General features: G+C 70.8%; 52 protein-coding genes, 2 rRNA genes and 1 riboswitch (1 of these 55 running past the window's edge). Of the genes, 22 read left to right on the top strand and 32 right to left on the bottom strand.

Annotation, left to right across the window (positions count from 1 at the left end):
* Both CP984_RS35895 and CP984_RS35890 read right to left on the bottom strand, forming a co-directional pair.
* Positions 1 to 139: the 5' end (the start) of an amidase gene (locus CP984_RS35895; protein WP_003985146.1), read on the bottom strand. Its footprint begins 1238 nt before the window's first position; only the first 139 of its 1377 coding nucleotides appear in the window; its start codon is at positions 137 to 139; the stop codon falls past the left edge of the window.
* Between the two features lie 235 nt (positions 140 to 374).
* Positions 375 to 1259, bottom strand: a complete 885-nt coding sequence (locus tag CP984_RS35890) for a helix-turn-helix transcriptional regulator (RefSeq protein ID WP_003985145.1) — start codon at positions 1257 to 1259, stop codon at positions 375 to 377.
* Between the two features lie 338 nt (positions 1260 to 1597).
* Between CP984_RS35890 and CP984_RS35885 the strand changes: the two genes are divergently transcribed.
* A complete protein-coding gene (locus CP984_RS35885) occupies positions 1598 to 2296 on the top strand; it encodes a type 1 glutamine amidotransferase domain-containing protein (RefSeq protein WP_003985144.1) in 699 nt (232 codons plus the stop codon).
* A gap of 348 nt (positions 2297 to 2644) precedes the next feature.
* Here CP984_RS35885 and CP984_RS35880 read toward each other — a convergent pair whose 3' ends face one another.
* Positions 2645 to 3505, bottom strand: coding sequence for a helix-turn-helix transcriptional regulator (locus tag CP984_RS35880; protein WP_086026273.1), 861 nt, complete (start codon positions 3503 to 3505; stop codon positions 2645 to 2647).
* Between the two features lie 87 nt (positions 3506 to 3592).
* On the opposite strand from CP984_RS35880, the gene CP984_RS35875 reads away from it, so the two are divergent.
* From CP984_RS35875 to CP984_RS35860, 4 genes are all read left to right on the top strand, one after another.
* Entirely contained in the window at positions 3593 to 4366 is a 774-nt protein-coding gene (locus CP984_RS35875) for an SDR family oxidoreductase (RefSeq protein ID WP_003985142.1), read from the top strand.
* On the top strand, positions 4363 to 5268 hold the full coding sequence (locus CP984_RS35870; protein ID WP_003985136.1) for an SDR family NAD(P)-dependent oxidoreductase: 906 nt from the start codon (positions 4363 to 4365) through the stop codon (positions 5266 to 5268). The genes CP984_RS35875 and CP984_RS35870 overlap by 4 nt, the downstream gene beginning before the upstream one ends.
* A gap of 119 nt (positions 5269 to 5387) precedes the next feature.
* Positions 5388 to 5597: a 4-oxalocrotonate tautomerase family protein gene (locus CP984_RS35865; RefSeq protein ID WP_003985135.1), complete on the top strand. Its 210-nt coding sequence runs from the start codon at positions 5388 to 5390 to the stop codon at positions 5595 to 5597.
* 180 nt (positions 5598 to 5777) lie between these two features.
* Positions 5778 to 6368 carry a TetR/AcrR family transcriptional regulator gene (locus tag CP984_RS35860; RefSeq protein ID WP_030177881.1) on the top strand — a complete coding sequence of 197 codons (591 nt, stop codon included), beginning with the start codon at positions 5778 to 5780 and terminating at the stop codon, positions 6366 to 6368.
* A gap of 54 nt (positions 6369 to 6422) precedes the next feature.
* Here CP984_RS35860 and CP984_RS35855 read toward each other — a convergent pair whose 3' ends face one another.
* The 3 genes from CP984_RS35855 to CP984_RS35845 all read right to left on the bottom strand — a co-directional run bounded on the left by CP984_RS35855 (position 6423) and on the right by CP984_RS35845 (position 9213).
* A complete protein-coding gene (locus tag CP984_RS35855) occupies positions 6423 to 7028 on the bottom strand; it encodes a hypothetical protein (RefSeq protein ID WP_030177883.1) in 606 nt (201 codons plus the stop codon).
* A 370-nt stretch (positions 7029 to 7398) separates the two neighbouring features.
* The gene (locus tag CP984_RS35850; protein WP_030177884.1) at positions 7399 to 8445 is read right to left on the bottom strand and encodes a D-alanine--D-alanine ligase family protein; all 1047 of its coding nucleotides are present in this window, start codon (positions 8443 to 8445) and stop codon (positions 7399 to 7401) included.
* A 129-nt stretch (positions 8446 to 8574) separates the two neighbouring features.
* Positions 8575 to 9213, bottom strand: coding sequence for a winged helix-turn-helix transcriptional regulator (locus CP984_RS35845; RefSeq protein WP_003985130.1), 639 nt, complete (start codon positions 9211 to 9213; stop codon positions 8575 to 8577).
* An 85-nt stretch (positions 9214 to 9298) separates the two neighbouring features.
* On the opposite strand from CP984_RS35845, the gene CP984_RS35840 reads away from it, so the two are divergent.
* Positions 9299 to 10513, top strand: coding sequence for a pyridoxal phosphate-dependent aminotransferase (locus CP984_RS35840; RefSeq protein WP_003985129.1), 1215 nt, complete (start codon positions 9299 to 9301; stop codon positions 10511 to 10513).
* A 136-nt stretch (positions 10514 to 10649) separates the two neighbouring features.
* Positions 10650 to 11282: a LysE family translocator gene (locus tag CP984_RS35835; RefSeq protein WP_003985127.1), complete on the top strand. Its 633-nt coding sequence runs from the start codon at positions 10650 to 10652 to the stop codon at positions 11280 to 11282.
* Between the two features lie 225 nt (positions 11283 to 11507).
* Here CP984_RS35835 and CP984_RS35830 read toward each other — a convergent pair whose 3' ends face one another.
* On the bottom strand, positions 11508 to 12590 hold the full coding sequence (locus CP984_RS35830) for a hypothetical protein (RefSeq protein WP_003985124.1): 1083 nt from the start codon (positions 12588 to 12590) through the stop codon (positions 11508 to 11510).
* Between the two features lie 188 nt (positions 12591 to 12778).
* Between CP984_RS35830 and CP984_RS35825 the strand changes: the two genes are divergently transcribed.
* From CP984_RS35825 to CP984_RS35815, 3 genes are all read left to right on the top strand, one after another.
* On the top strand, positions 12779 to 13213 hold the full coding sequence (locus CP984_RS35825) for a hypothetical protein (RefSeq protein WP_003985123.1): 435 nt from the start codon (positions 12779 to 12781) through the stop codon (positions 13211 to 13213).
* A 466-nt stretch (positions 13214 to 13679) separates the two neighbouring features.
* Positions 13680 to 15683: a S9 family peptidase gene (locus CP984_RS35820; RefSeq protein ID WP_003985122.1), complete on the top strand. Its 2004-nt coding sequence runs from the start codon at positions 13680 to 13682 to the stop codon at positions 15681 to 15683.
* A gap of 225 nt (positions 15684 to 15908) precedes the next feature.
* Positions 15909 to 16424, top strand: a complete 516-nt coding sequence (locus CP984_RS35815) for a Rieske (2Fe-2S) protein (protein ID WP_030177887.1) — start codon at positions 15909 to 15911, stop codon at positions 16422 to 16424.
* A 31-nt stretch (positions 16425 to 16455) separates the two neighbouring features.
* On the opposite strand, the gene CP984_RS35810 is transcribed toward CP984_RS35815, so the two are convergent.
* Entirely contained in the window at positions 16456 to 17112 is a 657-nt protein-coding gene (locus CP984_RS35810) for a cysteine hydrolase family protein (protein WP_003986717.1), read from the bottom strand.
* 156 nt (positions 17113 to 17268) lie between these two features.
* Here CP984_RS35810 and CP984_RS35805 point away from each other — a divergent pair, with 156 nt between their 5' ends.
* From CP984_RS35805 to CP984_RS35795, 3 genes are all read left to right on the top strand, one after another.
* Complete coding sequence (locus CP984_RS35805; RefSeq protein WP_003986716.1) at positions 17269 to 17742, top strand: pyridoxamine 5'-phosphate oxidase family protein; 474 nt, start codon at positions 17269 to 17271, stop codon at positions 17740 to 17742.
* 318 nt (positions 17743 to 18060) lie between these two features.
* Positions 18061 to 19515, top strand: coding sequence for an acyl-CoA synthetase (locus CP984_RS35800; protein ID WP_003986715.1), 1455 nt, complete (start codon positions 18061 to 18063; stop codon positions 19513 to 19515).
* A gap of 88 nt (positions 19516 to 19603) precedes the next feature.
* Entirely contained in the window at positions 19604 to 21031 is a 1428-nt protein-coding gene (locus CP984_RS35795) for a carboxyl transferase domain-containing protein (protein WP_003986714.1), read from the top strand.
* A gap of 316 nt (positions 21032 to 21347) precedes the next feature.
* Here the strand turns inward: CP984_RS35795 and CP984_RS35785 are convergent, their stop codons facing one another.
* Both CP984_RS35785 and CP984_RS35780 read right to left on the bottom strand, forming a co-directional pair.
* A complete protein-coding gene (locus CP984_RS35785; RefSeq protein WP_003986713.1) occupies positions 21348 to 21884 on the bottom strand; it encodes a GrpB family protein in 537 nt (178 codons plus the stop codon).
* A gap of 43 nt (positions 21885 to 21927) precedes the next feature.
* Positions 21928 to 22836, bottom strand: a complete 909-nt coding sequence (locus tag CP984_RS35780) for a LysR family transcriptional regulator (protein ID WP_003986712.1) — start codon at positions 22834 to 22836, stop codon at positions 21928 to 21930.
* Between the two features lie 74 nt (positions 22837 to 22910).
* On the opposite strand from CP984_RS35780, the gene CP984_RS35775 reads away from it, so the two are divergent.
* Positions 22911 to 23909: a DMT family transporter gene (locus CP984_RS35775; protein ID WP_226048737.1), complete on the top strand. Its 999-nt coding sequence runs from the start codon at positions 22911 to 22913 to the stop codon at positions 23907 to 23909.
* On the opposite strand, the gene CP984_RS35770 is transcribed toward CP984_RS35775, so the two are convergent.
* Both CP984_RS35770 and CP984_RS35765 read right to left on the bottom strand, forming a co-directional pair.
* The gene (locus tag CP984_RS35770) at positions 23863 to 24390 is read right to left on the bottom strand and encodes a GNAT family N-acetyltransferase (protein WP_003986708.1); all 528 of its coding nucleotides are present in this window, start codon (positions 24388 to 24390) and stop codon (positions 23863 to 23865) included. The genes CP984_RS35775 and CP984_RS35770 overlap by 47 nt on opposite strands.
* Before the next feature lie 99 nt (positions 24391 to 24489).
* Positions 24490 to 25821 (bottom strand): aminotransferase class I/II-fold pyridoxal phosphate-dependent enzyme, encoded by a 1332-nt coding sequence (locus CP984_RS35765; RefSeq protein ID WP_078575167.1) that lies wholly within the window; start codon positions 25819 to 25821, stop codon positions 24490 to 24492.
* 35 nt (positions 25822 to 25856) lie between these two features.
* Here CP984_RS35765 and CP984_RS35760 point away from each other — a divergent pair, with 35 nt between their 5' ends.
* Together CP984_RS35760 and CP984_RS35755 are read left to right on the top strand one after the other, a co-directional pair.
* On the top strand, positions 25857 to 26528 hold the full coding sequence (locus CP984_RS35760) for a pyridoxamine 5'-phosphate oxidase family protein (RefSeq protein WP_003987380.1): 672 nt from the start codon (positions 25857 to 25859) through the stop codon (positions 26526 to 26528).
* Between the two features lie 11 nt (positions 26529 to 26539).
* Complete coding sequence (locus CP984_RS35755) at positions 26540 to 27181, top strand: FMN-binding negative transcriptional regulator (protein ID WP_003987379.1); 642 nt, start codon at positions 26540 to 26542, stop codon at positions 27179 to 27181.
* A 50-nt stretch (positions 27182 to 27231) separates the two neighbouring features.
* Here the strand turns inward: CP984_RS35755 and CP984_RS35750 are convergent, their stop codons facing one another.
* From CP984_RS35750 to CP984_RS35735, 4 genes are all read right to left on the bottom strand, one after another.
* On the bottom strand, positions 27232 to 28236 hold the full coding sequence (locus CP984_RS35750; RefSeq protein ID WP_030177893.1) for a DMT family transporter: 1005 nt from the start codon (positions 28234 to 28236) through the stop codon (positions 27232 to 27234).
* A 239-nt stretch (positions 28237 to 28475) separates the two neighbouring features.
* Positions 28476 to 29567 (bottom strand): EamA family transporter, encoded by a 1092-nt coding sequence (locus CP984_RS35745; protein ID WP_078575165.1) that lies wholly within the window; start codon positions 29565 to 29567, stop codon positions 28476 to 28478.
* Positions 29568 to 29658: 91 nt separating this feature from the next.
* Positions 29659 to 30189, bottom strand: coding sequence for a Clp protease N-terminal domain-containing protein (locus CP984_RS35740; RefSeq protein WP_003987445.1), 531 nt, complete (start codon positions 30187 to 30189; stop codon positions 29659 to 29661).
* 215 nt (positions 30190 to 30404) lie between these two features.
* Positions 30405 to 31007, bottom strand: coding sequence for a PadR family transcriptional regulator (locus CP984_RS35735; RefSeq protein WP_030177897.1), 603 nt, complete (start codon positions 31005 to 31007; stop codon positions 30405 to 30407).
* Positions 31008 to 31353: 346 nt separating this feature from the next.
* Here CP984_RS35735 and CP984_RS35730 point away from each other — a divergent pair, with 346 nt between their 5' ends.
* Positions 31354 to 32616, top strand: coding sequence for an MFS transporter (locus tag CP984_RS35730; protein ID WP_003984953.1), 1263 nt, complete (start codon positions 31354 to 31356; stop codon positions 32614 to 32616).
* Between the two features lie 18 nt (positions 32617 to 32634).
* Here the strand turns inward: CP984_RS35730 and CP984_RS35725 are convergent, their stop codons facing one another.
* Positions 32635 to 32979: a MerR family transcriptional regulator gene (locus CP984_RS35725; protein ID WP_003984954.1), complete on the bottom strand. Its 345-nt coding sequence runs from the start codon at positions 32977 to 32979 to the stop codon at positions 32635 to 32637.
* 134 nt (positions 32980 to 33113) lie between these two features.
* On the opposite strand from CP984_RS35725, the gene CP984_RS35720 reads away from it, so the two are divergent.
* Both CP984_RS35720 and CP984_RS35715 read left to right on the top strand, forming a co-directional pair.
* Positions 33114 to 33917, top strand: a complete 804-nt coding sequence (locus CP984_RS35720; protein WP_003984955.1) for an aminotransferase class IV family protein — start codon at positions 33114 to 33116, stop codon at positions 33915 to 33917.
* 129 nt (positions 33918 to 34046) lie between these two features.
* Positions 34047 to 34871, top strand: a complete 825-nt coding sequence (locus CP984_RS35715; RefSeq protein WP_003984956.1) for a PhzF family phenazine biosynthesis protein — start codon at positions 34047 to 34049, stop codon at positions 34869 to 34871.
* 98 nt (positions 34872 to 34969) lie between these two features.
* Here CP984_RS35715 and CP984_RS35710 read toward each other — a convergent pair whose 3' ends face one another.
* Together CP984_RS35710 and CP984_RS35705 are read right to left on the bottom strand one after the other, a co-directional pair.
* A complete protein-coding gene (locus CP984_RS35710) occupies positions 34970 to 35725 on the bottom strand; it encodes a CPBP family intramembrane glutamic endopeptidase (RefSeq protein WP_050509581.1) in 756 nt (251 codons plus the stop codon).
* A 342-nt stretch (positions 35726 to 36067) separates the two neighbouring features.
* Complete coding sequence (locus CP984_RS35705; RefSeq protein ID WP_003984958.1) at positions 36068 to 37591, bottom strand: glutamate-cysteine ligase family protein; 1524 nt, start codon at positions 37589 to 37591, stop codon at positions 36068 to 36070.
* A gap of 619 nt (positions 37592 to 38210) precedes the next feature.
* On the opposite strand from CP984_RS35705, the gene CP984_RS35700 reads away from it, so the two are divergent.
* Together CP984_RS35700 and CP984_RS35695 are read left to right on the top strand one after the other, a co-directional pair.
* Entirely contained in the window at positions 38211 to 38798 is a 588-nt protein-coding gene (locus CP984_RS35700) for a hypothetical protein (protein ID WP_003984959.1), read from the top strand.
* A gap of 364 nt (positions 38799 to 39162) precedes the next feature.
* On the top strand, positions 39163 to 39369 hold the full coding sequence (locus CP984_RS35695) for a DUF5999 family protein (protein WP_030019934.1): 207 nt from the start codon (positions 39163 to 39165) through the stop codon (positions 39367 to 39369).
* Between the two features lie 144 nt (positions 39370 to 39513).
* On the opposite strand, the gene gcvP is transcribed toward CP984_RS35695, so the two are convergent.
* Positions 39514 to 42399, bottom strand: a complete 2886-nt coding sequence (gene gcvP, locus CP984_RS35690; protein WP_003984961.1) for an aminomethyl-transferring glycine dehydrogenase — start codon at positions 42397 to 42399, stop codon at positions 39514 to 39516.
* A gap of 188 nt (positions 42400 to 42587) precedes the next feature.
* Positions 42588 to 42685: riboswitch (glycine riboswitch) on the bottom strand.
* A gap of 114 nt (positions 42686 to 42799) precedes the next feature.
* Here gcvP and CP984_RS35685 point away from each other — a divergent pair.
* On the top strand, positions 42800 to 43201 hold the full coding sequence (locus tag CP984_RS35685) for a PRC-barrel domain-containing protein (RefSeq protein WP_003984962.1): 402 nt from the start codon (positions 42800 to 42802) through the stop codon (positions 43199 to 43201).
* Here the strand turns inward: CP984_RS35685 and CP984_RS35680 are convergent.
* From CP984_RS35680 to CP984_RS35625, 12 genes are all read right to left on the bottom strand, one after another.
* The gene (locus CP984_RS35680) at positions 43093 to 44637 is read right to left on the bottom strand and encodes a DNA polymerase IV (RefSeq protein WP_003984963.1); all 1545 of its coding nucleotides are present in this window, start codon (positions 44635 to 44637) and stop codon (positions 43093 to 43095) included. The two genes, CP984_RS35685 and CP984_RS35680, sit on opposite strands and share 109 nt — an antisense overlap.
* A 290-nt stretch (positions 44638 to 44927) precedes the next feature.
* Positions 44928 to 45530, bottom strand: a complete 603-nt coding sequence (locus CP984_RS35675; protein WP_003984964.1) for a MerR family transcriptional regulator — start codon at positions 45528 to 45530, stop codon at positions 44928 to 44930.
* A gap of 186 nt (positions 45531 to 45716) precedes the next feature.
* Positions 45717 to 46190, bottom strand: coding sequence for a bifunctional nuclease family protein (locus tag CP984_RS35670; RefSeq protein WP_003984965.1), 474 nt, complete (start codon positions 46188 to 46190; stop codon positions 45717 to 45719).
* Positions 46191 to 46243: 53 nt separating this feature from the next.
* Entirely contained in the window at positions 46244 to 46990 is a 747-nt protein-coding gene (gene ftsR, locus CP984_RS35665) for a transcriptional regulator FtsR (protein WP_003984966.1), read from the bottom strand.
* Between the two features lie 17 nt (positions 46991 to 47007).
* Positions 47008 to 47844 carry an FHA domain-containing protein gene (locus CP984_RS35660; protein WP_226048853.1) on the bottom strand — a complete coding sequence of 279 codons (837 nt, stop codon included), beginning with the start codon at positions 47842 to 47844 and terminating at the stop codon, positions 47008 to 47010.
* A gap of 118 nt (positions 47845 to 47962) precedes the next feature.
* Entirely contained in the window at positions 47963 to 48910 is a 948-nt protein-coding gene (locus CP984_RS35655; protein ID WP_226048736.1) for a DUF881 domain-containing protein, read from the bottom strand.
* Positions 48911 to 48915: 5 nt separating this feature from the next.
* Positions 48916 to 49248 carry a small basic family protein gene (locus CP984_RS35650; RefSeq protein ID WP_003984969.1) on the bottom strand — a complete coding sequence of 111 codons (333 nt, stop codon included), beginning with the start codon at positions 49246 to 49248 and terminating at the stop codon, positions 48916 to 48918.
* The gene (locus CP984_RS35645) at positions 49245 to 50159 is read right to left on the bottom strand and encodes a DUF881 domain-containing protein (protein WP_032916425.1); all 915 of its coding nucleotides are present in this window, start codon (positions 50157 to 50159) and stop codon (positions 49245 to 49247) included. Before CP984_RS35645 ends, CP984_RS35650 begins: the two co-directional genes overlap by 4 nt.
* A gap of 119 nt (positions 50160 to 50278) precedes the next feature.
* Positions 50279 to 52774 carry a mannose-1-phosphate guanyltransferase gene (locus tag CP984_RS35640; RefSeq protein ID WP_003984971.1) on the bottom strand — a complete coding sequence of 832 codons (2496 nt, stop codon included), beginning with the start codon at positions 52772 to 52774 and terminating at the stop codon, positions 50279 to 50281.
* 114 nt (positions 52775 to 52888) lie between these two features.
* Positions 52889 to 53497 (bottom strand): CDP-alcohol phosphatidyltransferase family protein, encoded by a 609-nt coding sequence (locus tag CP984_RS35635; RefSeq protein WP_003984972.1) that lies wholly within the window; start codon positions 53495 to 53497, stop codon positions 52889 to 52891.
* A 205-nt stretch (positions 53498 to 53702) separates the two neighbouring features.
* Positions 53703 to 53819, bottom strand: a 5S ribosomal RNA gene (rrf, locus tag CP984_RS35630).
* A gap of 74 nt (positions 53820 to 53893) precedes the next feature.
* Positions 53894 to 57017, bottom strand: a 23S ribosomal RNA gene (locus CP984_RS35625).
* Positions 57018 to 57132: the final 115 nt, after the last annotated feature.

The raw sequence follows: 57132 nt of genomic DNA, 5'->3' as shown, positions 1-57132 counted from the left end.
CGAAGGCGTTCACCCGGTCTGCGACCGCCTCGATCCGGTCGAGATGGGCGGCCACCACCTCGACGGCGCTCACCGTGCCCGCTGAGATCAGACTCGCGAGGCCGACCGCGTCATGCCATACGAGATCGCTCGGCTCCATCGGCTTCAGGGCCCCTTCTTTCGCAACGAACTGACCGAGATTGTTTGTTCAACTCACCCTAGGTGAGGCGTACTCACGCCTTTTCAGGCCACGTGGGCGGGAGGGCCCCGGCGGGTCAGGGCGGATTGGGAAGCACCTGTCCAGTGATCGGTCTGCGACCTCGTCACCCGTGTGTCCGGTGCAGCGGAAGTGATGAACAGGAGGCTTCCACGCAGGCACAGGACGAACACCCGTGTCAGTCGTGCTCTTGGGTCGTGCCGGTCCGGGGTGTCCCGGTGCCGGGGAGGGTCCACATGGCCAGGAGGTCGAGTGCTTGTCTGGACGCCGATCCGGGTTCCGCGGTGTAGACGAAGAGGGTTGTGTCGGGGTCTCCTGGCAGCGTCAGTGTCTCGTACTCCACTGTCAGTTCACCGACGAGCGCGTGGTGGAGGCGTTTGGAACCGTGGGTGCGCTGGTGGACCCGATGCTTTTCCCACCAGTGGTCGAATTCCGTGCTCTTTTCCCGCAGTTCCGCGATGAGATCGTTCGTGGCCCGGTCATCCGCGTCCCGTCCCGCTTCCAGACGCAGACTTTCCACGGCGGCCCGTGCCTGGTCCTCCCAGTCGACGAACAAGGACCGGGATTCCTCGCTGAGGAACATCCAGCGTGCGTAGTTTCGGTGTCGGACGGGCATCTGGTCGAAGTCGGTGAACAGTGCCTTGGCCATCCGGTTGGCCGCCAGGACGTCGCTGCGGCGGTCGAGAACCAGGACCGGTTCGCCGTCGAGTGCGTCGATGAGTTGGTGAAGGCCGGGGCGGAGTCTTCGGGCACTTCGGCCGGGACGCCGTGACGGCGCGGCCGTCACTCCGACGAGGTCGTGAAGGTAAGTGCGTCCCGCCTCGTCGAGGCCCAGGGCGCGGCAGAGTGCGGCTACGACACCGGGCGACGGGGCGATCGGGCGTCCTTGTTCGAGCCGGGCGTAGTAGTCGGTCGACACACCGGCCAGGCGGGCGACCTCTTCACGGCGCAGGCCCGGAACACGCCGCGTGCGGCTGTCCGGCGGCAGACCGGCCTGCTCGGGATCCACTTGGCTGCGCGCTTTCCGCAGAAAGTTTCCCAGCTCACGGTTGTTGTTGGCCATGCCACGCAGTATCTCGGGTGTGGGTGTTTTCCGCGTGGGTCTGTGAGTCCTAGTCTGCCGGGTCCGCGGTCGCGCAGGGCCTGCTATGGGGGTCTGTGGGGGCTGGTGGCAGGCCATGCTGGATGTACGTCCTCCAGGCGAGTGGCAGAGGACGCATCGCGGCATGCGTACGGCGCAAAAGGCAAGTCAAGGCGTTGCTCGGGCGGGCAGCCGATGAGCGGACCTGCGGTCGGCGCTCTTTCGCTCCCTGACGCCATTGCGTCATGCCCGGCCACTGATTCTCCCGGAGCAAGTTGCCGCCCGCTCCGGATATCTCTTCACGGAAAAGGAATTCATTCATGAGCAAGGGCAAGGTTCTCATCGTCATGTCGGCCGCCAGTGTCTGGGAACGCACCGACGGATCGAAGTACCCGACGGGTTACTGGGCGGAGGAGCTGGCTGCTCCGCACGAGAAGTTCGTCGAGGCCGGTTACACGGTCGACTTCGCTTCTCCGGGTGGGGTGCTGCAGCCGCTGGACGAGCACAGCGCCGACCCGGCGGTCGCCGGGCAGGAGTGCGGCCGCCACGTGGCACACGCCCGCAAGGCGCTGGAGGAGTTCGGCTCGCTGCTGAAGCTCGACGAGGTCGGCATCGACGACTACGTCGCGGTGGTGCTGCCCGGCGGCCACGGCCCGGTCGTCGACCTCTTCCAGGACGCCGACCTGCGCCGTCTGCTGGCCAAGGCGGACAAGGAAGGAAAACTCATCGGTGCGGTCTGCCACGGTCCGGCCGCGCTGCTGAGCGCCAAGGACGAGGACGGTAACTGGCTTTTTGCCGGTCGCAGGATGACGGCGTTCACCGATGAGGAGGAGCGGCTGTTCGGCACCGCCGAGGGGGCGCCGTGGCTGCTTGCTTCCCGTCTGCGGGAACTGGGAGCGGACCACGTAGAAGGGGCGGCTTACCAGCAGCACAACGTCATCGACGGCAACCTCTTCACCGGCCAGAACCCTGCCTCCAGCACCAGGCTGGCCGAGGACATGATCACCGCGCTGCGCTGACACACCACCCGGCGCACGAAGGTCGTGCCCTTCGTCCGTACGAAAGGCCCCCTTCGTGCGCCACCGGTCAACCAGCCATACGGCACACCCCGAAGGAGCTGCGCATCGCCGGCCGGTGGCGGACCGCGACCGCAGACGCCACGTTCGCGGTGTACGCCCCGGCCACGGGCCGGACGCTGTGCGAGGTGGCCGACGGACCGGCCGCCCTCGACGCCGCACACACGGTCCAGGCCGACTGGGCGGCGGTTCCTCCCTGCCGCCGGGCCAAGCAGGATGATCCATCCGGCGAGGACGGCCCGGCCACCACAGGCGCGCTTCTGTCCATGCCGCGCCATAGCAGGAAGGCAATCAGCGTATCGGGCCGGTGATTTCTTGTGTCCCGAGGACGGCGAGCAGGTCCAGGAGTTCGGCGCTTTCGGTGCCGATGGCGGGGGTGAACCAGAGCAGCCGCTGCCGGCCGTCCTCGCTGAACAGGTTGAGGCAGTTGACCTCGATCAGGCCGAGCGTCGGGTGGTTGAGGCGTTTACGGTCGTCGCGCCGGAATGCCACGTCGTGGTCGGCCCACAGGGTGGCGAATTCCTGGGAGGCGCCGAGCAGCGTGCCGATCATCGAGCGGGCTTCGGCGTCCTTGGCGTCGCGTCGGGCGGCGGCCGCCCGTAGGTCGGCGACGAAGGCCCGGGACTGGGCCGCGTGGTCGGCCTCGGGGTACAGCTGCCGGGCGTCGGGGTCGGTGAACCAGCGGTGGATGAAGCTGGCCCGGGCGCCGCTGAAGCCGGAGTGGTCCCCGAGCAGCGCCACCGCGAGCGGGTTCTGTACGAGGGTGACGTGCAGGTCGGTGATCACCTGGGCCGGGGTCGAGGTCAGGCGGGTGAGCAGGTCGGACATGCCGGGGTGGACGTGCGAGGCGGGTCCGCCGGGCGCGGGCACCGGGCGGTCGGCCAGGTGGTAGAAGTAGTCGCGCTCGTCGGCGGTCAGGCGCAGGGCCCGCGCCAGCGCGGCGATCATCTGCTCGGAGGGCTGGGATCCTGCGCCGCGTTCGAGTTCGTTGTAGTAGTCCACCGATGCGCCGGCGAGCTGCGCGACCTCGTCGCGGCGCAGCCCGGGCACCCGGCGGCGAGGCCCGTGTGGAAGGCCCACGTCGGCCGGACGGATGCGGGCGCGCCGCGAGCGGAGGAACGCCCCCAGTTCGGTGTATCTAGCGGAACCCATGCCCGCCATTCTGCGTCCCGGCGGGCCACCGACCCAGGGGATGGCATCCCCTGGTTCCGCCGGCCGGTGCCACGCATCGTGGAGGACATGACTACGAACCACCCCACTCCCCCTCCCGTTCCTCCTCCGGCGGCCGGGCGGGTTGCCGTCGTCACCGGCGGATCACGCGGTATCGGCCGGGCGGTCTCCCTCAAGCTGGCCCGGGACGGCCTGGCCGTCGTGGTCAACTACGCCCGCGACGCGGCTGCCGCCGAGGAGACGGTGACGGCGATCACCGCCGTTGGCGGACGGGCGATCCACGTGCGGGCGGACGTGGCGGACGAGCGCGCGGTCGCCGCCCTGTTCGACCGCGCGGAGCGGGAGTTCGGCGGCGTGGACGCCGTGGTGAACTGCGCCGGCCGACTCGCGCTGTCCCCGATCGCCGACCTCGACCTGGCCGTGCTCGACGCCGTGCACCGCACCAACGTCCGTGGCGCCTTCGTCGTCGCTCAGCAGGCCGCCCGGCGGCTGCGCGCGGGCGGCACGTTCGTGGGGTTCTCGACCTCCGTGGTGGGCACCCGGTTCCCTGCTTACGGCGCGTACGCGGCGAGCAAGGCGGCCGTCGAGTCACTCACGTCGATCCTCGCCCGCGAGCTGCGCGGGCGGGACATCACCGTCAACAGCGTCTCCCCCGGCCCCACCGCCACGGATCTGTTCCTCGAAGGCAAGACACCCGAACAGATCGATCAGCTCGCCAAGGCCCCGCCCCTGGAACGGCTGGGCACCCCGGAAGACATCGCCCAGGTGGTCGCCTTCCTCACCGGCCCGGCCGGGCGCTGGGTGAACGGCCAGGTGGTGCGGGCCAACGGCGGCCTGGTGTGAGGGCGCAGCCGAACGTCGTGGTGGTCACCGGCGCCTCCAGCGGCTTCGGGAACCTCACCGCACGGGCCCTGGCCGAGGCCGGACACATCGTGTACGCGGGAATGCGCGCCACCGCGGACCGCAATGCGCCCGCTGTCGCCGCGCTCGCCCAGTTCGAGCAGGACCGCGGCGTGCGGGTGGCCGCTGTGGAGATGGACGTCCAGGAACAGGGGTCGGTCGACACCGCCATCGACCGCGTACTGACGGAGCAGGGGCGGATCGACGTGGTGGTGCACAACGCCGGCCACATGGTCCTCGGACCGGCCGAGGCATTCACCGTCGCTCAGCTCACCGAGGTCTATGACGTCAACGTGCTGTCCACGCAGCGGGTGAACCATGCCGTGCTGCCGGTCATGCGTGACCAGCGGCGGGGCCTGCTCGTGTGGGTCGGCTCCTCCTCGACCCGCGGCGGGCACCCGCCCTTCCTGGGGCCCTATTTCGCCGCCAAGGCCGCGATGGACGCTCTCGCCGAGAGCTACGCCGCCGAGCTGATCAAGTTCGGGATCGAGACCACCCTCGTCGTCCCCGGCGCCTATCCGAGCGGCACCAACCACTTCGCCCACGCCGGCGCGCCCGCCGACACCCAGCGGGCCGCGGAGTACGACGCGCTCTACGGCCGGCTCAGGGACACCATGGCCAACGGCCTGAGCCGGATCTTCCCGCCTGGGCACGATGCCGCGGAGGTGGCCGACGCTATCGTCCGGATCGTCGGCCTGCCGCACGGCGAACGCCCGTTCCGCACCCACGTCGACCCCAGCCGCGATGGCAGCGAGGTGGTGTCGGTCGTCTACGACCGCATCCGCGCGGAGTTCTTCCACCGCATCGGCATCGACGAACTGCTGTCTCCGCACGCCGGCCTCTGACCATCCCGCCACCAGCCGTGGAACAACCCCACGGCCACCCGTTCCAGCCCCCTTCCCGGACACGCATGTCCGCACCACCTCCCAGACCACAGAAAAAACCCACGCAAGGAGAAACACCCATGCCTTTCGCCCACTTCAAGGTCCCCGCCGGCACCGTCACCGCCGAGGACAAGAAAAAGATCGTCGAGCGCACCACCGACCTGTACGCGGAGATCTACGGCGAACGGGCCCGCCCCACCACCGTCGTACTCGTCGACGAGGTCGCCGACGGCGGCTGGGGCGTCGCCGGCAACGTCCTGACCGCCGCCATGCTCAACGGCGACGCCTGACCTCCGCCCTCCGTGTGGGGCCCGGCGCCCTGACGCCGGGCCCCACACGGCCACACCCGGACCAGTCCCCGCACCCGTGGCCCCTGCCCCTCCCGCACCGTCGGGCCAAGTCCCCCACCAGATGGATCGCCACCCCGGGGCACATTGACGTACCTTCAGTACGTGAGGAACGGGGAGAGGATGACTCAGGGAATTCGGGCCCAGCAGCGGGAGCAGACCCGGCAGGCTCTGGTGCGGGAGGGCCGGCGGCTGTTCTCCGCGCTGGGGTACGGGAGTGTGGGGCTGTCGGAGATCGTCCGGGCGGCGGGGGTCACCAAGGGCGCGCTGTACCACCAGTTCTCCGGCAAGGCCGACTTGTTCCGGGCCGTGCTGGAGCAGGTGCAGCAGGAGGTGGCCGAGCGGATCGCCGAGACGGCGGATGTCCGGGAGGACCCCTGGGACCAGCTCGTCTCCGGGTGCCGGGCGTTCCTCACCGTCTCCACCGATCCCGCGATCCAGCGCATCATGCTCGTCGACGGGCCCGCCGTCCTCGGCTGGAGCGAGTGGCGGGCCATGAACGAGACGACCTCGGGGCGGCACTTGGCGCAGGTCCTCGGGGACCTGATCGCCGAGGGGCGGATCGCCGCTCAGCCGGTCGAGCCGCTGACCCATCTGCTGTCGGGCGCGATGAACGAGGCGGCGCTGTGGCTGGCCGCGTCGGCGGGCCCCGGCGATCTGGACGCCACGCAGGCGGCACTGGTGGCGATGCTGGAGGCCCTGCGCGTCAGGTGACATCGACGGGCGCCCCGGGTGCGGGGCGCCCGCTTCCGTACGGGCGGTGAGCCCTCAGCCCGCGCGGCGGGCGACGGCGGCGCGGTGGGCGCAGGCGTAGCACCCGCCCTGCCCGCGGCGGATGTTGTTGAGGGTGGGGGCGCCGATGTGGCCGCACGTCGTGCAGCGGCACATCCACCGGTCGCGGACCCGGCCGGGGAACGGCTCCAGCGGTTCCATGCCGATCGCGCGCATCTCCGCCTCGGCGGTCCGCTGGTCCACCGGCGCCCGTCCCGCACACGCACGGCAGCCGCCCTTGCCGGCGCGGATGCCGAACAGCCGAGGATGGACGGTACGGCCGCAGACCACATGGCGGCAGGGCCACCGGGCCCTGGCGCCCGGGTACGGCTCCAGCGGCTCGAAGCCCGCGGCGCGCATGTCCGCCTCGGCCCGGGCCTGCCCGGCGGCCCGTCGGCGCTCCCCCGCGGCGATGCGTCCGCAGTACCGGCATCCGGCGCTCGCGCCGACGCGCACCGAGGTGAAGGTGGGCGCGACCAGATGCGCGTTCTTCGTGCAGCGGCTGCTCCAGGCCACGTTGGCCCCGGGATACGGTTCCAGTGGTTCGAGACCCGCGGCGCGCATAACCGCGACCGCCGTCTCGGGATCGACTCTTGCGGGCACGACCGCCCTCCCCCCTTGGCCGCCGGCCCTCCGCGAGCGCCGGCCGGCAGGTCATCTCAGTGCGACGACGTGGATGAGCACACCACTCGGGTCCGTGACGAACAGGTCATCCCCCACCAGACTTCCGGTGCCGCCCCGACACCTCCCCGACGCCGGTCCCCCACACGCGGCTATGCGCTCCAACTCACCCTTCCCGCCCTCCACTTCGAGGGTGAGGCGGGCCGTACGCAGCGGCCGTCGCCAGGGCCCCGGGAGAGCGGGGTGGGTGTCGTCCAGGAGGCCCTGTCCGCCCGTATCGCCGCCGCACCCCCGTGGGCGGCGGCGACCCATGTCCGGCCGGTGCACAACCGGCCCGGCGCCCCCGCGACCCCTACGAACGCACCGCCAGATCCACAATGCGCTGCACCAACTCCGGGTAGTCCCAACCGGCCCGGGCCGCCGCCTTCGGGAGCAGGCTCGTCGCTGTCAAACCCGGGAGCGCGTTCACTTCGAGGCACATCGGGGTGCCGGCTGCGTCGTTGCGGAAGTCGGCGCGTGAGTATGTGTCGTCGCCGAATCCCAGGGCCCGGTGAGCGCGTACGGCCAGGTGCTGGAGCCTGGAGGTGAAGTCGGCCGGGATCTGTGCCGGGCACACTTCGTTGACCGCTTCGGGCTGGTACTTGGCCGTGTAGTCGAAGACCGGTGTCGTCAGCTCGATCTCGATGACGGGGAGCGCCTGGCCGCCGACCACGCCGACGGTGAACTCCCGGCCCGGAAGGAACGGTTCCACCAGCAGTTCGGTACCGCCTGCGCGCACCTCGGCCGCGACCTGATCCAGTTGCGACAGCGAGTCCACCCGGTGGACCGACACGCTCGAACCGTCCGCGACCGGCTTGGCGACCACCGGACCGGCCTCGACCAGCCGCCGTACGTCCTGCGGTACCGCCTCCCCGCTCGCCCCAGGCCGCCACAGCACCCGATCTACCACCGGTACACCGGCCGCGCCCAGCACGGCCTGCGCCCTCCCCTTGTGCCAGGCCGCCGCGCACACCGCGCTGCCCGCGCCCGTGAACCGTACGCCGGCCATCTCCAGCAGCGCCTGCACGTGCCCGTCCTCGCCCCAGCCGCCGTGCAGCGCCAGGAACACCAACTCCGCGTCGCGCAGCAGGTCCAGGACCGGGCCGCCGGTCAGGGCGGCGTGCATGCGCTCCCGCAGTCGCTGTTGGTCCGACAGGGACGGCGGTTCCTTGCCGACCGCCACCGCGTCGACCGCGTCACCGGGACGCAGCGGCCCGGCCAGCACCGGCTCCGCGGCGGCCGGGTCGATCAGCACCACCTCGTGTCTCCGTTCCAGCAGGGCGCGGGCCACCGACCGTCCCGAGGCAAGGGAGACATCTCGTTCCGTGCTCTCTCCACCGCTCAAAATCACGATTCGCATGCCGGGATTCTGGCGTATGGGAGAGATTTGTGCACGTATGTCTTGGCGGTACGGCAGGGGGCATCGCGGTGCGGCAGGGGCCAGCGCCGCGCGACAAGGGCATCGCTGTACGGGGAGGGCGGGCCATCATCACTGTGCTGCACGCAGCCGCTCCGCCAACTCGCCTTCCCCTTCCACCTCGATCCGGCCGGATCTCAGCCCTTCCCCGAAGGTGAGCCGTCCGCCGACAAGGGCTTCACAAGCGTCGGACCGCAACGTGACCCGCGCATCGGCCTTCTCCGCCGCGCCGTCGCCGTACAGCGGAAAGCCGCCACCCGTACGCAGGTGGAAGGTTCCCGAGTCGAGCACCACGTCGACCACGCCCGCGAGGCCGCCCGCCGCTTCGGTGAGCAGCCGGAGGAGTGGGAGGGCGTGCCAGTGGGCGCGTACGGCGTCGGTGGGGCGGCGGTCCGGCAGGTCCGGTGCGCCCCATTCCGCGAGTGCGGCCAGGACGGGCTGCAACTGCCGGCCCCGTGGTGTGAGTTCGTACACGTAGGAGGCGGCGGGCGGGGGGAGGCGGTGGCGGGCGGCCAGTTCCTCGCGCTCCATGTCCTTCAGGCGGGAGGCCAGGACATCGGTGCTGATGCCGGGCAGGTCGGCGTGGAGGTCGGTGTAGCGGCGGGGGCCTGCGAGGAGTTCCCGGACGATCAGCAGGGTCCACCGGTCGCCGACGGCGTCCAGGGCACGGGCGGCGGCGCAGTAGTGGTCATAGCTTCGGCGGCGAGGCATGGCAGCAGTCTAGAGAAGACATTGGACTTGCCAAGCTCCTACTTGGTAAAACCAAGTACGCAACGAAGCCCTGGGAGGCCACCGCATGGAATTCCGGCAGTCGAGCAAGCTGAGCGAGGTCTGTTACGAGATCCGCGGACCGGTGATCGAGCACGCCAACGCTCTGGAGGAGGCGGGGCACAGCGTGCTGCGCCTGAACACGGGCAACCCCGCCCTGTTCGGGTTCGAGGCGCCGGAGGAGATCGTCCAGGACATGATCCGGATGCTGCCGCAGGCCCACGGGTACACCGACTCGCGCGGCATCCTCTCCGCGCGGCGCGCGGTCGCCCAGCGCTGCCAGGCGCAGGGCCTACCCGAGGTCGGGGTCGATGACGTCTTCCTGGGCAACGGCGTGTCCGAGCTGGTCAGCATGGCCGTGCAGGCGCTGCTGGAGGACGGTGACGAGGTCCTCGTACCCGCGCCGGACTTCCCGCTGTGGACGGCGGTGACCACGCTCGCCGGCGGGCGCGCCGTGCACTACCTGTGCGACGAGTCCGCCGACTGGTACCCGGACCTCGACGACCTGGCCTCGAAGATCACGGACCGCACCAAGGCCCTTGTGATCATCAATCCCAACAACCCGACGGGCGCGGTGTACCCGCGCGAGATCCTCGACGGGATGCTCGACCTCGCCCGCCGGAACCAGCTGATGGTCTTCGCCGACGAGATCTACGACCAGATCGTCTACGACGACGCCGAGCACCTCCCCGCGGCATCCCTGGCCCCGGACCTGGTCGTGCTGACCTTCGGCGGCCTGTCCAAGACATACCGGGTGGCGGGGTTCCGCTCGGGCTGGCTCGTGGTCACCGGCCCGCGGCAGCACGCGCGGAACTACCTGGAGGGGCTGACCATGCTGGCCTCCATGCGCCTGTGCCCCAACGCGCCCGCGCAGTACGCCATTCAGGCCGCGCTCGGCAGCCCGAACTCCATCCGCGAGCTGACCGCCCCCGGCGGCAGGCTGTACGAGCAGCGCGACCGGGCCTGGCAGAAGCTGAACGAGATCCCGGGCGTGTCGTGCGTCAAACCGAAGGGGGCACTGTACGCGTTCCCGCGCATCGACCCCGCCGTACACAAGATCCACGACGACGAGCGGTTCGTCCTGGACCTGCTGCTGCGCGAAAAGATCCAGGTCGTCCAGGGCACCGGCTTCAACTGGCCGTCCCCTGACCACTTCCGCATCCTCACCCTCCCGCACGCCGATGAACTGGAATCGGCGATCGGTAGGATCGGGCGGTTTCTGACGGGGTATCGGCAGGGTTGAGGGGGGGAGGTTTCTTTGAGGTCCGGGCGGCAATGGTCGGCTGGTCCAGGAGACGTCATCGCAGCTGTCGGAACGTTGAATCGGCGGGCCGGGAGAAGCCGAATGCGGAAGCCACGCCCTCGATAGGCTCGATGGTGTGCAGTGGCATCAGGTACTCGGCTTCGTGGCCACGGTCATCCCCCTCACACTGATTCCCGGCACCAGCCTCACCCTGGTCACGCAGCAGGTGATCGCCGGGTCGCGGGCGGACGGTGCGCTCGTCACGCTCGGCCCGGCGGGTGGGTTCCTGGTGCACGCGGCATGTGCCGCGGTCGGGTTGTCAGCACTGGTGATGTCGTCGGCACAGGCGTTGACGGTGGTGAAACTCCTGGGCGGCGGCTATCTCGTCTGGCTGGGCGTGACCATGTGGCGTGCGGCGGGCCGAGAGGCCGAAACCGGGATACGGCGGCGGACGCGGTGGTGTTTGCCGTGGGCCCGGCTCGGGGGTTTCGCGCAGGGTTTGTGGTCGAACGTTCTCAATCCGAAGGCCGCGTCGGTGTATCTCACCCTGGTACCGCAATTCCTCACGCCCGGCCGCCCGATCGCACCGCAGGTCGCGGCCCTTGCCCTCGCGCATATCGCCGTCGTACTCGTGTGGCTGCTGTTCTGGACGACCGTGGTGGCGGCCGCGCGTACGGCGATCGACACGCCCCGGTTCCGACGTCGGATGAGTCGTCTGGCGGGAGCTGTGCTCGTCGCATGGGGGGTTCGGACGGCGGCGGTGGGGTAAGCCGGGGCGTCGTCCGCTATTCCGTGGCCGGCGCTACGGGAGCGTGCGCTCCGTATGAGAACCCCGCGGCAGCGAGGATCGAGAGCGGCAGCGGTGTGCAAGCGAGCCCGTACGCCGAAGCCTGCCCCTGGCGCTTCGGGTGGCCCCTGTCCCCGGTGCAAGCGCGGAATTCCGGGGATTTCAGGGGCCACAGCTCACGGAGAAGCCGCACAGCGGCCCACGGCGTCAGCGGCAGCGCCACACCGTCGGCTGGTTGTGGCCGTTCCCGCCGTCGGGGCGGCTCCAGCCGGCGAGTGCGCCGTCGTCCGCCGAGGCACTCAGCCCGAGGGCGCCCGGCAGGGTGGCGGTACGGCGATCGAGCTGCCATACGGCGTCGCCGCCACCGCCAGTGGTCCAGCCGACGGACTGGCCGGAGCTGTTCACGGAGTTGACGCTCGCGCTGTGCTCGGGGCGCAGCGGGGTGCCGTCGCGGTCCCACAGGACGCCCTGGCCGTCCGCGTCCGACGAGGGCTGGGTCACGCCCGCCACCCGGCCGTTGGAGATGCCGTTGCCGTGCACCACCGCCGTACCGGAAGGCAGGCTCAGCTTGCGCGCGCCGCCCTCGCGCCACAGGTAGAGGGCCGCGGGATCGAACGCGTCGGTCCTGGTCTTCATGTGTTCCACCAGTACGGTGCCGTCCTGGTCGATGCCGGTCGCCTTGGTCTGGCCGGTGCCCGGCAGGCCGCCCGACAGCTTGACGACGGTTCCGGGCGCGTTCGCGGGCCACAGCACCGCGGTGTGCACGTAGTAGCTGTCGATGCCCTGCCGGGCGAGCACGGCGACGTGGCCGACGATGTCGCCGACGTCGTTGATCCCGGTCGCCCAGGACGCCGTGGTGCCCGCCGGCTCGGGCAGCCTCTCCAGTTTGCCGTCGCGGGTGCGGAAGGCATGCCGCTCCGAGTCCTCGGCGTTCACGTCGCCCACCACGGTGCCGTCGCGGTTGACGCCCGTCACCGTCGGCTGGGCCAGGCCCTTCGGGCGGGCGAATTCGGTGGCCTGGCCGCCCTCCCAGCGCAGCACCTCGCGGGTGGTGGTGCCCCACGAATAGGTGATGGCGCCCGTACCGGCGTATCCGCCCTGGCTGTCGGCGGCGGTGATCTGCCCGCCTCCGGTGTAGCGCGCGGGCACCGTGAGCAGTTCGGGGCTCCAGGAGCACGCCGCCACCGTCGTCGACCGGGCCGCCGGGGCGGCGTGGGCCATGGGCGACAGCAGTGCGGCGGACATCGCCACCGTCAGGGCCGCCGTGACCGCTACGCGTCTGGATCGCATACGAGCATCTCCTTGGCTGGTGAGCATGCGCTGCAGCTGGTGAGCACTGCGCTGCGCCTCAGCCTGGCAACGGGCGCTTACGTCGCGATGACGGCGCAGTGACCGTACGAGCGGCCATGGGCGGGGGCCGTGCCGCGGTTTCCCGCCCTGGCGCACCGTCGGTCCGGCGGGCCTGAGAGAGTGGCCCCATGCTGCTCGACCCGGAGAAGACCCTGTTCATACGGGGTGCCACTCCCGTACTCCTGTTGTCCGAAGCTCCCGTGCACGACGCCCTGCCGGTCCTGACCGCGCCCGACGGAGCGGTGCCCCGGTGCGACGGCTGGAGCATCCTCCCCAAACTCACCCTGTGCGTCGTGGACGGGCCCGGTGAGGCCGGGATCATGATTCCCGCCTTCGTCGCGCCGGTGATCGACGGAGACGGCGGGAGCGGAGGCGGTGACGGCGCGGCCGGTGGGACCGGCGGGACAGACGGGCCCGGTGAGATGGCCGCCTGGTGCACCGACGTCGAAGCGGCCGGTGGCGCGGTGGTCCTGTCCCTCGACGCCCTTCCCGAGGTACTCGACTGGCCTCACCTGCTGGGCTCGGGCACCGCGCGCGGAGGGTTCCTGCCGGGTCTGTTCTGACCCGCTCCGGCTTTGACCCGCTCCGACTCTGCCCCGCTGCGGCTCTGGTCGCTCCGGCATGCCGCAAGCCCCCGGAAGAGGACCCATCGTGCCCGATAGGGCGTAACACCTGAATACATGTACACTTGTCCTACGAAGCCCCGCGGTTCCCCCGTCCGCGGGGCTTCGTCGTGCCGTACGGCCTGCGCATGCCGCGGCCGGCCCACGGTTTCCGCCGCCGGCGGCCGGGCGGCGAAAGCGGTGGAAGCCGGGACGGGCGGAATGAAAGAGTCCCGTCATGACGGCTGTTGATGACTCTTCCGGATTGTCCAGAACCGCTTCCGCTTCTTCCGAGGCCACTTCAGACCATTCCGCATCTGCCCAAGCCGCTTCAGAAACCTCCGCGTTTCCCCGCCAGTTCGCGCTGACCCAGCGCTTCTCCCTCGGGGTGCCGCGCCGGTTCGGCGTCTCTCCGGACGGGCGCCGGGTGCTGTTCACCCGTACCGGCGGCGGCAGCGATCCCGTGAGCCGGTTGTGGCTGTACGAGGACGGGGCGGAGCGGGTGATCGTCGACCCGGCGTCGCTGGGAGGGGAGCCGGATTCCGAGGGCCGGCTGCCCGAGGCGGAGCGGGCCCGCCGGGAGCGGGCGCGTGAGCATGCCACCGGCGTGGTGGCGTACGCGACCGACGCGGCGGCGCGTGTGGTGGCCTTCGCGCTGTCCGGCGCGCTGTGGGCGGTCCGTACGGACGGGGGCGCCCCCTTCCCCGTACCGGCCGCCGGACCCGCCGTCGATCCCCGGCCCTCTCCGGACGGGCGGTACGTCGCGTACGTGACCGGGGGCGCGCTGCACATCGTCGGCCTGGAGGACGGGAAGGACCGGCAACTGGCCGCCCCGGAAGGCCCGGACGTCGCGTACGGACTGCCCGAGTACGTCGCGAGCGAGTCGATGGGCCGTACGCGCGGCTACTGGTGGGCGCCCGACAGCCGCCGCATCCTGGTGGCCAGGGTCGACACCTCCCATGTGGCGCGGCGCTACATCAGCGACCCGGCGCACCCGGAGCAGGCGCCGCGCGCCGTTCCGTACCCCTCGGCGGGGACGGCCAACGCGGACGTGTCGCTCCACATCGTGCCGGTGGACGGCTCCGAGGCGCCGCGTGTCGAGGTGGGCGGGGACCGGGACGCATACGAGTACCTGGTCAGTGCGGCCTGGGACGGGCACGGGCCGCTCGTCGGCGTACAGAGCCGGGACCAGCGCACGCTGCGCACACTGGCGGTCGACGAGGCCACCGGCGCGACCGAGGTCCTGCACGAGCGCACCGACGCCGCCTGGGTCGAGATCGTGCCCGGGACTCCGGCCCGTACGGCTTCGGGAGCGCTGGTCCTGCCCGAGGACACAGCCGGGACGCGGCACCTGAGGGTGGGCGGCAGTACCGTCACGCCGCCCGGACTACAGGTGCGCGAGGTCGTCGCCGTGGTGGGCGAGGAAGTGTGGTTCACCGCCAGTGAGGAGCCGACGACGACCCACGTGTGGCGGTGGGGGCCGGAGGACGGCCTGCGCAGGCTGAGCGGGCAGCCGGGGGTGTTCACGGCCGTGGTCGGGGGCGGCACGGTGGTGTTGACCGGGCTCACACCGGACGGGCCGGTGACCGACGTTCACAAGCGCGGGCAGGACGCCCGCTCCGGAAGCATCGCCTCGCTCGGCGAAGATCCGGTCGTCACTCCACGTCCGGTACACCTCGTCCTCGGGGAGAGGGAGTTGCGCGGCGCGCTGTACCTGCCGTCCTGGTACGACCGCGACGCGGGCGGCAAGCTGCCCGTACTGCTCTGCCCGTACGGAGGGCCGAGCATCCAGGTCGCCATACAGGCGCGCGAGTGGTTCGTCTGTGTGGCGCAGTGGTTCGCCGAGGAAGGCTTCGCCGTACTGCTCGCGGACGGGCGCGGCACCCCGGGCCGGGGGCCCGCCTGGGAGAAGACCGTCCATGGCGACCAGCTCACGCCCGTACTGGAGGACCAGGTCGACGCGCTGCACGCGGCCGCCGCGCGCTTCCCGTGCCTGGACCTGACGCGGGTGGCGATCCGCGGCTGGTCGTTCGGCGGCTTCCTGTCCGCCGCCGCGGTCCTGCACCGCCCCGACGTCTTCCACGCGGCGGTCGCCGGCGCCGCGCCCACGGACCAGCGGCTGTACGACACCCACTGGAAGGAGCGTTACCTCGGCCATCCCCAGGAGGCACCGGACCACTACACGCGCTCCTCCCTGGTGGGTTCGGGCCACCTGCTGCGCCGTCCGCTGCTCCTCGTCCAAGGGCTGTCGGACGACAACGTGGCACCCGCGCACACCCTGCGCTTCTCCGCGGAACTGCTGGCCGCCGGCAAGCGGCACAGCGTGCTGCCGCTGCCGGGGGCCGGCCACTCGGTGGGCGACCCGGCGGTCCGCGAGAACCTGCTCCGCTTCGAACGCGACTTCCTGCTGGAGGCGCTGGGCAAGGTGTGATCTGCTGCGCGACGTGCCGGGCGGGGTTTTATCCGCTGCGTGGCGCGCTAAGCGGGGATTGGTCTTCTGCCCGGCGCGCGGCGGGAACTGAACGGCCGTGGCTCCGTATCCGTATGGAACTTCCACAACGCCCATGGGACGCACGGACCACGTGGCGCGCACCGCTCACGGGACGGACGCGGCGCCCACGGGCCTGGAACAGGCACCGAGAGCCGGAGGCACATCATGACCCAGCAGGCAGCGTCAGCGCGGACGGGCGCGGGAACAGGACGCCGTACGGTCGTCGCGGCGGCCGGCGCGGCGGGGCTGGCCGCCGCGCTCGCGGCGTGCGGGAACGGCTCGGAAGGGTACGGCGACAGCGCGTCGTCCGCACCGTCCGGGCCGTCGTCGTCGGCGGCGGCCGGGGGTGACGGGGCCGGGGACAGCGGCGCGTCGAAGGGCGGCGGCGCGGCCGGGGATGCGCTGGCGAAGACCGCGGACATCCCCGAGGGCGGCGGCAAGGTCTTCAAGGACCGCAAGGTCGTGGTGACGCAGCCCGCCGCGGGCGAGTTCAAGGCGTTCTCGGCGGTGTGCCGGCATCAGGGGTGCCTGGTGAACGAGGTGGCGGGCGGCACGATCAACTGCCCGTGCCACGGCAGCAAGTACGCCATCGACGACGGCAGCGTCCGCCATGGTCCCGCCACGCAGGGGCTGCCCGCGGCCAAGGTGAGCGTGGAGGGTGGAGCGATCAAGCTGGGCTGACGGGGCCGCCCGTCGGCGGCGGCCGGGCGGTTCACCCGGCGGCGGGCCGGGTCCGGCGCGGGCGCTTCCAGCAGGTGAGCAGCTCTTCGGTGGTCGTCACCGTGGCGACGAGCGCGAGGGTGTGCCGGACCATCGCCGCGGTGTAGTCGGCCGGTACGCCGGCGATGGCGTCGGCGGGCACCACCGCCGTATAGCCGAGGTTGACCGCGTCGAAGACGGCGTTGGGGACCGCCACGTTCGCCGACACCCCGACGATCACGAGCGTCCGGCAGCCGAGGTTGCGCAGCAGCGGGTCCACGCCCGTACCGGCGATCGGTGACAGGCCGTGCAGCCTGCGGACGATCAGGTCGTCCTCGGAGACGGGCACCGGGTCGGCGATCCGTACCGCGGTCGTACCGGCGAGCTGCTGTACGGGCAGGCGCTCGGCGGCGGCGAACAGGCGCGCGTTGCGGTTGGCGCCCCGGCCGTCGGGGCGGCGCTCGGCGACGGCGTGCAGGACCTGCACGCCCGCGTCGTGCGCGGCGGCGGCCAGCCGGGCCACCCGGCCCAGGGCACCCGACGTGCGGGCCGCGTCGGCGAGTTCCGGCAGCGCGCTGTCCGGTCCGACGACCCCGCGCTGGCACTCGACCGTGAGCAGCGCCGTCGTCGCCGGATCGGTCAGCTCGAAGAGGCGCGCGCCTGATGGCATCGGATCGGCCCTCCTGGTGAGTGGTCGTACGCCCGTGGGCCGCGCGAGCGTAGCCGCCATTGCGTCCGTAAGGAAGACACCCCAGCATGCTTCCCGACACGCGGACAGGCCGGTGCGGGCCGCGCCCGGCCGCCGCACAGCGGAGGTGGTCGACGGATGACCGGCACACAGCGGCGCGGACGCCGCGTCATGATGACGCCGCGGGAACTGGACGCCTTCCTGGCGGAGCAGCGCACCTGCCGGGTGGCCACGGTGAGCGAGGACGGTACGCCGCACATCGGCCCCCTGTGGTTCGTCTGGGACGGCACGGCGCTCTGGCTGTACTCGGTCACCCGGAGCAAGCGGTGGGCGCAGCTGCGCAAGGACCCCCGGATCGCGGTGGCCGTCGACGACGGGCACGACTACGGGGAGCTGCGCGGGGCGGAGCTGCGCGGCCGCGCGGAGATCGTCGGCGAGGTGCCGCGGACGGGCGGCGCCTGCCCGGAACTGGGCAAGCCGGAACGATTGTTCGCCATGAAGTACTTCGGGCTGGAAGAAATGCCGCACGACGGCCGGCACGCGTGGCTGCGGCTGGTTCCGGATGCGGTGGTGTCCTGGGACTTCCGCAAGATGGGGGGTTTCGCTGGGTGAGCGGGTGACCGGGTGAGCCGGGCGGTCCGGTGCGGGGGGGGCGGCGGTGCGGCGGGTGGCGCGGTGGGCGGTGCGGCGGGTGGCGCGGTGACCGGGTGTTCCCAGGGCTGTTTCCGAGCCCGGCTTCAAGGACGGTTCCGAGGACGTTTCGAGGCCGGGCCCGGTGCCGCGTCCGGGCGGCGCGGCTCCGGTGTGCTTCCTCGCGGTGCCGTGTGATCGCGTTGTCGGTGGTCTCTGCCAAAGTGGTGGGGTCGGCCCGTTTCCGGCAGGTCCGGGCGGGCAGCACCGACGTGGGACGACGAGGACGAGGGAGACCTGGTGAACGTGCTCTTTCCGGCGCTGAGCGATGCGTCGCCACAGCCCGCACTGCGCTTCGGCGAGCGTGCGCTCAGCTACCGCCAACTGGCCGCGGTGGCGGGCCGGCTCGCCGACCGCCTGGGCGACGCGCCCCGAGTGGCCGTCTGGGCCACCCCCACGCTGGAGACCGCCGTCGCCGTGGTGGGCGCGTTGCTCGCCGGGGTGCCTGCCGTGCCCGTCAACCCGAAGATCGGCGAGAGCGAGCTGGCGCACATCGTCTCGGACAGCGGCCCCTCGCTCGTACTGTCCGAGCCGGACGCCGATCTGCCCGGCGCGCTGGCCGCGCTCCCCCGCCTCGACGTGGACCTGTCCGGCGCCGACGAGGAGGTGCCGCCCCTGCCGTACGAGCCGGACACCGAGTCCCCCGCCCTGATCGTCTACACGTCCGGCACGACCGGCCCGCCCAAGGGCGTCGTCATCCCCCGCCGGGCCGTCGCGCACACCCTCGACGCGCTGGCGGAAGCCTGGCAGTGGACCGCTGACGACGTACTCGTGCACGGACTGCCGCTGTTCCATGTGCACGGCCTGGTGCTGGGCGTCCTCGGGCCGCTGCGGCGCGGCGGCAGCGTGCACCACCTTGGGCGGTTCAGCACCGAGGGCGTCGCCCGGGAGCTGGCCGCGGACGGCACGATGCTGTTCGGCGTACCGACGATGTACCACCGCCTGGCCGTCGAGGCCGGGGAGAACGAGGCGCTGGCCAAGGCCCTGGGCGGGGCCCGGCTGCTGGTGTCCGGCTCGGCGGCGCTGCCGCGCAGCGACCACGACCGGCTCGCCGCGGCCGCCGGCTGCCGCGTCATCGAGCGGTACGGCATGACCGAGACCCTGATGAACACGAGCGTACGGGCCGACGGCGAGCCCGCGCCCGGCAGCGTCGGCGTGCCGCTGCCGGGGGTGTACGTCCGGCTCGTCGACGAATCCGGCCAAGCCGTCGAGGACAGCGACGGCGAGACGGTGGGCGAGATCCAGGTCCGCGGCCCGAACCTCTTCGTCGAGTACCTCAACCGCCCGGACGCCACCACGGCGGCCTTCGACGGCGGCTGGTTCCGTACGGGTGACATGGCGACCCGCGACGCGGCCGGCAACTACCGCATCGTGGGCCGCAAGGCCACCGACCTGATCAAGAGCGGCGGGTACAAGATCGGCGCGGGCGAGATCGAGAACGCGCTGCTGGAGCACCCGGGCGTGAGCGAGGCCGCGGTGACCGGCGAGCCGGACGAGGACCTGGGTGAGCGGATCGTCGCCTGGATCGTGCCGGCGCCCGCGCCCGACGGCGCCCCCGTCCCGACCGCGGCCGAACTGTCCGACCACGTGGCCCGGCAGCTCGCCCCGCACAAGCGCCCGCGCGTCGTGCACTTCCTGGAGGCCCTGCCGCGCAACGACATGGGCAAGATCCTGAAGCGGGACCTCCGTGCGTAGGGACTCGCCGCCGGACGGGCCGGACGGATCAGGCGGCGCCTCGGGCGGCTCGGGTGGGCCGTCGCCGCGCTGGTCCGCGCGCGAGGCGGTGGCCGTGGTGACGGAGGACTTCACCGAGTTCCCGGCGCCGGAGGCCGAGGACGCCGCGCCGCCCACCAGCGCGCCAGAAGCCGATGACGGGCCGCTCGGCTGGGACGGGTACGGCGCCGCGCGGCAGCGGGCCCGGGAGCGCACCGGCGAACGCGAGTCCGTGATCAGCGGCACCGCCCGGATCGACGGCGTGCCGACCGTGCTGATCTCCTTCGAGTTCGGATTCCTCGGCGGCTCCCTCGGGGAGCGCACCGGCGACCGGCTGGTGGCCGCCTACACCCGCGCCCGTGAGCTGCGCCTGCCGGTCGTGTCGCTGATCGCCACGGGCGGCAGCCGCATGCAGGAAGGCATGCGGGCGCTCACCCAACTCCAGCGCGTGGCCGCCCAGTCCGCGCTGACCCGCGCCGCGGGTCTGGCGCAGATCGCCGTGGTCCGCGACCCGACGACCGGCGGCGGCTGGGCGACGCTCGGCGCAGGCGCCGATGTCGTCCTCGCCCTGCCCGGCGCGCAGATCGGCTTCGCCGGCTCACGGGTACGCCCGGCGGACGCCGACCCGTACGCGTACAGCGCCGAAGGCCAGCTGGCGGCAGGCCAGATCGACGCCATCGTCCCGCCGGACCGCTTGCGCACGACGCTCGGGCGGTGGTTGGGGCTGCTGGGGGTTGGGGGTGGGGCGGTCGGGCCCGGAGCAGTTGGGCCTGGGGCGGTTGGACGGCCTGCGGTTCCTGGACCTGCGGCTTCCGGACCTGCCGGAGTCGCGCCGCCCCCTCCTCTACCCCTGCACGCCCTCGGCTCCTCCGACCTTCCGGCTTCCGGCTGGGCGGCGGTGTGTGCGGCCCGCGACGAGCGGCGACCGCGCGCCGCGGCGTATCTGGACGCGTACTTCGACTGGCGGGAGGAGATCAGCGGTGATCGCTGCGGCGGCACCGACACGGGCATACGCTGCGGATTCGGCCGGCGCGACGGGCGCACGACCGCGTTCGCCGCGCAGTGCGGTACGGCTGTGCGCCCCGCCGGTTTCCGTACGGCCGCCCGGCTGATCCGGCTGGCGGACCGGCTCGGCATACCGGTGCTCACGCTGGTGGACACACCGGGCGCGGCCAACGACCCGGATGCCGAGCGCGCGGGTGCGGGCGCGGCCATCGCGGACGTCTTCGCCGCGCTGGCCTCGGTCCGTACGCCCGTCACCTCGCTGCTCATCGGGGAAGGCGGGGCCGGCGGTGCGCTGGCCCTGGCCGCGCCGGACGCGCTGTGGGCGACGCCGGACAGCTACTTCTCCGTCATCGCCCCGGAATCCGCCGCCGCCATCCTCAAGCGCGACGCCAACGCGGTGCGCGATACGGCCGACCAACTACGCTTGCGCCCACAGGATTTGCTGGACCTCGGCATCATCCAGGGCATCGTCCCGCCCGCCCCTTCCGAGTGACCAGGGCCGGCCCCTACCCCATCACCCTCCTCTCCCACTCGCCGCTCCGCTGCCCCGCCGGGGCAACGCGTCCTCGCACCACTGCGTGGTCATGGCGCGCGGCGAAGTGGTCATCGGCATGGGCGAGCGGGACGTCAGGCTGGGCGGACACCTCATCGACGCGGTGCTGGGCCTCGCACGACTACGGGCTCGAACGCGTGACGGTGCATTCCAGCGACCGCGCCATCCGGGCGTGCGCGCGCCATGGATTCGGCACGTCGCCGCGCTTGCTGCAAGCCGACCTGACGCCCTGAAGCCGCTACGTCTGCGCCTTCCCCTACTCCCAGACCGGGGCTGCAGGCAGCCCCCGCTCCGCGCGGGCGCGGTCGGTCAGTTCCTGGATCAGTTCGGTCTTGGCCTCGGTGTAGGTGTCGGACGAGGCGCCGGTGGCGGCGAGGGACTGTTTGAGCCGGGCGTAACGCGCGGCGTCCGCCGGGTACTTGCGCAGGTGGTCGCGGAGGATGCGCTGGTTGCGGGAGGGCCAGCTCTCCAGGGTGACCACGTGCAGGTGGTGGGTCCGGCGGCGGTCGTCGCCGCGCACGTACAGGAGGCGGTTGGCCATGCCGTTGTGGTCGCGCCGGTAGCCGAGCCGGGACAGGGCTTCTTCGCGGGCCTCGACGGCGGCGAACTGCCCGGCCGCGGCCATCAGGTCGATGATGGGCTTGGCGGCCAGTCCGGGGACGGCGGTCGAGCCGATGTGCTCGATCTCCGTGATGGCCCCGGCCAGTGCTCCGCGTACGTCCATGATCGCCTCGGCCGCCTGCGCGGGCCAGGCCGGGTCGTACGGGACTACCTCGATGATCCGCTCGCCCATGCGCGTCATTGTGCCATCGGCCCGGCGCCCGACCCCGGGTTTTTCAGCGGCCCTCGACCTCCTTCCCGGCCTCTTGCAACGCGGTGACCGCGGCGCGGATGGACGGCCGGCGGTCGGCGTCGGCGCGCCAGATGGCGTAGACGTGCCGCCGCATCGTGTGCCGTACGGGCACCACGCTCACCCCGGCGGGCACCGGCCCGCGCCCCAGGCGGGGCGCCACCGCGACACCCAACCCGGCCTCGATCAGCGCAAGTTGGGTGTGGTGCTCCTCCGCCATGTGTGAGAGGCGCGGCTCGATGCCCTGGCCGCGCAGGGTGAACATCAGCCAGTCGTGGCAGAACTCGCCCTGCGGCCAGGAGATCCACTCGTCGTCGGCGAAGTCCTCCAGGACGACCGAGCGGCGCCGGGCCAGGGGGTGATCGGCCGGCATGGCCACGTCGGCCGGGTCGTCCAGGATCGGCGCCTTCGCCAGGCCCTCGGGGAGCGAGAGCGGCCGGTTGTGCCAGTCCAGGACGACGCCCAGGTCGATGTCGCCGCGCACCACGCCGCGTACCGAGGCGTCCGGCTCCATCTCCGTGAGCCGCGGCCGGAGTTGGGGGTGGTCGACGCGGAGCCGGGCCAGCGCTCCGGGGAACAGGCCGCGCGCCGCGGTGGGGAAGGCGCCGAGCCGCAGCTCGCCGACGGCCTGCCCGCGGTGCGCCTCCAGGTCGGCCTGGGCCAGCTCGACCTGCGAGAGGATCCGCACGGCGTGATCGGCCAGCAGCCGGCCGGCGTCGGTGAGCCGTACGCCGCGCCCGTTCTTGGCCAGCAGTTGCTGGCCCGTCTCCCGCTCCAGCTTGGCGAGCTGCTGGGACACGGCGGAGGTGGTGACGTGCAGCCCTTCCGCCGCCGCGCTCACCGAGCCGTGCCGGGCCACCGCGCTCAGGGTGCGCAGACGATCGAGGTTCAACATGTAAGCGATGCTAAGCGGTGCCTCCCATAAAATCTCGCTTGTTCTACGAAGAGGCGAGCACCATCGTAGAGGCCATGAGCACCACCACCCCTTCCCCGGCCGGCCCGGCTGCCGCCCCCGCGGTCCCCACCACCGCCTCCCCCTCCCCTTCCCCCGCGTCGCGGGGCGCGCGGCGCCGGGCGCTCGACTGGCGGCTGCGGTTCGGCGTCCTGTGCCTCGTCTGGGGCTTCAGCTTTCTCTTCATCAAGGTCGGCACGCAGGGGTACGCGCCGCTCCAGGTCACCTTCGGGCGGCTGGCGTTCGGTTCGGTGGTGCTCGTCGCCGTACTGGTGGCCAAGCGTGAGCGGCTGCCCCGCTCCGCGCGGACCTGGGGTCATCTCACGGTCGCCGCGTTCTTCCTCAACGCCCTGCCCTTCTCCCTGTTCGCCTACGCCGAGCTGACCATCCCCTCCACGCTGGCCGGCATCTGCAACGCCAGTTCTCCGCTGTGGGGCATGGCGCTGTCGCTGGTCGCCCTCTCCGAGGACCGGCCCACCCGCCGCCGGGTCGCGGGCCTCGGGCTCGGCTTCCTGGGTGTGCTGACCGTGCTCGGCGCCTGGCAGGGCTTCTCCGGCACGGATCCGGCGGGTACGGCGATGGCCCTGGGCGCGTCGCTGTGCTACCCGGTCGGCTGGATCTACGTCCGGCGTACGCTCGCCGGGGCCAAGGACTCCAATGTCGCCCTCTCCGGCACCCAGATGCTCCTCGCCACCGCCCAGGTCGGGGTGGTGACCGCGCTCTTCACCTCCGTTCCGGTCTCGTTTCCCGTCGTGCCCCTGCTGGCGGTGGTCGCGCTCGGCGCCCTGGGCACCGGCTTCGCGTTCCTGTTGCAGTACGGGCTGGTGGCGGAGGTGGGCCCCACCACCGCCCAGATGGTCACCTACTTCGTGCCGGTGATCGCCACCGCGGCGGGTGTCGCGCTGCTCGGCGAACCGCTCAGCTGGAACACTCCCGTCGGCGCGTTGATCGTCCTGGCCGGCGCGGCCCTCACGCAGAGCCGTCCGCGGCGGCGTGACCGGTCGTCTCGGCGGTGATCGCCCAGCGTTCGTGGTCGCGCCAGGCACCGTCCACGTACTGGAAGCGCGGGGAGTAGCCCTCGCGCAGGAAGCCGAGCCGTTCGACGAGCCTGACGGACGCGGTGTTGCCCGGCTGGATGTTGGCCTCCAGCCGGTGCAGCCCCAGTGCGGTGAAGGCGTACTCGACGACGAGGCGCAGCCCTTCGGTCATATAGCCGCGCCCGGTGGTGGACGCGTAGGCGACATAGCCGAGGGCGCCGCTCTGGATACCGCCCCGCACGATGTTGTTGATGTTGATGCCGCCGACGATCGCGCCATTGGCCCGCAGGCAGACGACGAACCCTTCGTGGGTGGGCCGGTCGAACCTGGCGACGTACTCACGGAAGGCGTCCGGCGTGGTGGCCCTAGCGGGGACCCACGGGCGGTGCAGCGCGGCGCTCTCCCGGTCGAGGGCCGCGATCTCCTCCCGGTCCTCGAAGGAGATATGACGGATGGCCACCCGAGGACCATAGACAAGAAAGCTCTGATCAGGCATCGTGCGATCGTAATCAGCATCGTTCCCCCTCCCACGGCCGTATGCCTACGCCCTCCAGCAGCATCAGTCGTACCGGCGTGCCTCCTTCGGCGCGACGGCGGTGGCGATGGCGTCCGCCAGTTCCGGCAGTTCGTGTTCCGCGAGGCCGGAGATCGTGACGCGTATGCCGGGTGGCGAGTGCAGGCGGAAGCGGGCGCCGGGTGCTACGGCCCAGCCCGCGTGCAGCAGGCGGGCGACCGCGCCGGTTTCGTCGGGCACCGGAATCCATACGTTCATCCCGCTGCGCCCGCACGCTCGGACGCCGCGGTCCGCCAGAGCGTCGATCAGGGCGTCCCGGCGCCTGCCGTAGGCGTCGGCGACCGCTTTCGGGTCCACCGCTCCCGTACGCCACAGGTGCACCACCGCGTCCTGGAGCAGATGGCTCACCCAGCCGGGACCGAGCCGCTGGCGCCCGCGCACCCGGTCCACGGTCACGGCATCGCCGGTCAGCACGGCGAGCCGCAGGTCGGGGCCGTACGCCTTGGCCGTGGAGCGGATGAGCGCCCAGTGGTCGGTGGCCGCGGCGAGCGGGTGCAGCGGGAGGTCGACGATGTCGTGGCCGTGGTCGTCCTCGATGAGCAGCACGTCCCGGTGGTCCGCCAGGACCTGCCGCAACTCCCGGGAGCGCTCGGCGCCGAGCACCGCGCCGGTCGGGTTCTGCGCCCGGTCCGTGACGACCAGCGCCCGCGCGCCCTCGCGTATCGCACGGCCGACCTGCTCGGGCAGCGGGCCGTCGTCGTCCACCGCGACCGGCACGACCCGCAGCCCGAGTCCGGGAATGAGGTCCAGCAGGCTCCCCCAGCCCGGGTCCTCTACGGCGACCGCGTCGCCGGGGCGGAGATGCGCGCCGAGCACGCGCTCCATCGCGTCCAGCGCGCCCGAGGTGACGGCTATGGCGCCGCTCGGCACCCCGTCGGCCTCGAAGGCGGCGCGGGCCAGCCGTTCCAGCTCCGTGGCGACCGTGGGGGCGCCGTACAGCGTGGGCCGCCGCGCGCTGCGGGCGGCGGCCGCGGCGAGCGCCTCACCGAGGGCGGGCAGCAGGGCGGGGTCGGGGTTGCCGTCCGACGCGTCACGCACGCCGGGCGGCACAGGGCCCAGCGCCGCTTCCCGTGCGGTGCTCGCCGGGCGCTGACGCACCCGGCTGCCCCGGCGGCCGGCCGTCTCGATCACGCCGCGGTCCCGCAGGGTCCGGTACGCGGACGCGACCGTATTGGGATTGACTTCGAGGTAGACGGCCAACTGCCGCATGGGGGGCAGGACTTCGCCCGGTTGGAGCTCGCCCGCACCGATGGCTCGCTCGACGCTGGCGGCAATCTCCGATGCGCGCCGCCCTTCGATCCGATACTCTCCTAGCACAAAGCTCATTATGTACTAGTGCAATGGAGTTCGCAATGCCCCAGGCCCAGGGCCCTTCCTTCGCCCGGACGGAGCGCACCGTGCCGACCCGCGCCCGGGAGCGCGCCGGCTACGACCACACGACCGTGCACGCGATCCTCGACGCGGGGTACGTCTGCCACCTCGGATTCGTCCGCGACGGCGCCCCGGTCGTCCTGCCCACGCTGTACGGCCGCGTCGGCAACCGCCTCTACCTGCACGGATCGACCGGCTCGCGTCCGCTGCGGATGGCCGGGGAGCCGGCCGGGCCGGGGCTGCCCGTGTGCGTCACGGTCACCCACGTCGACGGCCTGGTCCTGGCCAAGTCCGCTTTCCACCACTCGATCAACTACCGCAGCGTCGTCGTCCACGGCACCGCGTACCAGGTCACCGACCCGGACGAGAAGACCGCCGCGCTCGACGCCCTGGTCGACCACGTCCTGCCCGGCCGCGCGGCCGACTCCCGGCCCGCGAACGCCAAGGAACTGGCCGCCACCGCCGTCATACGCCTCGACCTGGAAGAGGTCTCCGCCAAGGTCCGCACCGGCGGCCCGAACGACGAGCCCGAGGACGAGACGCTCCCCTACTGGAGCGGCGTCCTGCCTGTCTCCCCCGTGTACGGAGCCCCCGTACCGGCCGATTCCCTGGCCCCCGGCATCGCCGAACCCGCGTACCTCTCCGCGCGCTGAAGGAGGGCGGCATGCTGATCCACCCGTGGGACGCCCCCACCGACGACGCCGAGTGGCAGGACTGGCTGGCCGGGCACGACTTCGGCCAGCTCGCCGTCAACGGGCCGGCGGGCGCCCCGCCCCTCGTCCAGCCCCTGCACTTCGCCTACGCCCCGGCCCGCCGCGAAGCCGTCACCCACCTCGCCCGCCCCAACCCGATATGGCGGGCTCTGGAGGCCGCCCCGACCGTACTGCTGAGCGTGGTGGACGACTACGTGTTCATACCCGGGCCGTGGCAGGCCGCCGAAGAGGACCCGCCCGAGCACGGCGTGCCCACCAGCTTCTACGCCGCCGTACAACTCACCTGCACCGCCCACATCGTGGACGACCCGCAGGAGAAGGCCGCTCTACTGGAACGCCAGATAGGGCACTTCCAGCCCGAGGGCGGCTCGGCGCCGGTCACCGCGGACGGCCCGCCGTACGGACGCCAGCTGCCCGGCATCCGGGGGCTCCGGCTGGAAGTGACGGACGTACGCGCCAAGTTCAAGTACGCGGGCAAGCGGACCGAGGCCGTACAGCAGCGCATCTCGGCGCGCCTGGCCGAGCGGGACGCGCCCCGCGACGCCCAAGCGCGCGCCCATCAGCAGCGAAGGCTGGGGGCCGGGCGGAGCTGACGGCGCCGACGGGCCCGTGGGGGAGGCCGAGCGGCCTCCCCCTGGTCGGATCAGCGCGCCGTCACCGGCTCCGGTGCGGCCGTACGGTCCGCCACCGCGCCCCGCGCCTCCGATACAGCCAGACCCGCGACGGCCGCGAGCAGCACGCACGTCCCGACAACCGTGCCCGCCGTCATCTCCTCACCGAGGACGAGCACCGCGATCACCGCCGCGGACACCGGCTCGACCAGCGAAATCACCGAGGCCGTGGCGGCGCGGACGGCCGCCAGCCCCGCGAAGTACAGGCCGTAGCCCAACGCCGTCGGCACGGCGGCGATGTAGCCCATCAGCAGCAGGCTGCGGCCCAGGTCGTGCGCCTGCGGCCACAGTCCTTCGGCCGCGGCCGGCGGCAGGAGGCAGAGCGCGCCGACGGCGAAGGCCCTGATGGTCGGACCGTACGGATCGGCTGTGCCTCCGGCCCGGCCCAGGCGGCGGGTGGTCAGCGTCATCACGGCGCAGCCGGCGGCGGAGAGCAGCGCCAGGGCGACCCCGGCGGGCCGCACCGTACCGGAATCGCCGCCCCCGAGGACCAGCACCGCCAGTCCGCACAGGGCGCCCACGACCGCCAGGACACCACCGGCACCGAGCCGTTCGCCCATGGTCAGCCGCGCGCCGAGCGCGATGAGGACGGGGCCGGCCCCCATGGTCACGACCGTGCCGACGGCCAGTCCGGTGTCCTCGACGGCCGCGAAGTACGCGGCCTGGAAGACGGCCAGCGCGCTCCCCGTAAGGGCGATCCGCCCGGCGCGGCGCCACAGCGGGTCAGGGGACGCGGCCGTACCGCGGCTTAGGGAAGAAACCGCGCTGCCGGTACGACGGCGGAGCACCGCCCGTGCGGCCAGCAGCAGCACGAGGCCGCCCGCGGTACGCCAGAAGGTGAGTGCGAGGGGGCCCAGGCCGCTGCTGCGGTAGAGGAGGGCGGCGGCCGCGCCCGCCGTACCCCAGGCGGTCGCGGCGAAGGTCACGTACAACAGGCCCCGGCCCACGGGCAGGGCAGGGGAAGAGACACCATGCATGACTGTGCTTCTCCGGGAGTTCCGGGACGGCGCCGAGCGCCGTGAAATGGTCGCGTGATCCCGTATGCGGGCAGCGACGACCTGTCCGGGAACCGCCCCGGACCGGTACTTCCTCGGAGGCCGCCGCCCGCGCTAGGCGGCGGGAGGGGGCAGCACGGTCGCATGCATGATCGGCACCTTATGCGGCGGGCCGACCGGCCGACAAGGCCGGGCCGGATGCCGGACGCGTGCCGGCGGGATCAGCGATACGAGGTGCGGTCCGGCGTCGGGGCGTCCACCGAGGAGCCTCCGGCCGCGGACCCGCCCGCCCCCTCCGCCCCGTCCCCCTTCGGAGTCGCGGACTGTGCGATGAACGCGCCGGCCAGGACGACCGCCCCGCCCACGGTCTGCGGCGCGGTCAGGTGCTCGTCGAGCAGCACCCAGGCCAGCACGGTCGCGATGACCGCCTCCAGACACGCCACCACGCCCGCCACCTGCGGGGAGAGCCGGCGCACGGACAGGATGCCGGTGAGATACGCCAGCACGGTGGCGATCAGCACGATCCAGCCGAGCAGCAGGACCGCGGGCACCCGGGTCCCGGCCATGTCCGTACTGCCGCCGAGCACCGCCCAGTCCATCTCCCAGGGCCGCGCGACCACGGTCAGCAGCACCGCGCCGATCAGCAGTCCGTACGCGATCACGCCGAGCGGGTCCGCCGCGTCCTCGCCCTCACTGCCGTGGTCGGAGAGTACGAAGTAGCCGACCTGGCAGCAGGCGGCGCCGAGGGCCAGGACGAGTCCGACCGGGTCGAAACTCAGCCCCGACCACACCTCGACCACGCAGGCCAGACCGCCGACCGCCAGGACGACGCCGACGGCGGCGGCCCGGGTGACCGGCTTGCGCTGGACGAACCGGACCCAGCCGAGCACCAGTGCGGGCGCGAGGTATTCGATGAGCAGCGCGACGCCGACGGGGATACGGGACAGCGCGGCGAAGTAGCACGCCTGCACGCCCGCGACCGCGAGCAGGCCGAAGCCGAGGAGGAGGGCGGGGCGGCGGAGCAGCAGGCGCCGGTGCCGCCAGGTGACGGGCAGCATGACGAGCGCGGCGCCCGCGACGCGCAGCCAGGTGACCTGCAGCGGTTCGAGTCCCGCCGAGATCAGGGGCTTGGCGGCCACGCCGGAACCGCCGAAGGCGAAGGCGGATATCAGCGCCAGGAGGAGACCGAGGTTCCGGGCCCGCGCGGGGCCACCATCGGGCGCCGGTTTCTCCGGGCTCCCGGGCTGCCCCCAGTCCCCTTCCGCCGCCGAGACGGCCTGAGCCCCGGCCTGATCCCCCGTAGTCACGCGCATCGGCACATCATGACAGGAGCCGTCAGCAGCGTCACCCCTGTTGGGCCTGTCATTCCTGGTCGGTCACGCCTGCCCGGTGATACCGGCCCGGTCAGTCCTGCCCGGAGCGCTCCCCGTCCAGCCGGGCGGCCAGCCGTACGGTGTCGACCGAGGCCCGGCGCAGCACCTCGACGGCGCGCGACTCGGGGTCGTCCACGAGGGCCGCGAGGAGGTCGAGACAGGTGGCGTGGGTCGCGTACCGGGCGTGCGCGCGGTCGAGTGCGCCGTCCAGGGCAGCCGCCGCCGCGGGCGACCAGCCCGGTACGGCCCCCTCGGTCACCACCGGGACCGCGCCGGAGTCCTCGACCGTGCCGTGCCACTGGAGTCCGTAGCCGATGCTGCGCTGGACGAGATAGCCGAGCAGCCGGGCGACCTGCGGCCCGCCGTCGAACGCGGCCCGTACCGACGGGTCCGACTCCAGGAGTCCGTGCAGCAGGTGGGCGGTGTCCACCTGGCGATCACCGTCCCGCGTGGCCCGCCTGCGGGCGGCCGAGACCACCGACGTCAGCTCGACGGTGAGCTGCGTTTCGAGGTCCTCGTACGGAGATCCTCCTCCGCTGTTGTACGCAGTACGGTTTTGCACAGTCCCCACCCCACCAGCCACTGTCGCCCGGAACATCCCCGGCGGGAAGCATTTGCGCATCCACCCGTGGTTGGGCGCCGCTTCGAGCGGTCTCCTCCTTGCGGAGGAGGGACGGCATGCGAAGGGGCCGGGGCCGGAATGTCTCCGGCCACGGCCCCGGGCACGCTCACTCGCCATCGTCACGCCTCACCGCGGTGCGGCGGACGGCGAGGGGATCACTCATCCTCGGCGAGGATCAGGTACAGCTCCTTGCGGGCCTTGTTGACCACCGCGATGGCCTTCTCCCGCTGCTCGGGCGTACCGGTGGCCCACACCTGGCGGAACGCCTCGATCAGGCCGCCACCCGCCTTGCGGATCTCATTCATGGCCTCCCAGTCGACGCCGCGGCCGGCCTCTTCCCAGGGGGCGTCGGCGACGTTCTCCGCCTCCGCCCGTCCGGCCTCGGTGAGCGAGAAGAGCTTCTTGCCGCCCTCGCTGGCGCTGCTGATCAGCCCCTCGTCCTCCAGGAGCTGGAGGGTGGGGTACACCGAGCCGGGGCTCGGCTTCCAGGTGCCGCCACTGCGCTCGGCGATCTCCTGGATCATCTCGTATCCGTGCATCGGCCGGTCCTTCAGCAGGGCCAGGATCGAGGCGCGCACATCGCCGCGCCGGGCCCGGCCGCGCGGCCCGCCGCCGCGGCCCCGGCCGCCGAACGGCGGGCCGCCGAAGGGGGGCCCGAACGGTCCGAACGCGGCGCGCCGCCCCTCGAACCGTCCTTCGTGGTCGCCCCAGCCGCCCCGCCGGCCGTGTCCGTGCTGTTCATGTCCGTGGGAACGCATGACAACGCTCCTTTCTCGTTTTCTTGCCGTCTTGTCGGCATAGCATCTTTGATCACTCGCGACATCACTCTGATCGTTCGCGATGCTTCAACGATATATCGGAACTGTTCGGCTGACAAGGCTCGTGGCCGGACACGCCCGTCCGGCACCGGCGCGGATTGCTCCCGGCCACGGAAAAATGCTGGTCAGCGGTGTACGAACCGCCGCCGACCACGCCGACGACATCGTGATGCTCGGGAGGAGCTCGCCGAGCGGCTCACCTGCGGCCCTGACCCGTCGAAAAACGTTTCCCCCGGCGCGCGGGCGGCGGTTAGCCTCCCTGGGCACGCGACCCTGAGGAGCGGACATGCCCGGTGCGCCGAGTCTGTGGCGCGACCGTGATTTCCGCAGTCTCTGGGCAGGCCAGGCCGCCTCCCAGTTCGGGGAGCGCACCACTCAGGTGGTGCTGCCGCTCATCGCCGTGCTGGCACTCGAAGCGGACGCCACCCGGCTCGGTGTGCTGCGTGCGGTCGAACAAGCGCCGGTTCTGCTGCTGTCGCTCTTCGTCGGCGCCTGGGTGGACCGCCGGCGGTCCCGTGACGTCATGATGGCGGCGGACCTGGGCCGGGCCTTGGCGCTGGCCGTCGTCCTCGGCTCGTATCTGCTCGGCGTCCTCGGCATGCTGACGCTGGTCGTCGCCGCCTTCTTCGTCGGCGCCCTGAGCGTCTTCTTCGACGTGGCGTACCAGACCTCCCTCGTACGTCTGGTCAGGCCCGATCAGCTGGCGCAAGGCAACAGCGCGCTGGAGGGCAGCCGGTCCGCGGCGCAGACCGGCGGGCCCGCGCTCGGCGGGGCGCTGGCGGCGCTGGTGTCGGCGCCCTTCGCCGCCGCGGCCGGCGCGATCTTCTTCGCGCTGTCCTTCCTGTCGATACGCCGCATCCGCCGCCGCGAGCCGATACCCGGACACGTCGGGCGGCCCGCCCGCGTCCGGCACCGGATTCACGAGGGCCTCCGGCTCGTCTTCGGCCACCCCGTGCTGCGCGCCGTGTGCCTGGCCTCCGCCGCGTTCCAGTTCTTCTTCGCCGCCATGATGACCGTCTACCTGCTCTTTTTGCCGCGTGGGCTGCACCTGTCGGCCACTGCCGTCGGTTTGGCGCTGGCGGCGATGGGCCCGGGGGCGGTCGCGGGGTCGCTGCTGTCGGCGCGGCTGCCGAAGCGATACGGCTACGGCGTCGTCCTGGTGCTCTCGGCGGCTCTCGCCGACGGCGTGCTGCTCTGCGTGCCGGCGCTGCGCGGCTCCGGCCCCGGCACGGTCTTCGCCCTCGTGGGCGTCAACTTCCTCTTCGGTGCGTTCAGTCAGCTGGTGAACGTCACCATGATGTCCGTACGGCAGGCCGTCACCCCCGTGCCCGTGCAGGGCCGGGTCGTCGCCCCGGTCAACTGCGTCGGCATGGGGCTGGCCCCGCTCGGTTCGCTGCTCGGCGGGCGGCTGGCCGACCAGTGGGGACTGCGCACCGCGCTGCTGGTGGCCGTCGTCGGACTGTCGCTGTCGCCGTTGTGCATGGCGTTTTCGCCGCTGGCGCGCCTGGGGAAGGGCCTCGTGAGCACCGCCGACACCGCGCCCGCATAGCGGACGCGCACCGACGGTTCACCCCTGCCCCAGGTACCCCGCCAGCGTGCTGCGGCTGCGCTGGAGATCGTCGATGCGCTCGTCCGTGGCCTCCAGGGCCTGGCTCAGGATGGCCTGTACGTCGACGCACATCTCGAACTTCGGCTGCTCGCCCCGGGCGCACGGGAGTACGGCGCGGATCACCTCGGTGGTGAGCCCCGCTTCCAGCAGGGCGCGTACCTGGCGGACGGTCAGGAGCGTGTCCTCGTCGTAGTAGCGGTAACCGTTCGGGGCGCGCCGCGCCTCCAGCAGGCCCTGCTCCTCGTAGTACCGCAGCAGACGCGGACTGACCCCGGTACGCCGCGACAACTCCCCGATCAGCATGTGCCCCGTCCCATCCGAGGTTGACCTTTCCATTGATGTGAACCCTTAACGTCGCGTGCAGGAGCGAACATTCCGCGACCCGCCGGACCACAGCTGTTCGCTCCCTTCCGATTCCGTACCGCTGGAGTGAGGACATGACCTCTTTCGCCGTTCACCGTAATGGCCAGGCCGCGACCACCGACGACCTGGCGCCGCTCGCCTTCGCGGGCTACGCGCACTTCACCGCCATGCAGGTGCGCGGCGGCCGGGTCCGGGGCCTCGACCTGCACCTGGAGCGGCTGCGGTCCGCTTCGCTGGAGCTGTTCGGGCGGGCGGTGCCGGACGACCAGGTGCGGGCCTACCTGCGGACGGCGTTGGAGGCCGGGCCGGACGATGTGTCGCTGCTGGCCTTCGTGTACGCGCCCGGGGGCGAGTTCGCCGCGTTCGGTGCCGATGTGCGGCTCGATGTCCTCGTCCGTACGGGCCCGGCCGCGTCCGCCCCCGAGGGGCCGCTGGCGCTCACCACCGTCGAGCACGAGCGCGCCCTTCCGGCCGTGAAGCACGTCGGCGAGGTCTCCAAGAAGTACTTCCTCCGCCAGGCTGCCGGCCAGGGTTTCGACGACGCCGCCTTCGTCGACCGCCGCGGCCGTCTCAGCGAGGCGACGATCTGGAACCTGGCCTTCTGGGACGGCACCTCGGTGGTCTGGCCCGAGGCCGAGATACTGACCGGCACCACCATGGGCATCGTCCGGCGGCAGCTGGACCGGCTCGGCGTCCCCCAGCGCGTCCAGGAGGTCACCCCCGCCGACCTGCCGGGGCTGGCCGGTGCCGTGGTCATGAACTCCTGGACGCCGGGCGTGGCCGTACACCGGGTCGGGTCCGTGTCCGTACCGGAAGCACCGGACTTCCTGGAGCTGCTGCACCGGGCGTACGAGGCGGAGCCGCTGACCGCGCCCTGAGAGGCGGTGCGGGCGGCCGGTCACGGCAGGCGCGGCACCGATGTGCCGCCTCACCCGTATCCCAAACCAGTCCACTTATCCGCGATTGGCCTTACAGACGACCGAAGCGGCCCTCCTAGACTCCCCGCTATGAGGATCCGCATCGTTGACGCCTTCACCGACCGCCCCTTCGGCGGCAACCCCGCCGGAGTCGTGCTGCTCGGCGCCGCCGGTTTCCCCGACACCGCCTGGCTCCAGCAGGTCGCCGCCGAGGTCAACCTCTCCGAGACCGCCTTCGCCCACCCGCTGCCCGCGGGCGGCGACGCCGACTGGGCCCTGCGCTGGCTCACCCCGGCCGCCGAGGTGAACCTCTGCGGGCATGCCACTTTGGCCACCGCACACGTCCTGCACACCACCGGTGCCGCCACCGGCACGGTCCGCTTCGCCACCCGCAGCGGTGTGCTGACGACGACGGCCGACGACAGCGGCGCCATCACCATGGACTTCCCGACGGCCCCGCTGACCGAGGTCGAGGTGCCGCCGGTCGTGGCCGAGGCGCTGGGCACGGAGGTCCTCGGCGCGTACGACACCGGTGCGAACCTCGGCGACCTCCTCGTCGAGCTGGCCGACGAGAAGGCCGTACGGGCCCTGGAGCCGGACTTCGCGGCCCTCGCCTCGCCCGGCGGCCGCGGTGTGATCGCCACCGCCGCGGCCGAAGCGGCCGATTGTGGCTACGACTTCGTCAGCCGCGGCTTCTTCCCGGCCGTCGGCATCGACGAGGACCCGGTGACGGGCAGCGCCCACACCGCCCTCGCGCCGTTCTGGTCGGCCCGGCTGGGCCGTGACACGCTCGTCGGCCACCAGGGCCCGGCGCACCGCACCGGCCTCGTCCGTACCACGCTGCGCGGCGACCGTACGCTGCTGACCGGCTCGGCCGTCACCGTCATCGACGGCGAACTGCTCACCGCGCCCTGAGACTCCTCGCCACGCCCTGGGAACGGGGGCAGGGCAACGGGGGGCGGGGATCGGGGGCGGGGGCCGGGCCGTGTGGCCCGGCCCCCGCGCCGCCGTCCTCACGCCGTCGGCAGCCACCCCACCTTCCCCGCCAGCACCGCGTACCCCACGAACGCCACGGTGTCGATCAGCGCGTGCGCGGCGACCAGCGGCCCGACGCGTCCCCAACGCCGATACAGCAGTACGAAGATCACGCCCATGACCATGTTGCCGACAAGGCCGCCGATGCCCTGGTAGAGGTGGTACGAGCCGCGCAGCACCGCGCTCGCCGCGAGCGCCGCCACCGGGGTCCACCCGAGCTGCCCCAGCCGCCGCAGCAGGTAGCCGACGACGATGACCTCCTCGACCACGGCGTTCTGCACGGCCGAGGCGACCAGCACCGGCACCTTCCACCACACGCCGGGCAGCGCCTCCGGCACGACCGTGAGGTTGAAGCCCGCCGCCCGCGCGCCGAGGTACAGCAACAGGCCGCTACCGCCGATGACCGCCGCCACGCAGACGCCGCGGCTCAGGTCGAATCCGGGCCTGCGCCGGTCGAGGCCGACCGCCCGCAGGCCGCCGGCCCGCTCGCGCAGCAGCAGATGCGCCACCAGTGCCACGGGGACGAGCGCGGTGGCGATGCCGAACAGCTGCCACGTCAGATCGAGCCACGGGCGGCCCGGCGCCTGCGAGGAGTTCATCATCGCGGCCTGGTCCTTGAGACCGCCCGGCTTGGTCAGCGACCCGATGAAGCTGATGAGCGCCGACACGCCGCTGGCGCCGAGCGAGAGCGCCAGGACCAGCAGTGTCTCGTTGCGCAGGAGCCGCCGCGGCAGCCCGCCGTCCGCGCCGTCCCCCCGGCCTCCGTCCGGCTCCTGCCGCCCCCGGCCCGGGGATCCCGCACCGGTCACGGGACTCGCGTCCGACTGCACAGCTGCCTCCAGTTCCGCACTACGACGTTCCGCACCACCGCGGTATCCCACCACCGCGGTCCGCCGGTCGGTGCTTCCGCGCTGGAACGTCATAGCTTGCCCGACGCCGGCCGCGGCCGAGCGGTACGGGGGCGCCGGGCCGTCCAGGAAGGCCCCGGCGGGGGGCATGCGGAATCGCGTCGGGACGTGGCACATCGTTGACGGACGAGGACGAGCCGTATCCGGCCGTATACGCAGGCGAGCCTCTCAGCCCCGCCCCGCCGACACCGGCCTGGGCGCCCACTCGACGGGCCATGCGTGCACCGGCTCACCCGAGTGCATCAGCTCGCTGTACCGCCGGGTCATCGCCGCCAGCGCCGCGCCCCGGTCCAGGCCGCGGCCGAGCGCGTGGTGGTACGCGGCGGTCTGCCAGGACGCCCCGTTGACGCGGCGCCGGCAGCGGGCCTCGATCACGCCGAGGTAATGGTCCCGGTCGGCCGGTTCGACGCCCCAGGCGTCCAGCCCGTCGGCGGCCATCGGCAGCAGTTCCTGGCGTACCAGGCGTACGGCGGGAATCTCGGCGAGCCCGCCGGACCGGCCGCGGGGCCACTTCAGTACGGCGTCGATGCCCCGGCGGCACGCGGTGTCGAAGTTCTCGGCCGCGGTGGCGAACGGCAGGCGGGTCCACACCGGCCGCTGCTCCTCGGCCAGCGTGCGCACCAGCCCGTAGTAGAAGGCCGTATTGGCGATGACATCGGTGACGGAGGGTCCGGCGGGCAGGACCCGGTTCTCGACCCTGAGGTGCGGGACGCCGTCGGCCACGCCGTACACCGGGCGGTTCCAGCGGTAGACGGTGCCGTTGTGCAGGACCAGTTCGGCCAGGCTCGGTATGCCGCCCTCGTCCAGTACGGCCAGGGGTTCCTCGTCCGAGCGGATCGGCAGCAGCGGCGGGAAGAAGCGCAGGTTCTCCTCGAACAGGTCGTACGGGGCGTCGATCCAGCGCTCGCCGAACCAGGTGCGCGGGCGTACCCCCTGGGCCCGCAGCTCCGGCGGGCGCACGTCGGTGGCCTGCTGGAAGACCGGGGGGCGGGATTCGCGCCACAGTTCGCGGCCGAAGACGAACGGCGAGTTGGCGCCGACCGCTATCTGTACGGCGGCGATGGCCTGGGCCGCGTTCCAGACGGCGGGGAAGCGGCCCGGGGTGACCTGGAGGTGCAGTTGCACGGAGGTGCACGCGGCCTCGGGCGCTATGGAGGCGGAGGTGGAGACCAGCCGTTCCACGCCCTCCAGTTCGATCTGGAAGTCCTCGCCGCGCGCGGCGCGCATCTGGTCGTTCAGCAGGACGTAGCGGTCGATCTCGGAGAGGTTGGAGGCGACCAGGTCCTCGGCGGCCAGGGTCGGCAGAATACCGATCATCACGATACGGGCGGCCACCTCGGCGGCCTTGCGGTCGGCATAGCCCAGGCCGGTGCGGAGTTCTTCGGCGAGTTGATCGAGGACCCGTCCGGACAACCGGTGCGGCAGGATATTGACTTCCAGATTGCACTGGGCCAGTTCAGTCTGGAAATCACGGCTCGCGATGCGCTCCAGGACCTGGGAGTTCATCATCCGCGGCAGCCCGTCGGGACCGGCGAGATTCAATTCGATCTCCAGCCCCATCAGGTTCTTGGGGCGGTCGAACCGCTTCTCGTCCAGGAGTCTCCGCAATCCCGCCAGACACTCCCGCAGCTTTCTTCGATAGCGTTGCGGGTCGGTGAGGTCGATCCCGCCCGCCGCAACCTTCTCCCCCATCGAAGCGTCCCTCCTCGTGACGACGGGCCCGGCCCGGCGGGCCTCCCGGGACCCGCCACGGCGCCCGGTCCGCCGGTCTCCCCGGCGGCGCCAGGGGATCGCGCTACGGTCGATGATGCCCGGCAATCCGATCGATAACGCCTCGGACATGCGCCGGAACCGATAGGCTCGATCAGACACGAAGGCTGGCACATTCCGAGGGCATACCGCCCGGTTCGGAGATCGGATCGGCGCGTGGCAGTAAACGCCGTCGAGATCCGGAAAAAGACCGTCCGGATCCGGCCTACCGTGTTCACGACGGAATACGAGGCAGTCGCGCCGGGCACCGCACAAAGGCGCCGAAAACACCTCTCCGGCCGGCCCGGATTCCGCCTTGCCGACAATCTCCGGAGCGGCTAGACGAAACACTTGGTGAACACACGTCGTATAAACTTCGCTGACGAGGCAGAGAGTTGGCGCCCAGCGTCGCGGTGTTCCACCGGGGCTGCGGCAAAGCGGCTGAACCCCGCCGGGCCGACGTCCCCGATCGGCCATGTACTGGCGCTCTGTCCCCGACGCTGACGACGACGTCCGCACTTGCCCAGCACCACCGTGTCTCCCAAGTGAGAGGCGACCCACCATGCCGCTGCATGTTCCCCCTGCCCCCGCGCCCGCCCTCCGCAGCGTCCTCGCCGCCCTCGGTTCCCCCACCGCCGTGCGTGAGGCCCGCACCCCCGCCCTCCGTGCCCACCAGGGCCCCCTCACCCCCGAACTGCCCCTGCCCGTCCACGTGTTGGACGATGTCAGCCACCCCGCCGGCCCGCCCCGCACCCGGCTGACCGGCTGGCGCTTCCTGATCCGCGACGGGGAACGCGCGGTGGCGACCGCAGAGGCGATGCTCACCGCGGACGGCTGGGCCTTCTCGCATTTCTGCGAGGGCCCCTACGTCACATCGACCGAACGGGCACTGCGTCAGGCGGAGTCCGTACCGACTCCGTACCAGCCCCGGCTGCTGTCCGTGCCGGAGCTGTACATGCTCACTTTGTGGCTGCACCACGACGTCGGTGCCGACGGCGCCGAGGGCGTGCCCGCGCCGGGCGACGTCCTCGTACCACTGGCGCCGGCCCCGCCGGGCATCGCGGCGCACCGGCCGCACCGGGTGGCGGATCTGCTGCCCCGGCTGACCCTGCGCCTGGCCCCGGTACCGCTGCTGGGGTCACCGGCCTGAGGCTCCGCAGGGGGTTCTCCGCGGCGAGCGGCCGACGTCGTACCACCGCAACCGCGCACAGATGCACACCGTTCCACAGGTTCGCGCCCCGCGCCCTTTTGGACGCGGGGCGCTCCGCTGCGCTCACCCACGCGGAGTACGCGGCCGGGTCACTCCCAACGCCCCGTCAACGTCCCGTACTTGAAATGAACCGACCGCACGGGTGATGCGTCATTATCTAGTGAGTGCCGCTGCAGCCAAATCCCTGCGGAATCCGGCCCGTGGGGCAACACTGGTATCGACCTACTGAAACGGGGGAGCGGCCATGAGCATCGCGTCGAGCCGCAGGACGAATCAGACCACATCGCAGCGAAAGATCTCATCCATGTGCCAGCATCAACCACCGTGCCCGACCGCAGACTCCGCCGACCGGGAGGCCGCCCATCTTGTGGCGCACCACCCGGAGCAGGGCTGGAGCCTGCTGTGCAACGGTGTCCTCCTGTTCGAGGACACCGGTGAACTGCTGCCGGACGGCCAGGTCATCGCGCCGCACCGGGTGCTGGGCACACCGCACGTGGCCACCGCCGCCTGATCCTTCACGGGCGGCGCCACCGCGGGCGACCGCACAACACGGCACAGAGCACCGCACAACTCAGCACAACGGACAACAGGGCCCCCGGCGTCCACGCCGAGGGCCCTTCGCATGCCGCGCCGCCGTGAGCGGCGCGCCCACGGATCAGCTGTCGTACTCCTCCAGCGGCGGGCAGGAGCAGACAAGGTTGCGGTCGCCGAACGCACCGTCGATACGGCGCACCGGCGGCCAGTACTTCTCCGCCGCCTCGACACCGGCCGGGAAGACCGCCTCCTCACGGGTGTACGGGTGCGGCCACGCGCCGCTCAGCGCCCCCGCGGTGTGCGGGGCGTTGCGCAGCGGGTTGTCGTCCTTGTCCCACTCCCCCGAACCGACCTTGTCGATCTCCGCGCGGATCGCGATCATCGCGTCGCAGAAGCGGTCCAGCTCGTCCAGGTTCTCGCTCTCGGTCGGCTCGATCATCAGCGTGCCGGCCACCGGGAACGACATCGTCGGCGCGTGGAAGCCGTAGTCGATCAGCCGCTTGGCGACATCGTCGATGCTCACACCGGTCGCCTTGGTCAGCGGCCGTACGTCGATGATGCACTCGTGCGCGACCAGGCCGCCGGGGCCGGTGTAGAGCACGGGGTAGTGCGGCTCCAGGCGCTTGGCGATGTAGTTGGCGCCGAGCACCGCGACCTGGGTGGCGCGCTTGAGGCCCGCGCCGCCCATCAGCCGGACGTACGCCCAGGAGATGGGCAGGATGCCGGCGGAGCCCCACGGCGCCGCGGAGATGGGCCCGACGCCCGTCTCCGGGCCCGCGGAGGGCTGCAGCGGGTGGTTGGGCAGGTACGGCGCCAGGTGGGCGCGCACGCCGACCGGGCCGACGCCCGGACCGCCGCCGCCGTGCGGGATGCAGAAGGTCTTGTGCAGGTTCAGGTGCGAGACATCGCCGCCGAACTTGCCCGGCTCGGCGAGCCCGACCAGCGCGTTCAGGTTGGCGCCGTCCACGTACACCTGGCCGCCCGCGTCGTGCACCGCCGCGCAGATCTGGGTGATGTGCTCCTCGAACACGCCGTGCGTGGACGGGTAGGTGACCATCAGGACCGCGAGCTCGTCACGGTACTGCTCGATCTTGGCGTGCAGGTCGTCCGCGTCCACCTCGCCGTCCGCGCCGGTCTTGACGACGACGACCTTCATGCCGGCCATCACGGCGCTGGCCGCGTTGGTGCCGTGCGCCGAGGAGGGGATGAGGCAGACGGTGCGCTGCGCGTCGCCGTTGGCGCGGTGGTAGGCCCGCACGGCCAGCAGCCCGGCCAGTTCGCCCTGCGAGCCGGCGTTCGGCTGGATGGAGACCTTGTCGTAGCCGGTGACCGTGGCCAGCTGCTCCTCCAGCTCCGCGATCAGCGTGAGGTAGCCCTGCGCCTGCTCGACCGGCGCGAACGGGTGCAGCTGCCCGAACTCGGGCCAGGTGACCGGCTCCATCTCGGTCGTCGCGTTCAGCTTCATGGTGCAGGAGCCGAGCGGGATCATGCCGCGGTCCAGCGCGTAGTCCTTGTCCGACAGGCGGCGCAGGTAGCGCAGCATCGCGGTCTCGGAGCGGTGCTGGTGGAAGACCGGGTGCGTCAGGTACGCGTCGCCGCGCAGCAGCTCCGACGGCAGCGCGTCGGCCACGGCTTCGTCCAGCCGCTCGATGTCGGCCTGGACGCCGAAGGCGCCCCACACCGCGTGCACCTGCGCGCGCCCGGTGGTCTCGTCGCAGGCCACGCCCACCAGGTCCGCGTCGACCAGGCGCAGGTTGACCCCCGCCTCGCGGGCCGCTGCGACCACCTCGGCGGCCCGGCCCGGCACCCGTACGGTCAGCGTGTCGAAGTACGCGCCGTGCACGACCTCGACGCTGCCGGCGCGCAGGCCCTCGGCCAGGATGGAGGCGTAGCGGTGGGTACGGCGCGCGATGGCCGCGAGCCCGTCCGGGCCGTGGTAGACGGCGTACATGCCCGCCATCACCGCGAGCAGGACCTGCGCGGTGCAGATGTTGCTGGTGGCCTTCTCGCGGCGGATGTGCTGCTCGCGCGTCTGGAGGGCGAGGCGGTACGCCTTGTTGCCGTCCGCGTCGACCGAGACGCCCACCAGGCGGCCGGGCAGGCTACGGGCGAACTTCTCCCGTACGGCCATGAACCCGGCGTGCGGGCCGCCGAAGCCCATCGGCACGCCGAACCGCTGGGTGGTGCCGACGGCGATGTCCGCGCCCAGCTCACCCGGCGAGGTCAGCAGCGTCAGCGCCAGCAGATCGGCGGCGACGGTGACGACCGCGCCCAGCTCGTGCGCCCGCTCGATCACGGCGCGGGGGTCGCGTACGGCACCGGACGCGCCGGGGTACTGGAGCAGCACGCCGAAGACGCCGCGCTCGGCCACCTCGGCCGGTATGCCGTCGGACAGGTCGGCCACCACGACCTCGACGCCGGTCGGCTCGGCGCGGGTCTCGATCACGGCGATGGTCTGCGGCAGGCAGTCGGCGTCGACCAGGAAGACGCCGTCCTTGACCTTGCCCACGCGCCGCGCGAGGGCCATCGCCTCGGCGGCGGCCGTGCCCTCGTCGAGCAGCGAGGCGCCGGAGGTCGGCAGTCCGGTCAGGTCGGCGACCATGGTCTGGAAATTGAGCAGCGCCTCCAGGCGGCCCTGCGAGATCTCCGGCTGGTACGGGGTGTAGGCCGTGTACCAGGCGGGGTTCTCCATCACGTTGCGCAGGATCACCGGCGGGGTGAACGTGCCGTGGTAGCCGAGCCCGATCATCGGGGCGAGCACCTGGTTACGGTCCGCGAGCGCCCGCAGCTCGGCCAGCACCTCGGCCTCGCTGCGGCCCTGCGGCAGCCCCAGCGCCTCCGCACTCTTGATCACATCCGGTACGGCGGCCGCGGTCAGCTCGTCCAGCGATCCGAAACCGACCTGCGCGAGCATCTTGGCCTGGTCCTCCGGACCGGGGCCGATGTGCCGCTGCTCGAACGGGGTACCGCGTTCCAGCTCGGTCAAGGAGATGCGGTTGGTGGTCATCTGCGGGGGCCTCCTGGTCGTTTCGACCTCTGCGGGGCACCACGGCGCTGGTGCCCGGACGGCCTCCCCCTCTGTCATCGCAACCTGAGAGCTTCACCGGTTCCGCACGCGGCACCGGCTTTCACCGTCGGTGAGGAGGGGCTCCGGCGCTGTGCCCGTCCGTGGCCCGCCCTGCTTTCCAGAGTGACCTCGTCCATGCGGTACATGAGCCTGAGAGATTCCGGGGAGGAGTTGCTCCTTCGGCGCCCTCGCCATGATCGGCGAAGGACTCTCCCGCATGGGGTCGACAGCCGTTCGCCAGCCTACCAGCGCGGCGAACGGGCGTTCCTTCGAGTGGCCGGGGCATGAAATGTGCCGTTTGGTAGTTGTCACAAGGCAGTTGCGACCACATGGAGGGACCGTGCAGACCGATATCGATCCCCGCAGCTTGATCGGCCGCAAGGCGTTCGACAAGAACGGAACCAAGATCGGCACCGTCGACGAGGTGTACCTGGACGACGCGACCGGAGAACCGGAATGGGCGGCCGTACGCACCGGGATCTTCAGCCGGGACGCGTTCGTGCCCCTGGAGCCCAGCGATCTGGTCGACGAGGTGCTGCACGTCCCCTACGACCGCAAGCTGATCAGGGATGCGCCGGACTTCGGGGTGGGCCGCCACCTCTCGCCGGAGCAGGAACTACAGCTCTACCACCACTACCGGCTGGACATCCCGGCCCCCGATTCCGTCTCCGGGCCCGTCCCCGGCTCGGACGCCGCGCGGGCCGACACGGAATTCGGGAGGGTGGCGGGGGCGGAGGACTGAGGGGCGGGGGCCTTCTGGTCAGCTCCCTTCTGGGCGGGGTCCTTCTGGGCAGGGCCCTCCTGTGCGGGCCCGGTGGATGGCTCGGCCGGCCCGCCCACCAGCGGCAGCGGCTCGCCGGGGCGCAGCGCCGGGTCGTCCACGGGGAAGGTGCGCACCCGGCCGGGCCCGGACCACGGCTGCTCGAACCGTACGGTCACCCGGCCGACACCGCTGCCCTGCACCCAGCCGGCGCCGTGCTCCTCATGGATCACGTCCAGCCCGGGGAGCCAGCGCCGGGGCCGCTCGGGCTCGTCGGCCGCCTCCCGGGCCGCCTCCGCCGCCACCCGGCGCTCCCGCTCGGCCTCCTCTTCGGCCGCCTTCTCCGTCGCGAGCTGGGCGAACAGGTCCTCCTGGGTGAAGTCGGCGAGCCCGGTCACGCCCACGCCCAGCAGCCGTACGCCGCCCGTCGTGTCCACCAGGTCCAGCAGCCGGGCCGCCGCCTCCCGCACCACACTCGGGTCGTCGGTGGGTCCGCGCAGCGTCTCCGACCTGGTCAGCGTCGAGAAGTCGTAGTTACGCACCTTGATCACGACGGTCCGGCCGGAGCGCCCGGCCGCCCGCAACCGCTCCACGCACCGGTCCGCCAGCCGCGTCACCTCGGCCCGCACCCGGGTCCGGTCGGTCAGGTCCACGTCGAAGGTGTCCTCGACCGATATGGACTTCGCATCCCGCTCGGCCACCACGGGCCGCTCGTCGCGGCCCAGCGCCATGGCGTACAGCCCGGTGCCGTGCGCCTTGCCCAGGAGGCGCACCAGCTCCGCCTCCCCCGCCTCCGCCGTCTCGGCGATCGTGTGGATGCCCGCCCGGCGCAGCGTCTCGGCCGTGGCGGGGCCGACGCCGGGCAGCGTACGCACCGTCATCGGGCCCAGCAGCTCCCGTTCCGTCCCCGGCTCGATGACCACCAGGCCGTCCGGCTTGGCCTGCTCGGACGCGATCTTGGCCAGCATCTTGGCCCCGGCCAGGCCCACCGACCCGGTGAGCCCCGTCGTGCGTCTGATGTCCCGCCGCAGCCGCTCCCCCACGGCCCGTGCGGCCGCCGTGTCGGCCTCGGTGCCGCCGGCCTCCAGGTCCACGAACGCCTCGTCCAGGCTGAGCGGCTCCACCAGCGGCGACAGCGCGTGAAGCAGTTCCATGACCTGGTCGCTCACCCGGCGGTACAGGGTGAAGCGCGGGGTCAGATACGCGGCGTTCGGGCAGAGGCGGCGGGCCTGGGCGGTCGGCATGGCCGAGCGCACCCCGAAGACCCGGGCCTCGTACGACGCCGTGGAGACCACGCCGCGCGGGCCGATCCCGCCGACCACCACGGGCTTTCCGCGCAGGCTCGGCTTCGCCGCCTGTTCGGCGGACGCATAGAACGCATCCATGTCCAGATGCAGGATCGTCGGCGCACGTCTCACACGACCGATGCTCCCCCACACCACTGACAATCGCCCCGACCGACCCCGCCGCGCGCGGCCTCACCCTGCCTCGGGCGCACTCCGGAATCCTCTGAGAGGCCGCGTGCGCGCTTCGGAGGCCGTGTGCGGCTCCTGTGGCCGTTATGGATCTCCTGGTGCGGCAGAGGCGCAGGAGGCCGTCGTAACGGGCGCGCGAGGAGCGCACGCCCGTATTCCGTACGTCGGGTACGCCGGATGCGCCGGAGCACGCCGGGGCGATCGGCCCCCGGCCCCGCGGCGTACGCCCCCGCTCACCCCGCCCGGTTGCGGCGCCGCGCCAGTTCGTCGTGCGGGTTGTGCCGGACCAGCGTCTCGCCGGTGTCCACCCGCTCCCCGTGAAGCTGCGACAGCGCGCTTTCCACATCGCGCCAGACCACGCCCACGGCGATGCCGAAGACGCCCTGTCCCCCTTGGAGCAGGTCGACGACCTCATCGGGCGAGGTGCATTCGTAGACCGTCGCGCCGTCGCTCATCAGCGTCATTCTCGCCAGGTCGGACAGCCCGCGGGAGCGCAGGTGCCGGACGGCGGTGCGGATGTTCTGGAGGGAGACCCCGGTGTCCAGCAGCCGCTTGACGATTTTCAGGACGACGACGTCCCGGAAGTTGTAGAGCCGCTGGGTGCCCGACCCGTAGGCGGGCCGGACGCTCGGCTCGACGAGCCCCGTACGGGCCCAGTAGTCGAGCTGGCGGTAAGTGATCCCCGCGGCCGCGCACGCCGTCGGGCCCCGGTAGCCGATGGTGTCCGCCCCGCGGTCGCCCGGTGCCCCGGCGGCCTGTGCCGGGGTGCGGTCAGCAGCCCCGGAGTGGAGCGGCAACGCCCCTTCCGCCGCCGTACCGTCGCCGGTGATTGCCACGCCGACCTCCGTCCTCCACGTCCCGGACGGGACCTGCCCTATCGACGGTATGCAGTCACTCGGGGTGCGTCAACGATCGCCGCGCTCGCCACGCCGAGTGATAATCACCTTGCGAGTGGTTTCTCGTGTCCCTGCTCAGGGAAAGGCTAATCGAATGCGCGGAAGGCACCCCTCCGCGCACCTGGCTCACTGGCTGTTGGTGCCGAAGTCCTCGGGCGAGATCTGGTCGAGGAACTCGCGGAACTTCTCCACCTCGTCCTCCTGCTCGTCCGGGATGGCGATCCCCGCGTCGTCGAGGACCCCGTCGGTCCCGTAGATCGGCGTACCGGTGCGCAGCGCCAGCGCTATGGCGTCGGACGGACGGGCGCTGACCTCGACACCACTGGCGAAGACCAGTTCGGCATAGAAGACCCCCTCGCGCAGGTCCGTGATGCGGACCTGGGTCAGTTCCTGGCCCACCGCTTCCAGCACGTCCTTGAAGAGGTCGTGCGTCAGCGGCCTGGCAGGGGCCATCCCCTGCTGGGCGAAGGCGATGGCGGTGGCCTCCCCCGGCCCGATCCAAATGGGCAGGTAACGATCGCCTCCTACCTCCCGTAGGAGCACGATCGGTTGGTTGGAAGGCATTTCCACCCGGACACCCACGACATCGAGCTCGTTCACACAGCAACCCTAGGACGTGCCCGGCCGGTTTGGGTAGTCGGGCCACCCATTGCTCACGTCAGGCGGACGCGCAGGGCGGACTGGACCAGTGCAGCATGCAGCCGTACGGACAGCGTGGCCAGCTCCCTGGCCGTGGCCTCGGCATGCTGCCTGGTCTGCGGATTGCGGTGGCGGCGCAGCGGCGCCACGACCTGCTCGACCAGATTGGCCTCCCGCTCGGCCGCCGCCTTCACCGTCCGCAGATGGCGCGGTTCCAGACCGAAGCGCCCCAGCTCGGCGACGAGTTTGGCGACCGTGACGGCCTCGATGTCGTACCCGCCCCCGTCGTCCGGGACGATGAGGCCGTACGACTCCCAGTCGGCGAGCTCGGCCTCCTCGACCTCCGCGGCGGCCAGCAGCTCCGCCCGGCCTATGCGGGCGGCCGTGGGCCGGTCGGCGTCCGGCTCGCCGAGCCCCTCGAACAGCTCCCCCGCGGGCGCGGCGGGCGCCGGCAGCTGCACCTGCTCACCGCGCGCCACGGCGTCGAGATGCTCGCGGATCACTTTCAGCGGAAGATAGTGGTCACGCTGCATCCGCAGGACGGACGCCAGCCGGGCGACGTCGTCCGTGCTGAACTTCCGGTAGCCGGACGGGGTGCGCCGCGGCTCGACGAGCCCCTCGGCCTCCAGGAAACGGATCTTGGAGATGGTGACCTCGGGGAACTCGTCGCGCAGCGAGTTGAGCACCGTTCCGATGCTCATCAGCTTGCCGTCCGCGGCGGTGCCGGCCGACCCGGCACCGCCCGGCCCAGTGCGGTGCATATGCCTTCCTTGGCCGGTCAGAAGCCGACGCCCCGCTGGCTCGCGTAGAAGACCAGCCGGAACTTGCCGATCTGCACCTCGTCACCGTTGGCGAGCAGGACCGAGTCGATCCGCTCACGGTTGACGTACGTGCCGTTCAGGCTGCCGACGTCGGCGACGGTGAAGGTGCCGTCCTGGCCGCGGCGGAACTCCACGTGGCGACGCGAGACCGTCACGTCGTCCAGGAAGATGTCGCTCTGCGGGTGGCGGCCGGCCGTCGTCAGGTCGCCGTCCAGCAGGAAGCGGCTGCCCGAGTTCGGACCGCGGCGCACGACCAGCAGGGCCGAGCCCATCGGCAGCGCCTCGACGGCCGCCTGCGCCTCGGGGGACAGCGACGGGATCGCCGTCTGCCCGGTCGTCTCCGCGTCGTACGCCTCCAGCCCCGAGATGGAGATGGTGGAGGTCGTCTCAGAGGCACGCTCCGCCTGCGCGCCGGGGCGCAGCGGCGCTCCGCAGTTGGAGCAGAACCGGCTCGCCTCGGCGTTGCGGTGACCGCACCTCGTACAGACCGGCAAGGAAACCCCTCCACCCGTGTTCGCGGCCGACGGTCCCTGGGAACCTATGCGGCCGGACACGGAGGGGTCAACAGAACCGGCGCCGGGCGCGCCGACCTGGTCGCGGAAGAGCGGGCGCTCCTGGGCGGCACCGCTCTCCTCGGGCTGGCGCGGGGCACGGTGCTTCGCCGAGCCGGTGCCGCCCTCCTGGCGTGCGCTCTTGCCGAACAGCTTTGCAAACAACTTCACGGGCGATTCCCCTTGAACGAAACAGACCCGCCCGTGGGGCAGGACGAACCCTCGATGCACACACCGGCCGATCCGGACATCCGGTGAACGTCCGTGGCCTCCACACAGTTTCCACCACGCACCACCCGAACGGTGCGCCGACCCCCCGCTACCTCATGCCCGACCCGGGCCGTCCCCATTCGTGGCTCACTCACCGCGATGACGACCGAGCGTAGTCAGGCCGCTTCGCCTCCCGCAAGGCATCCACGATGATCTTCTCGTCACGGCTCACCGACACTGTGGCCTGCTCCTTTTCCAAAGTCTGCACCACTCCGCCCGGGATGTTCAGCGCGGGCTCCAGGTCCTCGGGCTTGCCGATCACCTTGAAGCGGTACGGCTGGGCGACCCGCTTGCCGTCCACCTCCACGCCGCCACGGACATCCGAGACATACGAACCGGCCACGATCCGTACGTCGTTGATCTGGATGGCCTCGGCCCCGGCCGCCCGCAACTCCTGGATGGTGTCCAGGAGTTTGTCCGCCTCGACGGAGTGCGTCGGGTCGTTGATGGTGAGGTTGATGCCCGGCCCCTGGGCCGCCACCGTCCCCGCCAGCACGCCGAGCTGCTGCTCCTTCTCCACGGTCTGTTTACGGGCCTCCTCGGCCTGGTCCGAGCTGTTCTCCAGTTCCGTCTTCTGGCCTTCCAGCCTGCGCTGCTCATCCGTCAGACGCTGCGAACGGTTGTCCAATTCATCCAGGATGCGCACAAGGTCCTCCTGTCGCGCGCCCCGTAGTGCACTGCTGTCACTGGTGGAACGTACCTGAATTGCCAGGCCGAGACCGAGAATGAACAGCAGCAGGGCCACGATCAGTTGGGCGCGGGTGAGCCGCGGCGGCCACAGACCGGCCACCAGGCGCTGCCGCCCGGTCATCGCCGGGCCCGGCGCGCCGGACCCAGTGGCCGGTTCCGTACCGTCCGGCGCCCCGTCCGCGGCGTGTCCCCCGTCGGCCCTGCGCTCCGCCGCCCTGCTCTCCGGCGGCACCGGCCGGCGGTCGGCAGGCCGGTCCGTACCCGCGGAGCGCGCCGTACGGGGCTCCTCCGGGGGCCGGCCGGGCTCCGGCGCCGTACCGTCCCGCCCTGGATTCTCGTCGGTACCCATCGGCATCAGGCCCTGAAGACGTGCCGGCGGATGGCCGCGGCGTTGGAGAAGATGCGGATGCCCAGTACGACGACCACACCGGTGGACAGTTGGGCGCCGACGCCGAGCTTGTCGCCGAGGAAGACGATGAGCGCGGCGACCACCACGTTGGACAGGAACGAGACGACGAAGACCTTGTCGTCGAAGATGCCGTCCAGCATCGCGCGCAGACCGCCGAAGACGGCGTCCAGCGCCGCGACGACAGCGATCGGCAGGTAGGGCTCGACCACCGTCGGCACCACGGGTCGGACCACAAGCCCGACCACGACTCCCACGATGAGGCCCAGTACGGCGATCACGATGTGCCCTTCCCTGTGTCGGTGCCGCCCTGGGCACCGGCCTTCGGCTGTGCTGTACGTACGATCAAGCTGGGCGCGGGCGGCAGCGTGACCCCGTTCTCGGCGGAAATCTTCGTACGGATCCCGTAGTTCTTCTGCAGTACGTGCAAGTACTGCCCGTCCGCACTGTCCTGGAACGCGGTGACGAGCTTGTGCCCGTCGCCCACCGCCAGCACCGTGTACGGCGGCACCAGCGGCTTGTTGTCGACCAGTATGGCCTCTCCGGCGGCTCTGATCGCCGAGAGGGACGTCAGGCGCTGCCCGTTGACGGAGACGGCCTCGGCGCCGGACGCCCAGAGGCCGTTGACGACCCGCTGCAGATCGCGGTCGCGCAGCCGCCCGGTGTCCGAAAAGCCACTGCTCTCGCGCGGGCCGCCACCACTGGACTGCGCCGACTTCGCGTCGTCGACGACGAGTTTCACGCCGGGCCCGGTCACCTGGGTCGAGCCCGCCAGCAGCGCGAGCAGCTCGGCCTTGTCGCCGCCGTGCTTGCGCAGCGCCTCGCGCTGGATGGCACCCACGTCGTCGCGGAGCTTGTCGACACGCTTTTGCACCGCGTCGGCGTCGGCCGTGCCGTGCTCGATGCGGCTGATCAGCTCCTCGCGCTCCTTGGCCAGGGTGGGCGCCGATATCCGCGCCTGGGCGGCACCGACCGTCACCACCACCGCGGCCAGCACCAGGCCCGCCGCCAGCCCCAACTTCGCCCGCAGCGTACGGGGGAGGCCGCGCACCCCCGCCTCGCTCTTACGGGCCGCCGCTTCCGCGTACCCGTCGTCCAGGGCGTGGTCCATGACATTGGTCAGCAGCGACATCGAGGCATCGGGGCGCGAGGCCGGCTGGGGGGTGCTCCGATCGGGGCGCTGCTGCGACATGCCGCACATCGTCGCACGTCGGCGCCGCAGTCACCCAATGGCCCCACCGGCGTGCCGAATCGCGGCACACCGGTGGGGCCACGGGGCGGGCGGACGCGACCGCGTCCGCCCGGCCGTGCTCAGCGGCCGGCGCTGTCCACCACGGCGGACCACTCGTCCAGCAGCTGCTGGGCCGAGGCGTCGTCCGGGCCCTCCGCCCACAGATGGGTGACGGCCTCCGCCGGGTCCGGCAGCACCAGCACCCAACGCCCGTCGGCCTCCACCACCCGTACGCCGTCGGTCGTGTCCACCGACCGGTCGCCGGCGGCTTCCACCACATGGCGCATGACCAGGCCCTTGACCGCCCACGGCGTGGCCAGGTCCCGCTTGAGCACATGGGCTCGCGGAATCCGCGCGTCGATCTGGCTGAGCGTGAGCTGCGTACGCGCCACCAGCCCGATCAGCCGCACGAACGCCGCCGCGCCGTCGAAGACGCTGCTGAACTCCGGAACGATGAAGCCGCCCCGGCCGTCACCGCCGAAGATGGTGTCGTCCGCGCGCCCCACCCGGGTCAGGTCGTCGGGCGAGGTGGTCGTCCACTCCACCTGCGTACCGTGGTACGCGGCCACCTGCTCGGCGATACGGGTCGTGGTCACCGGCAGCGCCACCCGCCCGCTGCGCCGCTCGGCCGCCACCAGGTCCAGCATGACCAGCAGCGCCCGGTCGTCCTCGATGATCCGGCCGCGCTCGTCCACCAGCGACAGCCGCTCACCGACCGGGTCGAAGCGCACCCCGAAGGCCGCCCGCGCGGAGGCCACGATCTCCCCGAGCCGGACCAGCCCGGCGCGCCGGGCGTCGGCGGTCTCGGTCGGCCGGGACTCGTCCAGGCCGGGGTTGATGGTGAGCGAGTCGACGCCGAGCCGGCCCAGCAGGCTGGGCAGCACCAGGCCGGCGCTGCCGTTGGAGGCGTCGACGACCACCTTCAGGCCCGCCTCCCCGATGCCCTCGGTGTCCAGCGAGCGCAGCAGCGACCCGGTGTACGAGTCGTAGACGCTGGAGGGGAAGTGCAGGTCCCCGATCTCGCCGGGGAAGGCCCTGCGGTACTCCTGGCGCGCGTAGACCCGGTCCAGCTTGCGCTGGCCCGCGAGGGAGAGGTCTGCTCCCCGCTCGTCCAGGAACATGATGTCCACCGAGTCCGGTACGCCGGGTGTCGTACGGACCACGATCCCGCCCGCGCTGCCGCGAGCCGTCTGCTGCCGGGCGACCGGCAGCGGCACGTTCTCCACGTCCCGTACGTCGATGGCACTGGCCTGGAGCGCGGAGATCATCGCCCGCTTCAGCGCCCGCGCGCCGCGGGAGTGGTCACGGGCGATGGTGACCGTGGAGCCCTTCTTCAGGGTCGTGGCGTACGCGCCGGCGAGGCGTACCGCCACCTCGGGGGTGATCTCGACGTTCAGGATGCCGGACACGCCGCGCGCGCCGAACAGGTGCGCCTGGCCGCGGGACTCCCAGATCACCGAGGTGTTGACGAACGCGCCGGCCTCGATGGTCTTGAACGGGTAGACCCGTACGTTGCCCTGAACAATCGATTCCTCACCGACGAGGCACTCGTCGCCGATGACCGCGCCGTCCTCGATCCGCGCCGCCCGCATGATGTCGGTGTTCTTGCCGATCACACAGCCGCGCAGGTTGCTCTGCTGGCCGATGTACACGTTGTCGTGCACCACGGCCTTGTGCAGGAAGGCGCCGCTCTTGACGACGACGTTGGAGCCCACGATGGTGTGCTCGCGCAGCTCCGCGCCGGCCTCGACCTTCGCGTAGTCGCCGATGTACAGCGGTCCGCGCAGTACGGCGTCCGGGTGCACCTCGGCGCCCTCGGCGACCCAGACGCCCGGCGAGATCTCGAAGCCGTCGATGTCGACGTCGACCTTGCCCTCGAGGACGTCGGCCTGGGCCTTCACATAGCTCTCGTGGGTGCCCACGTCTTCCCAGTAGCCCTCGGCGACATAGCCGTAGACCGGCTTGCCCTCCTTCATCAGCTGCGGGAAGACATCACCCGACCAGTCCACCGGGACATCGGGCTCCACATAGTCGAAGACTTCGGGCTCCATGACGTAGATGCCCGTGTTGACGGTGTCGGAGAAGACCTGGCCCCAGGTGGGCTTCTCCAGGAACCGCTCGACCTTGCCGTCCTCGTCGACGATCGTGATGCCGAATTCCAGAGGATTGGGGACCCTCGTGAGGCAGACGGTGACGAGCGCGCCCTTCTCCTTGTGGAAGCTGATCAGGTCGGTGAGATCGAAGTCGGTGAGCGCGTCGCCAGAGATCACGAGGAAAGCGTCGTCGCGAAGCGCCTCCTCGGCGTTCTTCACGCTGCCGGCTGTTCCCAGCGGCTTTTCCTCGTTGGCATAGGTGAGCTCCATGTCGAGCTCTTCGCCGTCACCGAAGTAGTTCCTGACGAGCGACGCCAGGAATTGCACGGTCACCACGGTCTCACTGAGTCCATGCCGTTTCAGCAGCCGCAGCACATGCTCCATGATCGGCCGGTTGGCCACCGGCAGCAGCGGCTTGGGCATACTCGACGTCATGGGGCGAAGGCGGGTGCCTTCGCCACCGGCCATCACAACGGCCTTCATGTCGGAAGCGTCCTCCTCGAAAGAGATGACGGTCTTGCCGACTTCACCCGTCCGGGAGACTTAACGGTGTGCGCCCTCGGCACCTGGTTCCGGCCAGGTGCCGTTACGACGGGATCAGTCGGCCTTGTTGTCCGCCTTGATGAGTCGGCGGACCTGGACCACATAGAGAATCCCTGCCCACCAGTACAGTGCTGTACCCCATCCGGCGAACGCCCATCCGAAAATCGCAGCGAGCGTGTGGAGCCAACCTTCTCCGTCGCTGAGCAGCAGCAACGGGAAGGCATACATCAAGTTGAATGTAGCCGCCTTGCCCAGGAAGTTCACCTGGGGAGGGCCGTAGTTGTGCCGGGCGAGCGCGGCGACCGCGACCAGCAGCATCAGTTCGCGCGCCAGCAGGGCCGCGGTGACCCACAGCGGAAGGATTTCGCGCCAGGTCAGGCCGACGAGGGTGGACAGGATGTACAGCCGGTCGGCGGCCGGGTCGAGGATCCGGCCCAGGCTGCTGATCTGGTTCCAGCGGCGGGCCAGCTTGCCGTCGAGGTAGTCGCTGACGCCGCTGAGCGCCAGTACCAGCAGTGCCCAGTACTTGGTGTCCGGGCCGCCGAACTCCTTCCACAGGATCAACCACAGGAACACCGGCACGCCTACGAGACGAGCCATGCTCAGAATGTTCGGGATGGTGAGGACACGATCCGTCTGGACGCGCGTCTCCTGGACCTCCACCCGGGGGCCTCCTGTGGGGAACGTACCGACGATGCCCCCTGACCTTACCTGGCCACTACACTTCGCCACACCGCGGGGCCCCTGTCCGGATACCACCCGATAACCGCCGAAAAAGCGACTGCCGGCCGGTGGCGGCACGGCCGGCGTCGCCCCTGAACGCAGAAAAGCCCCGCACCATACGGTGCGGGGCTCCCCCACAAAAATTGTTCGGCGGCGTCCTACTCTCCCACAGGGTCCCCCCTGCAGTACCATCGGCGCTGAAAGGCTTAGCTTCCGGGTTCGAAATGTAACCGGGCGTTTCCCTAACGCTATGACCACCGAAACACTATGAAGATGAACTCCAGCCAGCAAGGCGAGTTCGTTACTTCAGAACAAACACAGTGGACGCGAGCAACTGAGGACAAGCCCTCGGCCTATTAGTACCAGTCAACTCCACACCTTACGGCGCTTCCATATCTGGCCTATCAACCCAGTCGTCTACTGGGAGCCTTACCCCATCAAGTGGGAGGGAGCCCTCATCTCGAAGCAGGCTTCCCGCTTAGATGCTTTCAGCGGTTATCCTTTCCGAACGTAGCCAACCAGCCATGCCCTTGGCAGAACAACTGGCACACCAGAGGTTCGTCCGTCCCGGTCCTCTCGTACTAGGGACAGCCCTTCTCAAGACTCCTACGCGCACAGCGGATAGGGACCGAACTGTCTCACGACGTTCTAAACCCAGCTCGCGTACCGCTTTAATGGGCGAACAGCCCAACCCTTGGGACCGACTCCAGCCCCAGGATGCGACGAGCCGACATCGAGGTGCCAAACCATCCCGTCGATATGGACTCTTGGGGAAGATCAGCCTGTTATCCCCGGGGTACCTTTTATCCGTTGAGCGACGGCGCTTCCACAAGCCACCGCCGGATCACTAGTCCCTACTTTCGTACCTGCTCGACCCGTCAGTCTCACAGTCAAGCTCCCTTGTGCACTTACACTCAACACCTGATTGCCAACCAGGCTGAGGGAACCTTTGGGCGCCTCCGTTACCCTTTAGGAGGCAACCGCCCCAGTTAAACTACCCACCAGACACTGTCCCTGATCCGGATCACGGACCCAGGTTAGACATCCAGCACGACCAGAGTGGTATTTCAACAACGACTCCACCATGACTGGCGTCACGGCTTCACAGTCTCCCACCTATCCTACACAAGCCGAACCAAACACCAATATCAAGCTATAGTAAAGGTCCCGGGGTCTTTCCGTCCTGCTGCGCGAAACGAGCATCTTTACTCGTAGTGCAATTTCACCGGGCCTATGGTTGAGACAGTCGAGAAGTCGTTACGCCATTCGTGCAGGTCGGAACTTACCCGACAAGGAATTTCGCTACCTTAGGATGGTTATAGTTACCACCGCCGTTTACTGGCGCTTAAGTTCTCAGCTTCGCCCCACCGAAATGGAGCTAACCGGTCCCCTTAACGTTCCAGCACCGGGCAGGCGTCAGTCCGTATACATCGCCTTACGGCTTCGCACGGACCTGTGTTTTTAGTAAACAGTCGCTTCTCGCTGGTCTCTGCGGCCACCACCAGCTCACACCGCAAGGGTGATCACCAGCCGTGGCCCCCCTTCTCCCGAAGTTACGGGGGCATTTTGCCGAGTTCCTTAACCATAGTTCACCCGAACGCCTCGGTATTCTCTACCTGACCACCTGAGTCGGTTTAGGGTACGGGCCGCCATGAAACTCGCTAGAGGCTTTTCTCGACAGCATAGGATCATCCACTTCACCACAATCGGCTCGGCATCAGGTCTCAGACTTCATGCACGACGGATTTGCCTACCGTGCGTCCTACACCCTTACCCCGGGACAACCACCGCCCGGGCTGGACTACCTTCCTGCGTCACCCCATCACTCACCTACTACCACCTTGGATCAGCGGCTCCACCACTCCCCTTTGTCCGAAGACTCCAGGGCGGCTTCACGGCCTTAGCATCAGAGGATTCGATGTTTGGCGCTTCAAAGCGGGTACCGGAATATCAACCGGTTGTCCATCGACTACGCCTGTCGGCCTCGCCTTAGGTCCCGACTTACCCTGGGCAGATCAGCTTGACCCAGGAACCCTTAGTCAATCGGCGCACACGTTTCCCACGTGTGTATCGCTACTCATGCCTGCATTCTCACTCGTGAACCGTCCACAACTACCTTCCGGCGCTGCTTCACCCGGCACACGACGCTCCCCTACCCATCACAGTCCCCGTTAGGAGTACATACTGCAATGACATGACTTCGGCGGTGTGCTTGAGCCCCGCTACATTGTCGGCGCGGAATCACTTGACCAGTGAGCTATTACGCACTCTTTCAAGGATGGCTGCTTCTAAGCCAACCTCCTGGTTGTCTCTGCGACTCCACATCCTTTCCCACTTAGCACACGCTTAGGGGCCTTAGTCGATGCTCTGGGCTGTTTCCCTCTCGACCATGGAGCTTATCCCCCACAGTCTCACTGCCGCGCTCTCACTTACCGGCATTCGGAGTTTGGCTAAGGTCAGTAACCCGGTAGGGCCCATCGCCTATCCAGTGCTCTACCTCCGGCAAGAAACACACGACGCTGCACCTAAATGCATTTCGGGGAGAACCAGCTATCACGGAGTTTGATTGGCCTTTCACCCCTAACCACAGGTCATCCCCCAGGTTTTCAACCCTGGTGGGTTCGGTCCTCCACGAAGTCTTACCTCCGCTTCAACCTGCCCATGGCTAGATCACTCCGCTTCGGGTCTTGGGCACGCTACTATATCGCCCTCTTCGGACTCGCTTTCGCTACGGCTTCCCCACACGGGTTAACCTCGCAACATACCGCAAACTCGCAGGCTCATTCTTCAAAAGGCACGCAGTCACGACGCAAAGAACAAGTTCTCTGCGCGACGCTCCCACGGCTTGTAGGCACACGGTTTCAGGTACTATTTCACTCCGCTCCCGCGGTACTTTTCACCATTCCCTCACGGTACTATCCGCTATCGGTCACCAGGGAATATTTAGGCTTAACGGGTGGTCCCGCCAGATTCACACGGGATTTCACGGGCCCCGTGCTACTTGGGTGGTTCTCAAGCGAGCCGCTAATGTTTCAGCTACGGGGGTCTTACCCTCTACGCCGGACCTTTCGCATGTCCTTCGCCTACATCAACGGTTTCTGACTCACCGACCGGCCGGCAGACCGATCAAGAGAACTCCCACAACCCCAACCACGCAACCCCTGCCGGGTATCACACGTGACTGGTTTGGCCTCATCCGGTTTCGCTCACCACTACTCCCGGAATCACGGTTGTTTTCTCTTCCTGCGGGTACTGAGATGTTTCACTTCCCCGCGTTCCCTCCACATACCCTATGAGTTCAGGTACGGGTGACAGCCCATGACGACTGCCGGGTTTCCCCATTCGGACACCCCCGGATCAAAGCTCGGTTGACAGCTCCCCGGGGCCTATCGCGGCCTCCCACGTCCTTCATCGGTTCCTGGTGCCAAGGCATCCACCGTGCGCCCTTAAAAACTTGGCCACAGATGCTCGCGTCCACTGTGCAGTTCTCAAGCAACGACCAGCCACCCGTCACAACCCGCCGAAGCAAGCCTTTACCGGGGCCGGCGTTTGAAGGAACAGGCTCAAGCCCGTGC

Source organism: Streptomyces rimosus (assembly GCF_008704655.1).
Taxonomy (GTDB): Bacteria; Actinomycetota; Actinomycetes; order Streptomycetales; family Streptomycetaceae; genus Streptomyces; species Streptomyces rimosus.
This window is presented reverse-complemented; position numbering and strand designations above follow the sequence as displayed.

Coding starts and splice junctions, on each gene's coding strand:
- CP984_RS35890 (WP_003985145.1), bottom strand. CDS start 1,259: ATGGCCAACAACAACCGTGAGCTGGGAAACTTTCTGCGGAAAGCGCGC.
- CP984_RS35885 (WP_003985144.1), top strand. CDS start 1,598: ATGAGCAAGGGCAAGGTTCTCATCGTCATGTCGGCCGCCAGTGTCTGG.
- CP984_RS35880 (WP_086026273.1), bottom strand. CDS start 3,505: ATGGGTTCCGCTAGATACACCGAACTGGGGGCGTTCCTCCGCTCGCGG.
- CP984_RS35875 (WP_003985142.1), top strand. CDS start 3,593: ATGACTACGAACCACCCCACTCCCCCTCCCGTTCCTCCTCCGGCGGCC.
- CP984_RS35865 (WP_003985135.1), top strand. CDS start 5,388: ATGCCTTTCGCCCACTTCAAGGTCCCCGCCGGCACCGTCACCGCCGAG.
- CP984_RS35860 (WP_030177881.1), top strand. CDS start 5,778: ATGACTCAGGGAATTCGGGCCCAGCAGCGGGAGCAGACCCGGCAGGCT.
- CP984_RS35850 (WP_030177884.1), bottom strand. CDS start 8,445: ATGCGAATCGTGATTTTGAGCGGTGGAGAGAGCACGGAACGAGATGTC.
- CP984_RS35845 (WP_003985130.1), bottom strand. CDS start 9,213: ATGCCTCGCCGCCGAAGCTATGACCACTACTGCGCCGCCGCCCGTGCC.
- CP984_RS35840 (WP_003985129.1), top strand. CDS start 9,299: ATGGAATTCCGGCAGTCGAGCAAGCTGAGCGAGGTCTGTTACGAGATC.
- CP984_RS35830 (WP_003985124.1), bottom strand. CDS start 12,590: ATGCGATCCAGACGCGTAGCGGTCACGGCGGCCCTGACGGTGGCGATG.
- CP984_RS35825 (WP_003985123.1), top strand. CDS start 12,779: ATGCTGCTCGACCCGGAGAAGACCCTGTTCATACGGGGTGCCACTCCC.
- CP984_RS35815 (WP_030177887.1), top strand. CDS start 15,909: ATGACCCAGCAGGCAGCGTCAGCGCGGACGGGCGCGGGAACAGGACGC.
- CP984_RS35810 (WP_003986717.1), bottom strand. CDS start 17,112: ATGCCATCAGGCGCGCGCCTCTTCGAGCTGACCGATCCGGCGACGACG.
- CP984_RS35805 (WP_003986716.1), top strand. CDS start 17,269: ATGACCGGCACACAGCGGCGCGGACGCCGCGTCATGATGACGCCGCGG.
- CP984_RS35785 (WP_003986713.1), bottom strand. CDS start 21,884: ATGGGCGAGCGGATCATCGAGGTAGTCCCGTACGACCCGGCCTGGCCC.
- CP984_RS35780 (WP_003986712.1), bottom strand. CDS start 22,836: ATGTTGAACCTCGATCGTCTGCGCACCCTGAGCGCGGTGGCCCGGCAC.
- CP984_RS35775 (WP_226048737.1), top strand. CDS start 22,911: ATGAGCACCACCACCCCTTCCCCGGCCGGCCCGGCTGCCGCCCCCGCG.
- CP984_RS35760 (WP_003987380.1), top strand. CDS start 25,857: ATGCCCCAGGCCCAGGGCCCTTCCTTCGCCCGGACGGAGCGCACCGTG.
- CP984_RS35755 (WP_003987379.1), top strand. CDS start 26,540: ATGCTGATCCACCCGTGGGACGCCCCCACCGACGACGCCGAGTGGCAG.
- CP984_RS35750 (WP_030177893.1), bottom strand. CDS start 28,236: ATGCATGGTGTCTCTTCCCCTGCCCTGCCCGTGGGCCGGGGCCTGTTG.
- CP984_RS35745 (WP_078575165.1), bottom strand. CDS start 29,567: ATGCGCGTGACTACGGGGGATCAGGCCGGGGCTCAGGCCGTCTCGGCG.
- CP984_RS35735 (WP_030177897.1), bottom strand. CDS start 31,007: ATGCGTTCCCACGGACATGAACAGCACGGACACGGCCGGCGGGGCGGC.
- CP984_RS35730 (WP_003984953.1), top strand. CDS start 31,354: ATGCCCGGTGCGCCGAGTCTGTGGCGCGACCGTGATTTCCGCAGTCTC.
- CP984_RS35725 (WP_003984954.1), bottom strand. CDS start 32,979: ATGCTGATCGGGGAGTTGTCGCGGCGTACCGGGGTCAGTCCGCGTCTG.
- CP984_RS35720 (WP_003984955.1), top strand. CDS start 33,114: ATGACCTCTTTCGCCGTTCACCGTAATGGCCAGGCCGCGACCACCGAC.
- CP984_RS35715 (WP_003984956.1), top strand. CDS start 34,047: ATGAGGATCCGCATCGTTGACGCCTTCACCGACCGCCCCTTCGGCGGC.
- CP984_RS35705 (WP_003984958.1), bottom strand. CDS start 37,591: ATGGGGGAGAAGGTTGCGGCGGGCGGGATCGACCTCACCGACCCGCAA.
- CP984_RS35700 (WP_003984959.1), top strand. CDS start 38,211: ATGCCGCTGCATGTTCCCCCTGCCCCCGCGCCCGCCCTCCGCAGCGTC.
- CP984_RS35695 (WP_030019934.1), top strand. CDS start 39,163: ATGTGCCAGCATCAACCACCGTGCCCGACCGCAGACTCCGCCGACCGG.
- gcvP (WP_003984961.1), bottom strand. CDS start 42,399: ATGACCACCAACCGCATCTCCTTGACCGAGCTGGAACGCGGTACCCCG.
- ftsR (WP_003984966.1), bottom strand. CDS start 46,990: ATGCACCGCACTGGGCCGGGCGGTGCCGGGTCGGCCGGCACCGCCGCG.
- CP984_RS35655 (WP_226048736.1), bottom strand. CDS start 48,910: ATGGGTACCGACGAGAATCCAGGGCGGGACGGTACGGCGCCGGAGCCC.
- CP984_RS35645 (WP_032916425.1), bottom strand. CDS start 50,159: ATGTCGCAGCAGCGCCCCGATCGGAGCACCCCCCAGCCGGCCTCGCGC.
- CP984_RS35640 (WP_003984971.1), bottom strand. CDS start 52,774: ATGAAGGCCGTTGTGATGGCCGGTGGCGAAGGCACCCGCCTTCGCCCC.